55 protein-coding genes, 1 other RNA gene and 1 other annotated feature (1 of these 57 cut by a window edge) are annotated in these 55,319 nt (G+C 58.8%); of the genes, 25 read left to right on the top strand and 31 right to left on the bottom strand.

Annotated elements, in window-relative coordinates:
- Nucleotides 1-177: 177 nt before the first annotated feature.
- Nucleotides 178-1,866, top strand: coding sequence for a YbaL family putative K(+) efflux transporter (ybaL, locus tag HA46_RS10030; RefSeq protein ID WP_033788839.1), 1,689 nt, complete (start codon nt 178-180; stop codon nt 1,864-1,866).
- An 81-nt stretch (nt 1,867-1,947) separates the two neighbouring features.
- Here the strand turns inward: ybaL and HA46_RS10025 are convergent, their stop codons facing one another.
- The 4 genes from HA46_RS10025 to HA46_RS10010 form a co-directional block, all read right to left on the bottom strand.
- Nucleotides 1,948-3,249 (bottom strand): inosine/guanosine kinase, encoded by a 1,302-nt coding sequence (locus HA46_RS10025; protein WP_033788838.1) that lies wholly within the window; start codon nt 3,247-3,249, stop codon nt 1,948-1,950.
- 56 nt (nt 3,250-3,305) lie between these two features.
- A complete protein-coding gene (hemH, locus tag HA46_RS10020) occupies nt 3,306-4,265 on the bottom strand; it encodes a ferrochelatase (RefSeq protein ID WP_033788837.1) in 960 nt (319 codons plus the stop codon).
- 111 nt (nt 4,266-4,376) lie between these two features.
- A complete protein-coding gene (adk, locus tag HA46_RS10015; RefSeq protein ID WP_033788836.1) occupies nt 4,377-5,021 on the bottom strand; it encodes an adenylate kinase in 645 nt (214 codons plus the stop codon).
- 143 nt (nt 5,022-5,164) lie between these two features.
- Nucleotides 5,165-6,010, bottom strand: a complete 846-nt coding sequence (locus HA46_RS10010) for a DUF6024 family protein (protein ID WP_084883996.1) — start codon at nt 6,008-6,010, stop codon at nt 5,165-5,167.
- A gap of 172 nt (nt 6,011-6,182) precedes the next feature.
- On the opposite strand from HA46_RS10010, the gene HA46_RS10005 reads away from it, so the two are divergent.
- Nucleotides 6,183-7,052: a LysR substrate-binding domain-containing protein gene (locus HA46_RS10005; RefSeq protein WP_033788834.1), complete on the top strand. Its 870-nt coding sequence runs from the start codon at nt 6,183-6,185 to the stop codon at nt 7,050-7,052.
- An 84-nt stretch (nt 7,053-7,136) separates the two neighbouring features.
- Here HA46_RS10005 and htpG read toward each other — a convergent pair whose 3' ends face one another.
- The 6 genes from htpG to HA46_RS09975 all read right to left on the bottom strand — a co-directional run bounded on the left by htpG (nt 7,137) and on the right by HA46_RS09975 (nt 13,313).
- The gene (htpG, locus tag HA46_RS10000) at nt 7,137-9,005 is read right to left on the bottom strand and encodes a molecular chaperone HtpG (protein ID WP_208857411.1); all 1,869 of its coding nucleotides are present in this window, start codon (nt 9,003-9,005) and stop codon (nt 7,137-7,139) included.
- Between the two features lie 104 nt (nt 9,006-9,109).
- The gene (gene recR, locus HA46_RS09995) at nt 9,110-9,715 is read right to left on the bottom strand and encodes a recombination mediator RecR (protein WP_033752663.1); all 606 of its coding nucleotides are present in this window, start codon (nt 9,713-9,715) and stop codon (nt 9,110-9,112) included.
- Nucleotides 9,715-10,044, bottom strand: a complete 330-nt coding sequence (locus HA46_RS09990; RefSeq protein WP_033752664.1) for a YbaB/EbfC family nucleoid-associated protein — start codon at nt 10,042-10,044, stop codon at nt 9,715-9,717. Before HA46_RS09990 ends, recR begins: the two co-directional genes overlap by 1 nt.
- Nucleotides 10,045-10,099: 55 nt before the next feature.
- Nucleotides 10,100-12,091: a DNA polymerase III subunit gamma/tau gene (gene dnaX / locus HA46_RS09985; RefSeq protein WP_084883992.1), complete on the bottom strand. Its 1,992-nt coding sequence runs from the start codon at nt 12,089-12,091 to the stop codon at nt 10,100-10,102.
- Nucleotides 10,691-10,752 (bottom strand) — a sequence feature (DnaX frameshifting element). It overlaps the preceding gene by 62 nt.
- Before the next feature lie 139 nt (nt 12,092-12,230).
- Nucleotides 12,231-12,782 (bottom strand): adenine phosphoribosyltransferase, encoded by a 552-nt coding sequence (gene apt / locus HA46_RS09980; RefSeq protein WP_033788831.1) that lies wholly within the window; start codon nt 12,780-12,782, stop codon nt 12,231-12,233.
- 141 nt (nt 12,783-12,923) lie between these two features.
- Nucleotides 12,924-13,313, bottom strand: coding sequence for a DUF454 family protein (locus HA46_RS09975; RefSeq protein WP_033752668.1), 390 nt, complete (start codon nt 13,311-13,313; stop codon nt 12,924-12,926).
- 56 nt (nt 13,314-13,369) lie between these two features.
- Here HA46_RS09975 and priC point away from each other — a divergent pair, with 56 nt between their 5' ends.
- Genes priC through rsmS form a run of 3 tightly spaced genes read left to right on the top strand, consistent with a single transcriptional unit; the run spans nt 13,370 to nt 14,338 of the window.
- Nucleotides 13,370-13,891 carry a primosomal replication protein PriC gene (gene priC / locus HA46_RS09970; protein WP_033788830.1) on the top strand — a complete coding sequence of 174 codons (522 nt, stop codon included), beginning with the start codon at nt 13,370-13,372 and terminating at the stop codon, nt 13,889-13,891.
- Between the two features lie 36 nt (nt 13,892-13,927).
- Nucleotides 13,928-14,173: a GlsB/YeaQ/YmgE family stress response membrane protein gene (locus HA46_RS09965; RefSeq protein ID WP_084883989.1), complete on the top strand. Its 246-nt coding sequence runs from the start codon at nt 13,928-13,930 to the stop codon at nt 14,171-14,173.
- 9 nt (nt 14,174-14,182) lie between these two features.
- Nucleotides 14,183-14,338 (top strand): pleiotropic regulatory protein RsmS, encoded by a 156-nt coding sequence (gene rsmS / locus HA46_RS09960; protein ID WP_084883987.1) that lies wholly within the window; start codon nt 14,183-14,185, stop codon nt 14,336-14,338.
- Here the strand turns inward: rsmS and acrR are convergent.
- The gene (gene acrR / locus HA46_RS09955; protein ID WP_033752672.1) at nt 14,329-14,973 is read right to left on the bottom strand and encodes a multidrug efflux transporter transcriptional repressor AcrR; all 645 of its coding nucleotides are present in this window, start codon (nt 14,971-14,973) and stop codon (nt 14,329-14,331) included. The two genes, rsmS and acrR, sit on opposite strands and share 10 nt — an antisense overlap.
- Nucleotides 14,974-15,115: 142 nt before the next feature.
- Between acrR and HA46_RS09950 the strand changes: the two genes are divergently transcribed.
- The 4 genes from HA46_RS09950 (at nt 15,116) to ykgO (ending at nt 20,092) form a co-directional block, all read left to right on the top strand.
- Nucleotides 15,116-16,318: an efflux RND transporter periplasmic adaptor subunit gene (locus tag HA46_RS09950; protein WP_033788828.1), complete on the top strand. Its 1,203-nt coding sequence runs from the start codon at nt 15,116-15,118 to the stop codon at nt 16,316-16,318.
- A gap of 16 nt (nt 16,319-16,334) precedes the next feature.
- Entirely contained in the window at nt 16,335-19,490 is a 3,156-nt protein-coding gene (locus HA46_RS09945; protein WP_084883984.1) for a multidrug efflux RND transporter permease subunit AcrB, read from the top strand.
- A 198-nt stretch (nt 19,491-19,688) separates the two neighbouring features.
- Nucleotides 19,689-19,940 carry a type B 50S ribosomal protein L31 gene (locus tag HA46_RS09940; RefSeq protein WP_033788826.1) on the top strand — a complete coding sequence of 84 codons (252 nt, stop codon included), beginning with the start codon at nt 19,689-19,691 and terminating at the stop codon, nt 19,938-19,940.
- 11 nt (nt 19,941-19,951) lie between these two features.
- Nucleotides 19,952-20,092, top strand: a complete 141-nt coding sequence (gene ykgO, locus HA46_RS09935; RefSeq protein ID WP_071997379.1) for a type B 50S ribosomal protein L36 — start codon at nt 19,952-19,954, stop codon at nt 20,090-20,092.
- 42 nt (nt 20,093-20,134) lie between these two features.
- On the opposite strand, the gene HA46_RS09930 is transcribed toward ykgO, so the two are convergent.
- Genes HA46_RS09930 through HA46_RS09920 form a run of 3 tightly spaced genes read right to left on the bottom strand, consistent with a single transcriptional unit; the run spans nt 20,135 to nt 22,530 of the window.
- Entirely contained in the window at nt 20,135-21,013 is an 879-nt protein-coding gene (locus tag HA46_RS09930; protein ID WP_084883982.1) for a metal ABC transporter substrate-binding protein, read from the bottom strand.
- 12 nt (nt 21,014-21,025) lie between these two features.
- Entirely contained in the window at nt 21,026-21,865 is an 840-nt protein-coding gene (locus HA46_RS09925) for a metal ABC transporter permease (protein ID WP_033788824.1), read from the bottom strand.
- A complete protein-coding gene (locus HA46_RS09920) occupies nt 21,862-22,530 on the bottom strand; it encodes a metal ABC transporter ATP-binding protein (RefSeq protein WP_084883979.1) in 669 nt (222 codons plus the stop codon). The genes HA46_RS09925 and HA46_RS09920 overlap by 4 nt, the downstream gene beginning before the upstream one ends.
- A gap of 349 nt (nt 22,531-22,879) precedes the next feature.
- On the opposite strand from HA46_RS09920, the gene HA46_RS09915 reads away from it, so the two are divergent.
- The 3 genes from HA46_RS09915 to HA46_RS09905 all read left to right on the top strand — a co-directional run bounded on the left by HA46_RS09915 (nt 22,880) and on the right by HA46_RS09905 (nt 24,001).
- Nucleotides 22,880-23,233 (top strand): hypothetical protein, encoded by a 354-nt coding sequence (locus HA46_RS09915; protein WP_084883976.1) that lies wholly within the window; start codon nt 22,880-22,882, stop codon nt 23,231-23,233.
- A 148-nt stretch (nt 23,234-23,381) separates the two neighbouring features.
- Nucleotides 23,382-23,759 carry an Hha toxicity modulator TomB gene (gene tomB / locus HA46_RS09910; RefSeq protein WP_033752682.1) on the top strand — a complete coding sequence of 126 codons (378 nt, stop codon included), beginning with the start codon at nt 23,382-23,384 and terminating at the stop codon, nt 23,757-23,759.
- 23 nt (nt 23,760-23,782) lie between these two features.
- The gene (locus HA46_RS09905; RefSeq protein WP_033752683.1) at nt 23,783-24,001 is read left to right on the top strand and encodes an HHA domain-containing protein; all 219 of its coding nucleotides are present in this window, start codon (nt 23,783-23,785) and stop codon (nt 23,999-24,001) included.
- Nucleotides 24,002-24,126: 125 nt separating this feature from the next.
- Here HA46_RS09905 and ffs read toward each other — a convergent pair.
- Nucleotides 24,127-24,223: signal recognition particle sRNA small type (gene ffs, locus HA46_RS09900), an RNA gene on the bottom strand.
- A 166-nt stretch (nt 24,224-24,389) separates the two neighbouring features.
- Here ffs and HA46_RS09895 point away from each other — a divergent pair.
- Nucleotides 24,390-24,701, top strand: coding sequence for an MGMT family protein (locus HA46_RS09895; RefSeq protein WP_033788822.1), 312 nt, complete (start codon nt 24,390-24,392; stop codon nt 24,699-24,701).
- Between the two features lie 32 nt (nt 24,702-24,733).
- Here the strand turns inward: HA46_RS09895 and HA46_RS09890 are convergent, their stop codons facing one another.
- Nucleotides 24,734-25,291 carry a YbaY family lipoprotein gene (locus HA46_RS09890; protein WP_033788821.1) on the bottom strand — a complete coding sequence of 186 codons (558 nt, stop codon included), beginning with the start codon at nt 25,289-25,291 and terminating at the stop codon, nt 24,734-24,736.
- Nucleotides 25,292-25,490: 199 nt separating this feature from the next.
- Between HA46_RS09890 and tesB the strand changes: the two genes are divergently transcribed.
- Nucleotides 25,491-26,354: an acyl-CoA thioesterase II gene (gene tesB, locus HA46_RS09885; protein WP_084883973.1), complete on the top strand. Its 864-nt coding sequence runs from the start codon at nt 25,491-25,493 to the stop codon at nt 26,352-26,354.
- Between the two features lie 94 nt (nt 26,355-26,448).
- On the opposite strand, the gene amtB is transcribed toward tesB, so the two are convergent.
- The 5 genes from amtB to HA46_RS09860 all read right to left on the bottom strand — a co-directional run bounded on the left by amtB (nt 26,449) and on the right by HA46_RS09860 (nt 32,387).
- Complete coding sequence (gene amtB / locus HA46_RS09880; protein WP_033788819.1) at nt 26,449-27,735, bottom strand: ammonium transporter AmtB; 1,287 nt, start codon at nt 27,733-27,735, stop codon at nt 26,449-26,451.
- Nucleotides 27,736-27,768: 33 nt separating this feature from the next.
- Entirely contained in the window at nt 27,769-28,107 is a 339-nt protein-coding gene (glnK, locus tag HA46_RS09875; RefSeq protein WP_033752690.1) for a P-II family nitrogen regulator, read from the bottom strand.
- Nucleotides 28,108-28,364: 257 nt separating this feature from the next.
- Entirely contained in the window at nt 28,365-30,140 is a 1,776-nt protein-coding gene (locus tag HA46_RS09870; protein WP_084883970.1) for a SmdB family multidrug efflux ABC transporter permease/ATP-binding protein, read from the bottom strand.
- Nucleotides 30,127-31,902, bottom strand: a complete 1,776-nt coding sequence (locus tag HA46_RS09865; RefSeq protein WP_084883967.1) for a SmdA family multidrug ABC transporter permease/ATP-binding protein — start codon at nt 31,900-31,902, stop codon at nt 30,127-30,129. Before HA46_RS09865 ends, HA46_RS09870 begins: the two co-directional genes overlap by 14 nt.
- Before the next feature lie 23 nt (nt 31,903-31,925).
- Entirely contained in the window at nt 31,926-32,387 is a 462-nt protein-coding gene (locus HA46_RS09860; RefSeq protein ID WP_033788816.1) for an Lrp/AsnC family transcriptional regulator, read from the bottom strand.
- Between the two features lie 115 nt (nt 32,388-32,502).
- Here HA46_RS09860 and HA46_RS09855 point away from each other — a divergent pair, with 115 nt between their 5' ends.
- On the top strand, nt 32,503-33,534 hold the full coding sequence (locus tag HA46_RS09855; RefSeq protein ID WP_244269248.1) for a PLP-dependent cysteine synthase family protein: 1,032 nt from the start codon (nt 32,503-32,505) through the stop codon (nt 33,532-33,534).
- A gap of 34 nt (nt 33,535-33,568) precedes the next feature.
- On the opposite strand, the gene cof is transcribed toward HA46_RS09855, so the two are convergent.
- Nucleotides 33,569-34,390 carry an HMP-PP phosphatase gene (gene cof, locus HA46_RS09850; protein WP_084883964.1) on the bottom strand — a complete coding sequence of 274 codons (822 nt, stop codon included), beginning with the start codon at nt 34,388-34,390 and terminating at the stop codon, nt 33,569-33,571.
- A gap of 92 nt (nt 34,391-34,482) precedes the next feature.
- Between cof and HA46_RS09845 the strand changes: the two genes are divergently transcribed.
- Nucleotides 34,483-36,165, top strand: a complete 1,683-nt coding sequence (locus HA46_RS09845; protein ID WP_084883960.1) for an SgrR family transcriptional regulator — start codon at nt 34,483-34,485, stop codon at nt 36,163-36,165.
- Between the two features lie 74 nt (nt 36,166-36,239).
- Complete coding sequence (queC, locus tag HA46_RS09840; protein ID WP_033788812.1) at nt 36,240-36,935, top strand: 7-cyano-7-deazaguanine synthase QueC; 696 nt, start codon at nt 36,240-36,242, stop codon at nt 36,933-36,935.
- 39 nt (nt 36,936-36,974) lie between these two features.
- On the opposite strand, the gene HA46_RS09835 is transcribed toward queC, so the two are convergent.
- The 9 genes from HA46_RS09835 to bolA form a co-directional block, all read right to left on the bottom strand.
- Complete coding sequence (locus HA46_RS09835) at nt 36,975-37,373, bottom strand: acyl-CoA thioesterase (protein WP_033788811.1); 399 nt, start codon at nt 37,371-37,373, stop codon at nt 36,975-36,977.
- Between the two features lie 103 nt (nt 37,374-37,476).
- Nucleotides 37,477-37,800 (bottom strand): ComEA family DNA-binding protein, encoded by a 324-nt coding sequence (locus HA46_RS09830; RefSeq protein WP_084883957.1) that lies wholly within the window; start codon nt 37,798-37,800, stop codon nt 37,477-37,479.
- 139 nt (nt 37,801-37,939) lie between these two features.
- Nucleotides 37,940-39,808 carry a peptidylprolyl isomerase gene (ppiD, locus tag HA46_RS09825; RefSeq protein ID WP_084883954.1) on the bottom strand — a complete coding sequence of 623 codons (1,869 nt, stop codon included), beginning with the start codon at nt 39,806-39,808 and terminating at the stop codon, nt 37,940-37,942.
- A 246-nt stretch (nt 39,809-40,054) separates the two neighbouring features.
- Entirely contained in the window at nt 40,055-40,330 is a 276-nt protein-coding gene (hupB, locus tag HA46_RS09820; protein WP_033752705.1) for a nucleoid-associated protein HU-beta, read from the bottom strand.
- A 214-nt stretch (nt 40,331-40,544) separates the two neighbouring features.
- A complete protein-coding gene (lon, locus tag HA46_RS09815) occupies nt 40,545-42,899 on the bottom strand; it encodes an endopeptidase La (protein ID WP_084883951.1) in 2,355 nt (784 codons plus the stop codon).
- Nucleotides 42,900-43,089: 190 nt separating this feature from the next.
- The gene (clpX, locus tag HA46_RS09810; RefSeq protein ID WP_033752707.1) at nt 43,090-44,361 is read right to left on the bottom strand and encodes an ATP-dependent protease ATP-binding subunit ClpX; all 1,272 of its coding nucleotides are present in this window, start codon (nt 44,359-44,361) and stop codon (nt 43,090-43,092) included.
- A gap of 127 nt (nt 44,362-44,488) precedes the next feature.
- Entirely contained in the window at nt 44,489-45,112 is a 624-nt protein-coding gene (gene clpP, locus HA46_RS09805) for an ATP-dependent Clp endopeptidase proteolytic subunit ClpP (protein ID WP_033788807.1), read from the bottom strand.
- Between the two features lie 336 nt (nt 45,113-45,448).
- Nucleotides 45,449-46,753, bottom strand: a complete 1,305-nt coding sequence (tig, locus tag HA46_RS09800; RefSeq protein WP_033788806.1) for a trigger factor — start codon at nt 46,751-46,753, stop codon at nt 45,449-45,451.
- Nucleotides 46,754-47,052: 299 nt separating this feature from the next.
- Entirely contained in the window at nt 47,053-47,367 is a 315-nt protein-coding gene (gene bolA, locus HA46_RS09795; protein ID WP_033752711.1) for a transcriptional regulator BolA, read from the bottom strand.
- Nucleotides 47,368-47,646: 279 nt separating this feature from the next.
- Between bolA and HA46_RS09790 the strand changes: the two genes are divergently transcribed.
- The 8 genes from HA46_RS09790 to HA46_RS09755 all read left to right on the top strand — a co-directional run.
- Entirely contained in the window at nt 47,647-48,225 is a 579-nt protein-coding gene (locus tag HA46_RS09790) for a lipoprotein (RefSeq protein WP_033788805.1), read from the top strand.
- 51 nt (nt 48,226-48,276) lie between these two features.
- A complete protein-coding gene (gene ampG, locus HA46_RS09785; protein WP_084883948.1) occupies nt 48,277-49,758 on the top strand; it encodes a muropeptide MFS transporter AmpG in 1,482 nt (493 codons plus the stop codon).
- 449 nt (nt 49,759-50,207) lie between these two features.
- Nucleotides 50,208-51,134, top strand: a complete 927-nt coding sequence (gene cyoA / locus HA46_RS09780) for a cytochrome o ubiquinol oxidase subunit II (RefSeq protein WP_033788803.1) — start codon at nt 50,208-50,210, stop codon at nt 51,132-51,134.
- A 4-nt stretch (nt 51,135-51,138) separates the two neighbouring features.
- The gene (gene cyoB / locus HA46_RS09775; RefSeq protein ID WP_033788802.1) at nt 51,139-53,121 is read left to right on the top strand and encodes a cytochrome o ubiquinol oxidase subunit I; all 1,983 of its coding nucleotides are present in this window, start codon (nt 51,139-51,141) and stop codon (nt 53,119-53,121) included.
- A complete protein-coding gene (locus tag HA46_RS09770) occupies nt 53,121-53,738 on the top strand; it encodes a cytochrome o ubiquinol oxidase subunit III (RefSeq protein WP_033752718.1) in 618 nt (205 codons plus the stop codon). Before cyoB ends, HA46_RS09770 begins: the two co-directional genes overlap by 1 nt.
- Nucleotides 53,738-54,067, top strand: a complete 330-nt coding sequence (locus HA46_RS09765; RefSeq protein WP_033788801.1) for a cytochrome o ubiquinol oxidase subunit IV — start codon at nt 53,738-53,740, stop codon at nt 54,065-54,067. Before HA46_RS09770 ends, HA46_RS09765 begins: the two co-directional genes overlap by 1 nt.
- Before the next feature lie 13 nt (nt 54,068-54,080).
- A complete protein-coding gene (gene cyoE, locus HA46_RS09760) occupies nt 54,081-54,968 on the top strand; it encodes a heme o synthase (RefSeq protein ID WP_084883946.1) in 888 nt (295 codons plus the stop codon).
- Between the two features lie 131 nt (nt 54,969-55,099).
- A protein-coding gene (locus tag HA46_RS09755) for an MFS transporter (RefSeq protein ID WP_033788800.1) crosses the window boundary here: on the top strand, nt 55,100-55,319 show its 5' portion. The gene runs 1,145 nt beyond the window's last position; only the first 220 of its 1,365 coding nucleotides appear in the window; it begins with the start codon at nt 55,100-55,102; its stop codon lies off the right edge, out of view.

Raw genomic sequence — 55,319 nt, 5'->3', positions numbered from 1 at the left:
AGCTTGCTTTAGTGCAGCCTGAATTGAAGAAAACAGAGAAAAACAGCCGTTCGATTCCGCTTTCCTCTTTTTTTTAAAATTTTTTATTATCATCCCGCAAATAGCACAGCGAAAATGAAGACATTGCTTTAAACTTAATTGTTACAGGCAGATACATTTGCACACAAGGAGACAGGCATGCATCACACCACACCGCTGATCACCACCATTGTCGGGGGACTGGTCCTGGCGTTTCTCCTTGGCATGCTCGCACAGCGGCTGCGTATTTCGCCGCTGGTCGGCTATTTGCTGGCGGGCGTGCTGGCCGGACCTTTTACGCCGGGTTTTGTCGCCGATACCAATCTTGCGCCTGAGCTGGCGGAGCTGGGCGTTATTCTGCTGATGTTCGGCGTCGGACTGCACTTTTCGCTGAAGGACTTAATGGCGGTAAAGAGTATCGCCATTCCCGGCGCGGTGGCGCAGATCGCCGTCGCTACGCTGCTGGGAATGGGCCTCTCCGCCTGGCTGGGCTGGTCGCTGATGACCGGACTGGTGTTCGGTCTCTGTCTTTCCACCGCCAGCACCGTAGTGCTGCTGCGCGCCCTGGAAGAGCGTCAGCTGATTGACAGCCAGCGCGGCCAGATCGCTATCGGCTGGCTGATCGTCGAGGATCTGGTGATGGTGCTGACGCTGGTGCTGCTGCCCGCCATTGCCGGCATGCTGGAACAGGGCAACGCCAGCCCGCAGCTGCTGGCGTGGGATCTGCTGCTGACCATCGGCAAGGTCGCCGCCTTTATGGTGCTGATGATGGTGGTCGGCCGTCGCGCAGTGCCCTGGATCCTGGCGAAAAGCGCCGCCACCGGCTCGCGCGAGCTGTTTACTCTGGCGGTGCTGGCGCTGGCGCTCGGCATCGCCTTCGGCGCGGTAGAATTTTTCGACGTCTCTTTCGCCCTCGGCGCCTTCTTCGCCGGTATGGTGCTGAACGAGTCAGAGCTGAGCCATCGCGCCGCCCACGATACGCTGCCGCTGCGCGACGCTTTTGCGGTGCTCTTTTTCGTCTCGGTAGGCATGCTGTTCGATCCGATGATTCTGGTGGAGCAGCCGCTGGCGGTGCTTGGCGCGTTGGTGATTGTGGTGCTGGGCAAATCTGCCGCCGCCTGGCTGCTGGTGACGCTGCTGGGTCATTCGCGCCGCACCGCGCTGACCATCTCCGTCAGCCTGGCGCAGATCGGCGAATTCGCCTTTATTCTGGCCGGCCTCGGCATCTCCCTCAACCTGCTCAGCAGCGAGGGGCGTAACCTGGTGCTGGCGGCGGCCATCCTCTCGATTATGCTCAACCCTATCCTGTTCAGCCTGCTGGAGCGTTTTCTGGCGAGGAGCGAAAGTCGTCAGGCGCAGACGCAGGAAGAGGCGGTCGAGGAGGAGATGCAGATTCCGGTGGATATCTGCCACCACGCGGTCATCGTCGGGTATGGCCGGGTCGGCAGCCTGCTGGGCCAGAAACTGCTGGAGGCGGAGGTGCCTTTCGTCGTCGTGGAGAACTCGCGCGCGCGCGTCGAGGCGCTGCGCGAACAGGGCATTCGTGCGGTGCTCGGCAATGCGGTGCGCGCCGAGACCATGGAGCTGGCGCGGCTCGACTGCGCGCGCTGGCTGCTGCTGACCATTCCCAACGGCTTCGAGTCGGGCGAGATCGTCACCACCGCGCGCGAGAAGTTTAACGACATCGAGATTATCGCGCGCGCGCACTACGACGACGAGGTGGAGTACATTATGGCGCGCGGCGCTACGCGCGTCGTGATGGGCGAGCGCGAGATCGCCAGCAGCATGCTGCATATGCTTGAGGCAGAGATCGCCGAGCGCCCTATCGTACGCGAGTGCCCGATTTAAGCGTCAGATCGCCGTTTTACCAAGGCGTCCGCGCGGAGAGAAAGCAGGCTCCGGCAGGCGCCTGCCCGCTTCCCTCAAGGCTTAACGATCCCAGTAGGACTCTTCAAGGCTGTCTTCACGCTCCGGCAGGCCGCGCGTCAGGCGCGGCGAATGCTGGTTAAGCACCTGATAGCTGACGCGGTTGGCGTATTTGCACACCTGCGCCAGCGACGAATAGGTCAGGTATTCGCGCGCATGCTTGCTGGAATTCGGCACGTTCTGCCGATGGTAGTTATTCGCCGTGATGTCGTGCAGCAGCGCCGCCAGCGCGCCGTCGCCCGCGCCGTTGGTGTTCATGATCTTCTCCGGTCCGCCCATATAGGGCGCGATATGGGAGAAGATGCGTAGCGGCTGCTCGCACGCCTGCTGACGCATCGCGCGGCTGAACTCATACTGGTTGAACTCGGCGATCGCGCCAGGCAGCAGCGGATGATTGGTTTTGCGCTTGAACGCCTCCTCGGTGTAGCCCGCCATATAGAGGCCGGTCGGACCGGCGGTGCAGAGCACCAGGTCGACCCACTCCAGCGCCATATCGGCCGCGCGAAGCGGATCCGATTCCCCGGTCAGCGCCAGCGCTTCCTCTTCGTTCATCGCCACGATAGTGACGTGGTCGCGCAGGAAGTCGCGCCAGAACTGCGGGTTGTCGCCGATAACATACTTCGTGCCCAGCGTCAGCACCACCGGCACATTGTGGCGTTTCGCGTACTCAATCGCCTGCAGGGTAGCCTGCGGCATCGGCTCGCCTTCGCCGCAGCGCACCAGGTAAGAGGTGAGCACCAGCGCCGACGCGCCAGCGATGACCGCTTCGGGAATGCTTTCGCCGCGCAGCTGGTTCATCTGCCCCGGACTGATGGCGAAGGTACGCTCGCCCTGCTCGTCGATCAGGGTAAAGCAGCGGCCAATGGCGCCGTCGACGCCCTGCAGATAGTTGAGATCGACCCGGCTGGAGGTGTTGCAGAGGTAGCGATAGGCGTAACCGCCGATCTGAATATTGCTGCACATCACGCCGAGCAGCACCGACCGGTCATCGGCCAGCACCGAGTAGTTGTGCAGCGTATTGCCGATGGTGCCGCCGGCGAACTGGTGGCTAATCAGGTTATCGCGCAGCAGCTCGCGGTAGAGCGCTTCGGCAACGTCGTCGGCGATGACCAGGGAGTGCCCGGCGCTCAGGCCGTAGCGAACCAGAAAGGCGTCATCGACTTTGGCTTCGATATCCACCAGCGTCTGATCGATTCCCACAACCCAGCTACCCTCTTCCACCTCCTGCGAGGCGGCGTGCAGCAAGGGATCGCGAGCGCTAACGGGAAAATAGTGTTTGGATTTGCGTTTGCCGGGAAATTTCATGATGGGCGCCGTCAGAAAAACAGGCGGAGGATGATAGCACATTCTCCGCCGCGGCTTTAACGACGCGCGTTCACCAGCTGCACCATCATCTCAATGTGGGCTGCGTCAGCGTTTAGCGCTGGAATATATTCGAACTTTTCGCCGCCGCCATGCAGGAAGAACTCGCGGTTCTGTTCGTTGATCTCCTCCAGCGTTTCCAGGCAGTCAGAGGCGAAGCCCGGGCTCATCACCTGCACATGCTTAATGCCCTTCTTCGCCAGACCCTGCATGGTTTCGTCAGTGTAGGGCTGAAGCCAGGGTTCGCGGCCAAAGCGCGACTGGAAGGTCATCATAATTTGATCGTCGCGCAGGCCCAGCGCCTGCTGCAGCAGCGCCGTGGTGTCGGCGCAGCGCAGCGGATAATCGTCGCCCTCTCTGGCGAAGCGCTGCGGGATGCCGTGATAGGAGAGCACCAGCAGATCCGGCTGGCCGTGGGCCGCGAAAGAGCGCTCTACAGAGGCTTTCAGCGCGGCGATATAGGCCGGATGTTCGGCGTAGTCGCGGATAAAGTTGATATCCGGCAGGGTGCGCGCGGTTTTGAAGGCGCTGTAGAGACCATCCCAGACCGCCGCCACCGTGGAGCAGGAGAACTGCGGGTAGAGCGGCAGCACGATCAGGCGCGTGACGCCCTGCGCCATCAGGCTGTCCACCGCGCTCTGCAGGCTGGGGTTGCCGTAGCTCATTCCCAGCGCCACCGGCATATCGACGCGCGCCGCCAGCGCCTCGCGCTGCTGCTTGCTATAGACCATCAGCGGCGAGCCCCCCTCCATCCAGACGGAGGCGTAGAGCTTCGACACTCGCGGCGAGCGAAACGGCAGAATGACGCCATTAAGGATTGGCCACCAGAGCCAGCGCGGCGTATCGACGACGCGGGGATCGCTGAGAAACTGTTTCAGATAGCGCTTTACAGCGGCGGTTGTGGGGGCGTCTGGCGTACCGAGATTTACCAGTAACACGCCGGGCTTGTCTTGCCTCATTGTTATTCCTTGATAGCGAAGATGCGTGAAAACAGGAGGAATTGTAGCGGAAAGCGGGAGAGGGAAAAGCAATTACTGCAAAAGGGGCTGGCACTGCCAGCCCCAACGGCGTTAGCCGAGAATGCGCGCCAGCTGCTTGCTGACCTCAGCGACCGGCTGAGTGCCGTCGATTTTGTGGTAAGCGGTGTTGCCCGCCTCCGCTTCTTTGCTGTAGTAGGCAATCAGCGGCGCGGTCAGCTGATGGTATTCCACCAGGCGCTTGCGTACGGTCTCTTCCTGATCGTCTTTACGCGTGGTCAGCTCTTCGCCGGTGACGTCGTCCTGACCCTCCACCTTCGGCGGATTGTATTTTACGTGATAAACGCGGCCTGACGGCGCATGCACGCGGCGGCCGACGATGCGATCGACAATCAGCTCGTCCGGCACCGCGAACTCCAGCACGCAGTCGATTTTAATGCCCGCTTCTTTCATGGCGTCTGCCTGCGGGATGGTGCGTGGGAAACCGTCCAGCAGAAAACCGTTTTTGCAGTCTTCCTGCGCGATACGCTCTTTTACCAGCGCGATAACCAGCTCGTCAGTGACCAGTTTACCGGCGTCCATAATGGCTTTCGCCTGATTGCCGAGCTCGGTGCCGGCTTTAACCGCCGCACGCAACATATCGCCCGTGGAGATTTGCGGAATGCCGTATTTCTCCATGATGAACTGAGCCTGAGTGCCCTTACCTGCGCCCGGAGCACCGAGCAGAATAATACGCATTGCGTAAATCCCCTTGCGAATCGCATTGATCAATCTAGAAGGCGAAGACCATACCATTATGACCCGCTCACCACAAGAAAGGCGCGGCTTCCTTGCCGGCGACGGCAGCCCGTTTCTCCATAAACGGCGGCGGGCAGGCGCAGCTACTCGCTTTTTTCAGATTCACCGCCGGGATTGAACAGCGCCTGAACGCGCCTGAGGATGTGCGGCGTCAGGTTGGTTTGCTTGCGCGCGCCGCCGCGCTGGCTGGCGCGCACCAGCAGATAGCCCTGCTGCGGCCACAGCTCCAGATCGCTGGCGGGAGTTAGCGCGGCCAGCAGCCTCGGCGGCAGCGAAAAGCTGGCGAACGGCATGCCCGGCGTATGGCTGGAGGCGAGCGGCTGCGGCGCGTTAAGCCCGATCGCCCCGACGCAGGCCTGATTGTAAGGCCGCCAGCCCTGCTCGCGCAGACGGCCCAGCGCGGCCAGCACCGACGCGGCCAGCGGCAGGCCCTGTTCGAACAGGCGCAGCTCGCTGCGCACCAGGGTGCTGAAGTCGGCGGTGCGCAGCGCCACCAGCACCAGGCCGCCCGGCAGATCGGCATGGCGGTCGAGACGCGCCACGAAGAGGCCGGCGTAAGCGATCACCTCGTCATGCAGCACGCTGGCGAAGCTTTCGCTGGCGTCGAGCACGCCCTGCTGCATGGCTGCTTGCAGCGGTCGCACGCGGCCTTGCGGCAGCGCCACGTGCTCGACGAAATTGATATTCCCCGCCATCAGCGGCACGGCAGGCAAGACGTTCAGCTCCGTCACAGGATAGTGGGTAGCGTAGCGCGTCTGATTGCGCGCCTGCTCCTGGCGCAGAAACAGCTGGGAAAGCAGGATGCGCGCCACATGCAGCGAAGGGGCGAAGAACAAATCATACTGCTCCAGCCGGTAATGCCGTGACAACAGGGTGCGTAACCGGTCTCGCGCCTCGGAAGGTCGATCGGCCCAGGGATGAAATGCCATCGCGTCGTGGTTCTCTTTTATCGGTCAGGTGATGGCGGCAACAGCAGACCACGCATAGCTTTGCCTGACAGTCAACCCGCTATAATCAGCGGGCCAGGTTAGCGGAATGCGGCTGGACTTTAAAATGATATAAACTGACAATCCCTGTTAGGTTTTTACACAGGGGATGAGTATGACCCGGCTACCTCCGCTAAGGGCGCTGCACCATTTTCACCAGGCGGCGCTGCATAGCAGCTTTAGCGTGGCGGCCGAGCACCTGCACGTCACGCACAGCGCCGTAAGCCATCAGATTCGTCAGCTGGAGAGCTGGATGGGCAAGCCGCTTTTCGTGCGCACCAACGGACGCGTGAAGTTAACCTCGCACGGCGAGCGTCTGCTGCTCAGCTGTCAAAAAGCCTTTAGCGAACTCTCCACCACCTGCGCCAGCATTCGCACCGGCATGCGCCATCATCTCAGTCTATCCTGCGCGCCGAGCTTTTTGTCGCAGTGGCTGATCCCGCGCATCAGCACCTTTTATCAGCGCTATCCCGACATCGAGATCCACTTTCAGGGGCAGATGGAGCTAAGCCAGCTGCGCAGCGAGCATATCGACGTGCTGATCCTCAGCTATGAGCAGCCGCCCGAAGGGGATATCGACGCGACGCTGATCGGCGACGACTATCTTGGCCCGCTCTGCGCGCCGCTGTTCGCCTCGCGCTTTCGTTGCGCGCAGGATCTCGCTGCGCTTCCCCTGCTCCACGTCGATACGCGCCTGCACGCCTGGGCGGAGTGGTCGAAAAACGCCGAGGTGCGCGGCAATTTCTGGTCGGGCAAGCATTTCGACAATCTGACGCTCGGCATTCAGGCGGCGAAAAACGGGCTGGGCGTGATTGTGGCGCCGCGGCTGTTGGTGCGCAAAGAGCTTGAGGAGGGAACGCTGATCGCCCCGCTCGGCTTTGTGCGCGCCGATCGCGCGACCTGGATGATGACCAAGGAGTCGCGGCGCAACGACGGGGAGATTACGCTGTTTCGCGACTGGCTGCGCGAGGCGGCGCAGCAGTAAAGTCATACTGGGCACCCGCGACAGCACCGCTGTAAAAAAAAGGCCGATGCATACGCACCGGCCTTTATGTCTGTAGCTGCGAGCTTACGCCGTCAGCAGCTGATTCATCCGACGGATAAACTGGTTAGGATCGTCCAGCGTGCCGCGCTCGGCCAGCAGCGCCTGATCCAGCAGCAGCTCGACCCATTCGCCGAAGCGCGCGTCGTCCTGGGTATCCGCCACGCGTTTCACCAGCTGATGGTCCGGATTGATCTCGAAGATATACTTCACTTCCGGCACCGCCTGGCCCGCCGCGGCGAACAGCTTCGCCATCTGGGTGCTCATTTCGTTGGCGTCGGTGGTAACGATAGCGGGCGTATCGGTCAGACGATGCGTCAGACGCACCTCTTTCACGCGGTCGCCCAGCAGCGTTTTCACGCGATCCACGAACGGCTCCAGCGCTTTCTCCGCCTCTTTCTGCTCTTCGCTCTCATCATCCGCCAGCTTGCTCAGCGACTCGTCCGCCTTGCTGACCGACTGGAACGCCTTGCCGTCGAACTCGGTAAGGTAGCTCATCATCCATTCGTCGATACGGTCGGAGAGCAGCAGCACCTCGATGCCTTTCTTGCGGAACAGCTCCAGATGCGGGCTGCTCTTCGCGGCGGCGTAGCTGTCGGCAGTGATGTAGTAGATCTTCTCCTGACCTTCCACCATGCGGCTCACGTACGCTTCCAGCGACACATTTTGCTCGGCGCTGTCGTTGTGCGTCGAGGCGAAGCGCAGCAGCTTCGCGATCGCTTCCTGATTGGCGCTGTCTTCCGCCGGGCCCTCTTTCAGCACCAGACCGAACTCTTTCCAGAATGTCTGGTATTTCTCGGCGTCGTCCCTGGCCAGCTTCTCCAGCATCTGCAGCGTGCGCTTCGTCAGCGCGCCGCGCAGGGTCTGGGTCACGCGGCTGTCCTGCAGGATCTCGCGCGACACGTTCAGCGGCAGATCGCTGGAGTCGATCAGGCCGCGCACGAAGCGCAGGTAGTTCGGCATGAACTGCTCGGCGTCATCCATGATAAAGACGCGCTGCACATAGAGCTTCAGGCCGTGCTTGTGATCGCGATTCCACATATCGAACGGCGCGCGCGACGGGATATAGAGCAGGCTGGTGTACTCCTGCTTGCCCTCGACGCGGTTATGGCTCCAGATGGCGGGATCGCTAAAGTCGTGCGCGATATGCTTATAGAACTCGTTGTACTCTTCGTCGCTGATGTCAGACTTGTTGCGCGTCCACAGCGCCTGGGCTTTGTTGATCTTCTCCCAGGTGGTGGTGTCGTTCTCTTCGTCTTTGCTTTCAATCTCTACCGGCAGCGCGATGTGATCGGAATATTTGCCGATAATGCTGCGCACGCGCCAGGCGTCGAGGAACTCATCTTCGCCTTCGCGCAGATGCAGCGTAATTTCGGTGCCGCGATCGGCTTTGGTGATATCGGCGATGGTATAGTCGCCTTCGCCCGCCGACTCCCAGAACACGCCCTCGTCAGCCGCCGCGCCGGCCGCGCGAGTGCGCACCGACACTTTGTCCGCCACGATGAACGCCGAGTAGAAGCCGACGCCGAACTGGCCGATCAGCTGGCTGTCTTTCGCCTGGTCTGAGCCCAGCGATTCAAGGAAAGATTTGGTGCCAGATTTGGCGATGGTGCCCAGGTTCTCAATCACCTCGTCGCGACGCATGCCGATACCGTTGTCCGACAGCGTCAGGGTGCGTTTGTCCTTATCCACAGAGAGACGCACGCGCAGCTCGCCGTCGCCTTCATAGAGGCTGGCGTCCGACAGCGCGCGGAAGCGCAGCTTGTCAGCGGCGTCCGAGGCGTTGGAAATCAGCTCGCGCAGGAAAATCTCTTTGTTTGAATAGAGGGAATGGATCATCAGGTGCAGAAGCTGTTTTACCTCTGACTGAAAGCCACGCGTCTCTTGTCCTTTCATGGTCATTGTTACCTCAACGGAATCAGGTTGAACGAACGTTGAGGTTGATGTGGGGATGGTGCGGAAAATTTCAAGCCGACGTCGTTAACGACGTCGGCAAGCGTCTAAAAAGTAATCTTGTGGCGTCCCGCCAGCGAATGGGAGAGCGTGGTGCCGTCCACCATCTCCAGCTCGCCGCCAACCGGCACGCCGTGAGCGATGCGGCTCGCCTCGACGCCATACTGGCCGCATAGCTCGGCGATGTAGTTGGCGGTCGCTTCGCCCTCAACCGTGGGGTTGGTGGCGAGGATCACCTCTTTCAGGGGCTCTTTCTCCAGCCGCTGCTCAAGCCGATCCAGCCCGATATCCTGCGGGCCGATGCCGTCCAGCGGGGAAAGGTGGCCCATCAGCACAAAGTAGCGGCCGGCGAACTGGCCGGTCTGCTCGATGGCGTGAATATCCGCCGGGCTCTCCACCACGCAGATTAGCCCGTTCTGCTGACGCCGCGGATTGGCGCAGATGGTGCAAATTTCCTGCTCGGTGAAGGTGCGGCAGTCGGCGCAGTGGCCGATTTCGGACATGGCGCGCGTTAACGCCTGCGCCAGCCGCATGCCACCGCTGCGATCGCGCTGCAGCAGCTGAAACGCCATGCGCTGCGCCGACTTCGGCCCAACGCCGGGCAGGCAGCGCAGCGCCTCCATCAGAGATTCAAGCAGTGGACTGGTTTGCATCAGAACGGCATCTTGAAGCCGGGCGGCAGCTGCATGCCCGAGGAAACAGAGGCCATTTTCTCTTTCTGCGTTTCGTCGATACGGCGAGCGGCATCGTTGAATGCGGCGGCGACCAGATCTTCCAGCATATCTTTGTCATCTTCCAGCAGGCTGGGATCGATCTCCACGCGGCGGCAGTTGTGCGCGCCGTTGATGGTGACTTTCACCAGGCCCGCGCCCGATTCGCCGGTCACTTCCAGCGCGGCGATCTCTTCCTGAACTTTGGCCATTTTGTCTTGCATCTGCTGGGCCTGCTTCATCAGGTTGCCCAGTCCGCCTTTACCAAACATAGTTTTCTCTCTCAGCTAAGGCCGCATCGCTATCCATAAGACAGCGGCAGCGTGGTCAAACGGGTCGGATACTCTCTTCATCCAGATCGGCGTCGAAGAACCGGCGCAGCGTCTGGATGTGGGTATCACTAATGATAGACTGGCGCGCCTGCGCCAGCTTCTCTTCATAAATGGCCTGTCGCCACTCGAGTGGCGTCATTACCGCAGGATTATCATCTTCAATGATAGTCAATTCAACGGGCTGTCCGGCGGCGTCGCTCAGCGCGGCAGCCAGCACCTGCTGCGCCGACGCGGAGTTGAGATGACGCTGCGTGGAGCGCAAATGCAGACAGACGCCCTGCTCGGTACGCTCTTTCCAGGCGTTCAGCGCCAGCTGCTGCACCAGCTTCGGCAGCGGCAGCGCGGCGACTTCCGCCGCCCAGGGATCGCGCTGCTGCGCTTCTTCCATCAGGCGCGCCGCCAGCTCAGGGGTTTTCTCATGCTCAAGCGCCGAACGCAAGGCTTTTGGCGTCGCGACCGGTTCAGGCGCCGCCTGAACCGGCGACTGCGCTTTCCAGCGGTACGCCTCTTTTTTCGCCGGCGCCGTCTCGCGCGGACGCGCCGCCTGCGCGCGTTCGGTAACGGAGGCCAGGCGCTCCAGCGCGGAGGTAGCCGGCCGCGTCAGGGACGCTGCCGGCTCACTCTTTTTTGGTTTGCTGGCCCCCTGGCGCAGCAGCTGGGTGCGCGCCTGCAGGAGCTGGCTGGTGGTATCGGAAAACGAGCCGTCAGGCGCAGCGGCCGGCGGTGCGGCGACCGGCGGCGCGACCCGTTCCTGCGCCGTCGCGGGCGGCGCCATCTGCGGCTGCGCGGCAGCGGCATGCTGCGGCGGCGCGGCAGCGTGCGTCTGCGGCTGTGCGGCGGCGGCGGACGGCTCCGCCTGCGGCGTCATGGTTGGGCGCGCTGCCGGTTCCGCTATCGCCGTTTGCGGATGGAACGCCAGCGCGCGCAGCAGGGTCATTTCGACCCCCATGCGGCGGTCAGGCGCCAGCGGCAGATCTTTACGCCCCATCAGCAGCGTCTGATAGTAGAGCTGAACGTCGGCGGGCGGCACCACGCGAGCCAGTTCGCGCAGGCGCGGCGCGTGGCTCTCTTCTTCATCGCTGATCGAGCCGGGCAGCAGCTGCACCATGGCGATGCGGTGCAGCAAACGCAGCATCTCCACCAGCAGCGCTTCCCACTCCACGCCGCGCGACGCGGCCTGGTTGAGCAGCGTCATCACCTGTTCGCCGCTGCCGTCCACCAGCGCCTCGATCAGGCCCAGCGGCTGCTCGTCGTCCAGCGTGCCGAGCATCTGGCTGACGACGAGGCTGCTGACTACACCCTGTCCCATCGCAATCGCCTGATCGGTCAGGCTAAGCGCGTCGCGCATGCTGCCGTCGGCGGCGCGCGCCAGCAGCTGCAGCGCGCGCGGTTCGTTTTCGATCTGCTCCTGCTGCAGCACGTAGTCGAGCTGTTTGCGGATCAGTTCGACGTCCAGCGCCTTGAGATGAAACTGCAGGCAGCGGGAGAGGATCGTCACCGGCAGCTTTTGCGGATCGGTGGTAGCAAGCAGGAATTTAACGTGCGACGGCGGCTCTTCGAGCGTTTTCAACAGCGCGTTGAAGCTGTGGCGCGACAGCATATGCACTTCGTCGATGAGATAGACCTTAAATCGGCCGCGCGCGGGCGCATACTGCACGTTGTCCAGCAGATCGCGCGTGTCTTCCACCTTGGTGCGCGACGCGGCGTCGATCTCGATCAGATCGACGAAGCGGCCCTGTTCGATCTCGCGACAGTTGTCGCACTGGCCGCAAGGCGTGGCGGTGATGCCGGTTTCGCAGTTGAGTCCCTTCGCCAGCAGGCGCGCGATAGTGGTTTTGCCCACGCCGCGCGTGCCGGAGAAGAGATAAGCATGATGGAGACGTCCCAGTGACAGTCCATTCGCCAGCGCGGTCAGGACATGTTCCTGACCGACAACGTCAGCAAATGCCTGGGGACGCCATTTTCGCGCAAGTACCTGATAGCTCATGTGGATTCGATCACTGGATGTGGTTGGAAAGATGAGCGCAGACGCGCTGCAACCCCTGTATATCGTTGCAGTAGTTTAACAGCGACGGCGGGCATTGCCTATCACTTGCTGGCCTCGCGCGCGGCGAGGCCATCGTCACTTAGTGACCCGGGAAGTTGACCAGGCTGTAGCAGTTGACGCCCAGCGCTTTCAGGCGAGATTCGCCGGTCAGATCGAAGAGGTTAATCACGAACGCGGCGTCTTTGACCTCGCCGCCTGCGCGGCGGATCAGCTTGACCGTGGCTTCGATGGTGCCGCCGGTCGCCAGCAGATCGTCTACCACCAGCACCACATCGCCAGGCTTAATGGCGTCTTTGTGCAGCTCGAGCGCATCGGTGCCATATTCCAGCTCGTAGGCTTCGCTGAAGGTCTCGCGCGGCAGTTTGCCAGGCTTGCGCACCGGTACGAAGCCGACGCCTAATCCCAGCGCGACCGGCGCGCCGAACAGGAAACCGCGCGCTTCGGTGCCGACGACTTTGGTAATGCCACGATCGCGGTAGCGCTCGACGAGCAGCGCGATGGTCGCGGCGTAGGCTTGCGGATCTTCCAGCAGGCTGGTGACGTCGCGGAAGAGGATCCCGGGTTTCGGGTAATCCGGAATGCTTTTAATGCTCTCTTTAATGAATTCAAGCTGCTGCGCAGTTGCGGTCATAATGTTACGCCTGGTAAAAACTTTATATCGCGCAGCTTCCATAGCGTCAGATTCCAAAATGAATCAGACGCAGAGAGTAAAAAAAGGGAAGCCACGCACGAAGATGCCCAAATCTAAGCAAATGGCCGGCTAAATGCAACCTTATCGCGGCGGCGCGCGATCGTCGGGCGATTCGGCCACCACAGGAATACGCCACATCATCAGCAGCAAAAAGCAGAGCATTACGCCAAGAAAAAGGCGCACCCACAGAATTTTCACCAGCCAGATCGAGACGCAAAAGGTCACCAGCGTCAGCGCCATGGCGCGCCCTTTCGCGCCCGGCGGCATCGCGCGGTGGCGCTGCCAGTGGCGCAGATAACGGCCAAAAGGCGAACGCCACAGCAGCCAGTGGTGAAAGCGCGGCGACGATCGGGCGAAGCACCAGGCCGCCAGCAGCACGAATGGCGTGGTCGGTAATAATGGTAATACAATGCCCAGCGCGCCGAGTATGATAGCCAGCCAGCCGAGAGTCAGCAGTAAAATACGTTGCATAGCCTTGCCTGAATCCTTTGCATGCGCGCTACGTTAGCACAGATAAGGAAAAGATAATGGCGGACGCCACCACACAACAGCGCCTGGCCGCCTGCCTGGCGGCGCTTAAAGCGCAGATCGCGCACCATCCCGACGGTCACTGCCGCACGCCGCGCTTCGACCGCCAGCTGTTTACCGCCAGCGGCACGCGGCTGGCGGACTATCTGCAGGAGATTGAACGCAATCTGCAGCTGCTCTGCGCCTCGTCGAATGCGCAAGAGCGCGTCTGGCTGGCGGAGAAGCTGGTAAATCAGATTGCCGCCCTGCAGCGCGAAGCGAACACGCAGCAGCTGCGCCCGCGCCGCGAACGGCCCGCAGCGACGCCGCGCCAGCAGAAGCTGGCGGAATACCGCGAGTATGAGCGGCGGCTGCAGGCGATGATTGACCAGCGCGAACAGCGGCTGGCGCTGGCGGAGAGCCTGGCGGCGCAGCAGCAGTTGAAACAGGACCTTGAGGTGCTAGAGGGTCGCATGGCGCGCTGTCGGCAGGCGATCCACGCGGTGAACTGGGCGCTTTCGCTGCGCGGCGACGCTCTCTGACATCTATACTTAGCGCCATCTGTTCAGGAGCCTGATATGGGAATCATCGCCTGGATTATCACTGGAGCGGTCGCGGGCTGGCTGAAGCGGCGCTTTTTCCCCGGACGGCCTGGCGGCCTTGTCGCCACGCTGGTGCTGGCAGTCATCGGCGCGCTGGTCGGCGGTTATATCGCCAGCTATTTCGATCTTGGCTCGCTGGCGACGCTCCGCCCCGCCGCGCTCGGCTGTGCGCTTGCCGGCGCGCTGCTTATGCTGCTGGTAGCGGCGAAACTGCGTATATAAGGAACGAGGATGTCACTGGAAAATGCGCCTGACGAGATAAAGCTGGCGGTGGATTTGATTCAGCTGCTGGAAGAGAATCGCTTGCCAGCCGACACCGTGCTGGCGGCGCTGGCGATCGTGCAGCGCGACTTCGAGAAAAAGCGCGACGCGGAGCGTCAGGCCTGATGCGACGCGGTTAACGTTGGGCTCAGACGCAGCATATCGATAAAGGCCTCGACGATTTGCGGCGCGCTCGCGGCCAGGTCGAAGCTCTCAGGCGTAAACAGCCAGCTCTCCATCATACCGTTGACGTAGCCTCGCATCAGCAGCGCCGCCTGTCGGGTATTGAGCGTGACGGGTAACTGCCCTGCTTCAATGCACTCTTTCAAAACATCTTCTATTTTGTCATAGCACTCTGACAGCAGGCTTTGCTGCATGATTTGCAGCGCGGCCATTTCGCCAACGAACTCGCACTTATGGAAGATGATCTCCATCAGCGCGCGGCGCTGCGGATCCTTTGCTGTCGCTTCAAAGATATAGATTAGCATTGCGCGCAATACAGAAAGTGGATCGCCAGGGTATTTTGTCTGATACTCAAGTTCCACATCATCAAGCCCAGCGTCGGTGCGCAGCCAGATTTCGTGTAACACATCGGCTTTATTTTTAAAGTGCCAGTAAATTGCGCCCCGCGTTACGCCAGCCGCTGCGGCAATATCCGCAAGCGAGGTGGCGGAAACGCCCTGGCAGGAAAATAACGCAAGGGCGGCATCAAGAATTTGATGACGCGTTTCAAGTGCTTGGGCTTTGGTTTTTCGTGCCATAGGACGTTTTTTTTACAAACTGGCAAGTTTACATACATTTGTGAATGTATGTACCATAGCACGACCCGGGTTTTAGCGCAGCAATGGGTTTATCGGTTTGTGATCCATTGATCAATTGATATCGGACACTAGAGGTTTATTTATGAATAAAAACAGAGGATTAGCGCCTCTGGCGGCCGTCCTGATGCTTTCAGGCAGCTTTGTGTTAACAGGATGTGATGATAATAAATCCCAGCAAGCCGCCCAGCAGCACCCGCCGGAAGTGGGGGTTGTTACCCTTAAAAGCGAACCCCTTAAGATCACCACGGAGCTGCCGGGCCGTACCTCCGCCTATCGCGTGGCTGAAGTACGCCCTCAGGTTTCCGGTATCATTCTGAAGCGTAATTTTGTGGAAGGCAGCGATATTAAAGCGGGCGAATCGCTTTATCAGATCGATCCTGCCACCTATCAGGCAAGCTACGACAGCGCGAAAGGCGATCTGGCGCAGGCGGAAGCCAACGCCCGCATCGCGCAGCTGACGGTTAACCGCTACAAGCCGCTGCTCGGCACCAAATATATCAGCCAGCAGGATTACGATAACGCCGTCGCTACCGCGGCGCAGAACGCCGCCGCAGTGCAGGTTGCAAAAGCGAACGTCGAAACCGCCCGCATTAATCTGGCCTACACCAAAGTGACCTCGCCTATCAGCGGTCGTATCGGCAAATCGTCCGTGACCGAAGGGGCGCTGGTGCAGAGTGCGCAGACCACCGCGCTGGCCACTGTGCAGCAGCTCGATCCGATGTATGTCGACGTCACCCAGTCCAGCGACGAATTTATGCGTCTGCGCGCGGAGCTGGAATCGGGCCAGCTGAAACAGGTCGACGGCAAAGCGACCGTTACCCTGCTGATGCAGGACGGCAGCGAATCGCCGCAGAAAGGCACGCTGGAGTTCTCCGACGTCACGGTTGACGAGACCACCGGCTCTATCACCCTGCGCGCTATCGTGCCGAATCCGGATCATCGTTTGCTGCCGGGCATGTTTGTCCGCGCGCGTCTGGAGGAAGGCACCAACCCGAATGCGCTGCTGGTTCCGCAGCAGGCCGTCGCCCGTACGCCTACCGGTCAGGCGACCGTGATGGTGGTTGGCGCGGACAACAAGGTTGAAGTGCGCAGCGTCAACGCCGCGCAGGCGATCGGCGACAAATGGCTGGTTACCTCTGGTCTGAAAGAGGGTGAACGCGTGATCAGCGTCGGCACGCAGCGCGCGAAGCCAGGCGCCCAGGTAACGCCGCAGGAAGTCTCTGCCGAGCAGAAATCTGACGCGAATGCGCAATCTCAGACCCAGTCTGAAAAAACTTCGTCTTAACAGGAGCCGTTGATACATGGCTAAGTTCTTTATCGATCGCCCCATCTTTGCGTGGGTAATCGCCATCATCGTGATGCTGGCGGGTGCGCTATCGATTCTCAAGCTGCCGATCGAGCAATATCCAAACGTTGCTCCGCCGGCCGTGCAGATTCGTGCCGCCTATCCGGGCGCCGATGCGAAAACGCTGCAGGACTCCGTGACGCAGGTTATCGAACAGAATATGAACGGTATTGATGGGCTGATGTACTTCTCATCAAACAGTGATTCTTCCGGTAACCTGCAGCTGACCCTGAGCTTTGAATCCGGCACCGATCCCGATATCGCGCAGGTCCAGGTGCAGAACAAACTGCAGCTGGCGATGCCGCTGCTGCCGCAGGAAGTGCAGCAGCAGGGTATTCAGGTGCAGAAATCCTCCAGCAGCTTCCTGATGGTGGCGGGTTTCGTCAGCGATGACGGCTCGATGACCCAGAATGATATCTCAGACTTCGTCGCATCGAATATCAAGGACCCTATCAGCCGTACTTCCGGCGTGGGCGATACCCAGATCTTCGGTGCGCAGTATGCGATGCGTATCTGGATGGATCCGGCGAAGCTAAATAACTATCAGCTGACGCCGGTCGACGTCATTAGCGCCATCAATACCCAGAACGCCCAGGTGGCGGCGGGTCAGCTCGGCGGCGCGCCTGCCGCGCCGAACCAGCAGCTCAACGCCTCGATTATCGCCCAGACGCGTCTCACCTCGACCGATGAATTCGGCAAGATCCTGCTGAAGGTGAACACCGACGGCTCGCAGGTGCGCCTGCGTGACGTAGCGAAAATCGAGCTGGGCGGCGAGAACTACGAGGTTATCGCACGCTATAACGGCAAACCGGCTTCCGGTATCGGTATCAAGCTGGCGACCGGCGCAAACGCGCTGGATACCGCCAATGCGGTGAAGGCGGAGCTGGGCAAACTGGAATCGACCTTCCCGGCCGGCCTGAAAGTGGTTTATCCCTATGACACCACGCCGTTCGTTAAGATCTCTATCTTCGAAGTGGTGAAAACCCTGTTCGAAGCGATCGTGCTGGTCTTCCTGGTGATGTATCTCTTCCTGCAGAACTTCCGCGCCACGCTGATCCCGACGATCGCGGTGCCGGTGGTGCTGCTCGGCACCTTCGCTATCATTAGCGCCTTCGGCTACTCGATAAACACGCTGACGATGTTCGGTATGGTGCTCGCCATCGGCCTGCTGGTGGATGACGCCATCGTAGTGGTGGAGAACGTTGAGCGTGTGATGGCCGAAGATGGCCTGCCGCCTAAAGAGGCGACCAAGGTCTCAATGGAGCAAATTCAGGGCGCGCTGGTCGGTATCGCGCTGGTGCTCGCGGCGGTCTTTATCCCGATGGCCTTCTTCGGCGGCTCTACCGGCGTTATCTACCGCCAGTTCTCTATTACCATCGTTTCCGCGATGGCGCTGTCGGTGCTGGTCGCGTTGATCCTGACGCCGGCGCTCTGCGCCACAATGCTGAAGCCGATCAAAAAAGGCGATCACGGCACAACCACCGGCTTCTTCGGCTGGTTTAACCGCCTGTTCGACAAGAGCACCAACCACTACGTCGACAGCGTCGGCCATATCGTGCGCAGCACCGGTCGCTATCTGGTGATCTATCTGGTGATCGTAGTGGGCGTGGCGTATCTGTTCCTGCGTCTCCCCTCCTCGTTCCTGCCGGAAGAGGATCAGGGCCTGCTGCTCGCTCAGGCGCAGCTGCCTGCGGGCGCGACGCAGGAGCGTACGCAGAAGGTCATGGATCAGATTACGGACTACTTCCTGAATAAAGAGAAGGACAGCGTGAAGTCGGTGTTTACCGTTAACGGCTTCGGCTTCTCCGGCCGCGGTCAGAACACCGGTATCGCCTTCGTCAGTCTGAAACCCTGGGATGAACGCAGCAGCAGCGATCTGAAGGTGCCGGCTATCGCCGGTCGCGCCATGGGCGCGCTGGGCCAGATCAAAGATGCGATGGTGTTCCCGTTCAACCTGCCGGCGATTATCGAACTGGGTAACGCCACCGGCTTCGACTTTGAGCTGATCGACCAGAACAACCTTGGTCACGAAAAACTGACCGAAGCGCGTAACCAGCTGCTGGGTATGGTGGCGCAGCACTCCGATACGCTGGTGGGCGTACGTCCCAACGGCCTGGAAGATACGCCGCAGTACAAGCTGACTATCGATCAGGAAAAGGCGCAGGCGCTGGGGGTATCGCTTTCCGATATCAACACCACGCTCGGTTCCGCCTGGGGCGGCTCTTACGTCAATGACTTTATCGATCGCGGCCGCGTGAAGAAGGTCTACGTGATGGGCGAAGCCAAAGATCGTATGCTGCCTGACGACATCAGCAAATGGTACGTGCGTAACAGCAGCGGCAACATGGTGCCCTTCTCCGCCTTCTCGTCGGCGAAGTGGCAGTACGGTTCGCCGCGTCTGGAGCGCTATAACGGCCTGCCGTCGATGGAGATCCTGGGCCAGGCCGCGCCAGGCAAAAGCTCCGGCGACGCCATGAACCTGATGGAGGAGCTGGCCTCGAAGCTGCCTGCGGGCATCGGCTATGACTGGACAGGCATGTCCTACCAGGAACGCCTCTCCGGCAACCAGGCGCCTGCGCTCTATGCGATCTCGCTGATTGTGGTCTTCCTCTGTCTGGCGGCGCTCTATGAGAGCTGGTCGATTCCGTTCTCGGTGATGCTGGTGGTGCCGCTCGGGGTTATCGGCGCGCTGATCTTTACCACGCTGCGCGGGCTAAGCAACGACGTTTACTTCGTAGTGGGCCTGTTGACCACCGTCGGGCTATCGGCGAAGAACGCCATTCTTATCGTCGAATTCGCCAAGGATTTGATGGAGAAAGAGGGCAAAGGTCTGGTAGAGGCGACGCTGGAAGCCTGTCGTATGCGTCTGCGTCCGATTCTGATGACTTCACTCGCCTTTATCCTCGGCGTGTTGCCGCTGGCAATCAGCACCGGCGCAGGCTCCGGCGCGCAGAACGCCGTCGGTACCGGCGTAATGGGCGGCATGGTTACGGCAACCGCGCTGGCGATCTTCTTTGTTCCGGTCTTCTTCGTGGTGGTGCGCCGCCGCTTCGGCAAGAACAAAGCGGAGCTGGAAAAAGGTCATCCAACCGAACAGAACCATCAGCATTAATCTTTGCTGAATGACGAAAGGCCGCGCAAGCGGCCTTTTTTATTGCGGACGCCTGCTCGCGCCACCTCGCTCGCTTACCCGCGGCTTATCCAGCAAAAACCCCTTCGAGCATTTTATCGCCCTGCCGACACGGGTTGCATTTATCACCAACGCGCGCCATAATAATGTTACTTTATAACATAACAATTGAGAGGCGTTATGAAACCGAATATTCATCCTGCTTATCGTCCCGTCGTGTTCCACGACACGACCGTCGATAAGTATTTCAAAATCGGCTCCACCATCAAAACCGAGCGCACCGTCGAATTCGAAGGTGAAACCCTGCCCTACGTGACGCTGGATGTCTCTTCCGCCTCCCACGTCTACTACACCGGCAAGCAAAAAGATTTCACCAAAGAGGGCAGCGCCGCACGCTTTAACCAGCGCTTTGGCCGCTTTCTCAAGAAATAAGGACGCTAGAAATGCAGGTATTGAGCTCGCTGGCGTCGGCAAAGAAGCGCCACAAGGATTGCAAAATCGTGCGCCGTCACGGACGCGTTTTTGTGATTTGCAAATCGAATCCACGCTTTAAAGCGGTGCAGGGAAGAAAGAAGAAACGTTAGCAGGCGTCGTGACAGCTGGCCGGGGAACTCCCCGGCCTTTTTTTATTTCATGCTGCGGATCATCGCCTCAACGTTGTGACGGAACGCCGCGACATAGGTGGGCGCAGGGCCGGAAGGCTGCGACAGCGCCTCGGGATAGAGCTCGCCGCCCGGCTGCGCGCCGGTTGCGCTGGCGATCTGCTTCACCAGGCGCGGGTCGGTCTGATTTTCAATAAAATAGCTATGGATATGCTCAGCCTTGAGCTGCTGGATCAGCCCGCCGACCTCGCTGGCGCTCGCTTCCGCTTCGGTAGAGAAGCCGACCGGCGCCAGGAAGGTTACGCCGTAGCGCTGCCCGAAATAGCCGAACGCGTCGTGGCTGGTCAGCACCTTGCGCTTCGCCGCCGGTACCGCCGCAAAAGCGGTTTTTGCCCAGCCGTCCAGCGTCTGCAGCTTCTCAATATACTTTTCGCCGCTGAGTCGAATCGCATCGGCGTCCTGCGGATCCGCCTTAATCAGGGCGTTCATCACGTTGGCGGCGTAGATGACGCCGTTGTACATGCTATTCCACGCGTGGGGATCGGTCACGGCTTTCCCCTCCTCTTCCATCCTGCGCGTCGCGACCCCGCGCGAGGCCACCACGGCGTCGCCTTTATAGCCCGACGCGCTCACCAGTCGATCCATCCAGCCCTCCAGCCCCAGGCCGCTGACGAAGACCAGATCCGCGCTGGCCAGCGCCTGGCTATCCTGCGGCGTCGGCTCGAAAGTATGGGGATCGCCATTCGGTCCGACCAGCGATTTTACGTTCACGTGCTCGCCGCCCACCTGCTTCACGATATCCGCCAGTACGGTAAAACTGGCGACGACATTGACGGTTTTCGCCATGGATAGCGGGCTGATTAGCAGCGCGCCGATCGCCAGGCTTAACGGTAACTTCTTCATAAATACCCCTGTTTAATGGCGGCGCAGAAGGCCGCCGCATGGACCTGCCAGAATAGAAAGAAAAAAGAGCAGTGCGGCGCTCAGCACCACCGCCGGGCCCGCCGGCAGCGAGAAGCGCCATGAGAGCATCAGTCCGATAACGGCCGCGGCGATCGCCAGCCCCATCGCAGCGGCGAGCATCCATGCCAGATGCCGGCTCCAGAATCGGGCGCTGGCGGCGGGCAGCATCATTAGCCCGACCGACATCAGGGTGCCGAGCACCTGAAAGCCCGCCACCAGGTTCAGCACCACCAGCAGAAGAAACAGGCCGTGCACCAGCGGCGCGCTCCATTTGCCCTGCGCGCGCAGAAAATCGGGATCGAAAGCGTCAATCACCAGCGGCCGGTAGATCGCCGCCAGCATCAGCAGGGTAAAGGCGGCAATGGCGCCGACCAGCAGCAGCGCCGGCTTATCCACCGCCAGCAGCGAACCGAACAGCACATGCAGCAGATCGACGCTCGATCCGCGCAGCGATACCAGGGTGACGCCGAGCGCCAGCGAGCCCAGGTAGAAACCGGCGAAGCTGGCGTCCTCTTTCAGCGGCGTGTAGCGGCTTACGGCACCGGAGAGCAGCGCCACAGCCAGCCCGGCGATAAGCCCGCCGACGCCCATCGCCACCAGCGACAGACCCGATATCAGATAGCCGATGGCCGCACCCGGCAAAACCGCGTGCGACAGCGCGTCGCCAATCAGGCTCATGCGACGCAGCGACAGAAAGACGCCGAGCGGCGTGGCGCTGACCGCCAGCGCCACGCAGGCGATCAGCGCGCGCCGCATAAAGCCGAACTCAATAAAAGGCTGAAGCAGGGTCATGAGGCCAGGCTCCGCAGTGCGACTGACGCGTGCCCGGCAGATCGTTCGCCAGCATCGTCCAGCGACAGCACCTCGCTGAAATAGCGCTCTACCAGCGGGCGGTCGTGCAGCACCACCAGCAGCGTGGTGCCCGCCTGCCGCTGCTGCTGCAGGATCGACATCAGGAGCGTCACGGTTTTGCTGTCGATGCCGTTAAAAGGTTCATCCAGCAGCCACAGCGGGCTGCGCTGCAGCAGCAGCCGGGCAAACAGCACGCGCTGCAGCTGGCCGCCCGACAGCGTGGCGGGCTGCGCGCTGGCGAAATCGCGCATCTGCACCGCATCCAGCGCTTGCTCGATCTCCCGGCGCATGCTGCGGTTGATGCCGCCGAACCAGCCGCAGCGCGGCCAGCAGCCGATCGACACCAGTTCGAAAACGGTTAACGGAAAGCGCGTCTCCAGCTCGCTGCGCTGCGGCATCCAGCCAATAGCCTTGCGAGGAAGCTGCAGCTCGCACTTTCCGGCAACCGGCTTTATCAGTCCGGCGATAGTTTTCAGCAGCGTCGATTTGCCGCTGCCGTTTACGCCGACCAACGCCGTCATGCTGCCGGGCGTTAACTCGGCATTAATGACCGGCGTTACCGCCCTGTTCTGATAGCCCGCCTGCAGCTGGGTAAAGCGCATCATGATGCGGCTCCCCACATTATCGCCAGCGCCAGCAGGGCGATGATGAACAAGGCGACAGCAACTCTTCCGCCCAGTGAAAGCAGCATTCCACTCTGATTCATGATTTACTCATTACGTTATAACATAACAACAATCTATCTTAATTTGAGCGCAAGGCGTGCAGGCAATATGTTTCAAAAGGTATCATCAGAGCTGTACAGCTTCTCAGAGGGAGATGCCATTTGTCTGATTCATCGAGGAAAAAAGCTTTACGAATAATAACAATAGGTTTTGTCGTTAAGAGAGGCGTTGCAAAGTGGTTGCACAAGTCTAATGATCGGTTTAACAATCTATTGAAGCGGTAAATGAAATGTATCTGAAGCTAGAAAGCAATATCCACCCGGATAACCCCTCTGTCCCAGAATTAACGGCGTTTATCCAACGGAATATTCCCAAAATAGCGCAACGCCTGGCAGGCGATCTGCAATGGTATTCACCGCATGCGCAGTTAGTACCAGAGAGTTTTAAAATAAAGTCTGTAGAAAAGTTAGCCAGCAATCGTTTTAAAATGCTTTATCAATTTGATGGTCATATATTTAGTCCTTGTCTGGATTTAAATGAAGTTTTTACCCGCGAAGAACAGATTCAGTTTCAGGTTTTTCCCGGCAGACTTGAGTTTGAGCTCATTGATAGCCAGCAACCCTCGCCGGCCGATGAATTGTAATATTTGGTAATTGAGGTGAGCAAATCTAATGATTGTGTTTTATATTTAATGTATCCCAAGCTCTAACCGCTATTCGTAATCACTTCCTGGCCGCTTAACCTTAACTCGCCGCGTTGCGGTATCCGTGCAAGCTATGGAGGGGAAAAAGATGGACGAGTACTCACCGAAACGGCATGATATTGCCCAGCTTAAATTCCTGTGTGAGAGCCTGTTTGACGAAAGTATGGCGACGCTGACCGACAGCCATCACGGCTGGGTTAACGACCCAACTTCTGAGAACAATTTACAGCTTAATGATTTGATTGAGCACATTGCTTCTTTCACGATGAATTACAAAATAAAGCATGCTGAAGATGAAGATCTGATAACGCAAATCGACGACTATCTTGACGATACCTTTATGCTATTCACTAATTACGGTATCAATGCGCAAGATCTGAATCGGTGGCAGCGTTCCGCTCGACGCTTATTTAATCTTTTTAGCGAAGAGTGCGCTTTCCTTCAGCAACCCAGCCACTCCATTTAGGTAAACACGAGACCGGTTTATTTATGAACGATAAAAATCTGACTAAAACTGATTATTTGATGCGGCTGAGACGCTGCCGCTCAATCGACACGCTCGAACGCGTGATTGAAAAGAATAAGTATGAATTATCTGATGACGAACTGGCGGTATTTTACTCAGCCGCCGATCATCGTCTGGCTGAACTGACGATGAATAAGCTTTACGATAAAGTTCCTGGCTCGGTATGGAAGTTTGTGCGTTAACACACTGTTTTTCCTTCCTCTTAGCGACAACACGCCCATTTTATTCTGAATAAACTTTTAACTGGCCATGGAGTGGCGGTTATGAGAGACGTCTGGGAATTTACCGGGGGAGAAAGTGGTGGAGGCCCTGCCAGCCACATCCCGGCACACGCGTCGCCTGCTGCGGCTGCTTCCTTCCGGACCTGACCGAGTTCACAAGTTAGCATTGCGGGAGGACCAACAGAGCCTCCATTGACAAGCCCTCTTTCGAAGGCGGGGGCATTATCAGGGAAGCCCCCGGCAATTGCAAGCGCCGTCCTGATGACCGTTGTTTTCTTGAACAATGCGTCTCGCCAGAGGACCGCGTCGCTGTGCTAGAGTAGCGTTTTGGCTTCTGCGCAAGGTCGTTATGGATTCGCAAGAGAGTTTTCAGCAGCGCATATGGCACATCGTGGCCGCTATTCCGCCTGGCAAAGTGGCCACCTATGGCGATATCGCCCGACTGGCCGGTTCGCCGCGTGCGGCGCGTCAGGTGGGGGGCGTGCTGCGTCGTTTGCCTGCCGGCAGTCGGCTGCCGTGGCATCGCGTCATTAATCGGCACGGCACCATTTCATTACAGGGCGACGATCTGTTGAGGCAACGCGACGCGCTGGCGGCGGAAGGCATTGAGATAAGCGATGACGGGCGTGTCGCGCTGGACATTTATCGCTGGCAGCCTTGACAGCGGGGCGAAACCGCCCCGCTCTTAGATGATTACAGACTGGTTGGTGCAGGCACGGCGGAAGATGGCGTAACCTGAGTCGGCGAGGTCGACGGCACAGTGCTGACCGCGCCGGGCTGCGTAGGCAGCGCGGTTTGCGGTACCGGCACCAGCAGCAGTTCCGCTTTGGTGCCGCCCTGGTTGATGACCGGCTTCACCGAATCGGTGATAAAGGCCAGCTTGCCGTCGATGGTAATAGCCGCGCTCAACAGAATACGCGCATTGGGCTGGATATCCGCCGGGTTAAACGGCAGCACGAACTGGAACGGCGCCTGCTTGCCCTGCGTATGTACGGCGCGCTGCGACAGCACTTTTGACGGCGCATTCGCTACTGTCGCGTCGGAGAGCGTGACCGTCAGCACCGCGTCAGGCGGCAATGCAATCCGCTGACGAATATAGACCGAACCGCTCACGTTAGGCTGCGCAATCGCCGCCTGTTGCCCTGCCGCGCTGGCACCCAGCGTCGGTACCGGTACCGGCTTGCTGTGATCGGCGCAGCCTGCGGCGGCTGCAATCAAGGTAATACCACTTACCACTTGCCAGAGTTTCATTGATGTCGTCTCCATCTGATCACTATGATTATCGGCTGCGAATTTATCGCCTGGGGTTTCATTCGCCTTATGTGGTTAATCCTGGCATAAAATCCAGATATTTCCTCTCTGCCCCTGCGTGGCTCTGCTGCACTCTTTGATTGACGGCAACTGGTCGGATCTTTCACACTGAGCGGGTTAACTTTGTGAGGATTGCACTATGAGCCAGGCGCTGCAAAATCTGCTGAATTTATTAAATCTGGAAAAGCTGGAAGAGGGTATCTTTCGCGGCCAGAGTGAAGATTTAGGACTGCGTCAGGTCTTTGGCGGTCAGGTGGTCGGCCAGGCGCTCTACGCGGCGAAACAGACCGTGCCGGAAGAGCGTATTATTCACTCTTTCCACAGCTACTTTTTACGGCCGGGCGACAGCAAGAAAGGCATTATTTACGATGTGGAAACCCTGCGCGACGGCAAAAGCTTTAGCGCGCGCCGCGTCAGCGCGGTGCAGAACGGACAGCCTATTTTCTATATGACCGCCTCTTTCCAGGCGCCCGAGAGCGGCTTCGAGCATCAGAACGCGATGCCTGAGGTGCCCGGCCCGGAGACGCTGGCATCGGAGCAGGATCTGGCGCAAAAGATGGCGCATCTGCTGCCGGAAAAGGTGCGGGAGAAGTTTATCGCCGAGCGGCCGCTGGAGATACGCCCGGTTCAGATCCACAATCCGCTAAAAGGCCACGTCGACGAGCCGGTACGTCAGGTCTGGATCCGCGCTAACGGCGGGCTGCCCGCCGATCTGCGCATTCACCAGTACCTGCTGGGCTACGCCTCCGATCTCAACTTCCTGCCAGTGGCGCTGCAGCCGCACGGCAAAGGATTTCTTGAAGCGGATATGCAGGTCGCCACTATCGACCATTCGATGTGGTTTCACCGCCCGTTCAACTTCAGCGACTGGCTGCTCTACAGCGTGGTAAGCACCTCGGCCTCCGGGGCGCGCGGTTTTGTGCGCGGCGAGTTCTATAACCAGCAGGGCGTGCTGGTCGCCTCGACCGTGCAGGAAGGGGTGATGCGTCAGCGCAGCGAATAGGCTATCAGGCTGCGCAAAGGCGAAAAATAAGGGGCGAATAGTCGCCCCTTTACTTTTTTCTTTTTTTAGCGCACTGCCTTTCCTGCCCGACGGCTTACTGGTTGTAAGCATTCTCGCCGTGGCTGTTGACGTCCAGACCTTCGCGCTCCTGCTCTTCCGGCACGCGCAAGCCGACAATCATATCCGCCAGCTTAAATCCGATAAAGGCGACCACCGCAGACCAGACGATCGTTACGCCGACGCTGAACAGCTGCACCCATACCTGATGGCCCATGGTAACGCCTTCCGCATAGCCGACGCCGCCCAGCGAAGAAGAGGCGAACACGCCGGTCAGGATACAGCCGACGATGCCGCACACGCCGTGCACGCCGAAGACGTCGCAAGGGTCGTCCACGCGCAGCATTCTCTTCAGCGAGGTCACGCCCCACAGCCCGGCCAGACCGCCCACCAGGCCGATAATCAGCGCCCCGCCGACGCCCACATAGCCGCAGGCTGGAGTAATGGCCACCAGGCCGGCGATAAAGCCGGAACAGGCGCCCAGCAGCGACGGTTTGCCGCGTACCGCCCACTCGCCGAAGGTCCATGAGAGCACCGCGCCTGCGGTCGCCACCACGGTGTTCAGGAAGGCCAGCGCGGCAATTTCGTTAGCGGCGGAGGCGGAGCCGGCATTAAAGCCGAACCAGCCCACATAGAGGATCGCCGTGCCGGTGAAGACCATCGGCAGATTATGCGGTTTGAACGCTTCTTTGCCGAAGCCGGCGCGTTTGCCCACCAGATAGGCGCCTACCAGACCCGCGATAGCCGCGTTAATGTGTACTACGGTGCCGCCGGCGAAGTCCAGCGCGCCATCCTGCGCAAGAAAGCCGCCCGCCCAGACCATGTGCGCAATCGGCAGATATGCCAGCGTCACCCACACGCCGACAAAAATCAGCACGGCGGAGAAGCGGATGCGCTCGGCGATGGCGCCGACGATCAGACCCACGGTGATACAGGCGAACGACGCCTGGAACGCCACGTGGATATACTGATAGAAGCTGCCCATTACCGCTTTCAGCTCGATGTTTTTCAGCATTGCCCACTGGAAGCTACCGAAGAAGGCGTTGCCTTCGCTGAAGGCCAGCGAATAGCCGTACACAATCCACAGCACACAGACCAGTGCAAACGTCACCGCCACCTGCGTCAGCATAGAGAGCACGTTTTTGCCGCGAATCAGACCGCCGTAAAACAGCGCGATCCCTGGAATCGTCATAAACAGCACCAGCGCGGTGCAAATCATCATAAATGCGTTGTCGGCCTTATCCGCTACGGCAGGCGCAGCCATCGCCAGCGACGGTAACAGCGACAGGCTGATGAGGCCCAACAAGGTGAGTGCTTTATTCATTTTTTTCCATCCCATCAGATAACGTAGCCGAAATTAAAGCGCTGCTTCGTCGGTTTCACCGGTACGAATACGGATAACGCGCTGCAGCTCGGCGACAAAAATTTTGCCGTCACCGATCTTGCCGGTATAGGCCGCTTTGCTGATCACATCCACCACTTCGTCGAGCTGGTCGTCGGCGATGGCGACGTCGATCTTGACCTTGGGCAGAAAGTTCACGCTGTACTCGGCGCCGCGATAGAGCTCTGCATGGCCTTTCTGGCGACCGAACCCTTTAACTTCAGAGACGGTCAGCCCCTGAATGCCGATAGAGGAGAGGGCTTCGCGCACATCCTCCAGTTTGAACGGTTTGATGACCACGGTAACCAGCTTCATTGCATCCCCTCCGGGTAATAGACAAGTGAGTCGCCTCAGACACGCAGAGACAGAAGCAAAGGCTGTGCCAGGAATGAAAATGCGCAGGCGGCGAGAGATAAATGCAGCCCGGCCCGGCTTGAAATGGCAAAAGAGGAGAGCAGAAAAAGAAAAGCGAAAGAGGAGGCTAGATAAACTGCACTTCTTTGGTGCTCCTGGCCTCAAAGAAGTGCAAAGAGTGGGAACATTCTGATAAATGCGCGCAAAAAAGGTGCAATTTACTCTACGGTGGCGACGGCTTTGCCCGACGCGAGTTCATCGCCCGCCTGCTGCAGCTGATACATCTGCCAGTAGCGTCCCTCTCGCGCCAGCAGCGCGGCGTGGTCGCCCTGCTCTACCACCTGACCACGATGCAGCACCAGAATAGTGTCGGCCTCGGTGATGGTCGAGAGACGATGGGCGATCACCACCAGCGTCGTGTGCTGGCGCAGCCTGCTCAGCGTCTGCTGAATCGCCTGCTCGGTGCCGGAGTCGATATTGGCGGTCGCCTCGTCGAGGATAAGAATCTGCGGCATCTCCACCAGCACGCGCGCCAGCGCCAGCAGCTGCTTCTGCCCGACCGACAGGTTATTGCCCTGCTCCCCTAGTCGCGTATGAATGCCGTCTGGCAACGCGCGCGCCAGCGAGTCAAGCTGCACCTGCTCCAGCGCCTGCCAGACCGCCTCTTCGCTGATATCGCGGCCGAGACGCACGTTAGCCAGCAGGCTGTCCGCCAGCACGACCGGATCCTGCTGCACCATGGCGATGCCGCGCCGCAGCGTCTGATGGCTGAGCTGACCAATAGGACGGTCGTCCAGCCAGATCTCGCCGCGCGTCGCCGGGTAGTAGCCCATCAGCAAATTTGCGAGGGTGCTTTTACCGCTACCGGTATGACCGACAAGCGCCACGAAACTGCGCGCCGGCACCTCAAGGTTGATATCGCTCAGCACCTCGCGATCGGCGCGATAGGCGAAACTCAGCTGACGCAGCGAGAGGCGTCCCGACGCCAGGGGGCGATCGTCGCTGCCGTAGCGCTGCTGCGCGGCATCCATCAGCTCGAAGATACGTTCGCCCGACACCACCGCCTGCTGCAGCATCGACTGCTGCGTCGTGAGTTCAATCAGCGGCTCATTGAGACGGCCGAGCCAGGTGATAAACGCATAGAGCACGCCGACTTCGAAAATGCCCGGCGAGGAGAAGCTGAACAGCATCAACAGCCCGCAGAGGATCACCGCCGAAAACAAGCTGAGCAGCGGACGCAGCAGAAAACCGTCGAGCCGCAGCGTCTGCATGCGCGCCTGATAGTGCGAGCGGCTGGCCTGGCTCATGCGCTCGCCGAAGCGCGCCTGCTGGCGAAACTGCTGGATCACGCTCATGCCGTTGATCACTTCGTTAAAGCCGTTGTTGATATCCGCCAGATAGCTGCGCACGCGGCGCGCGATGGGCGTACTGTAGCGCTGATAAATCAGCATTACCGTCAGCACCAGCGGAAAAATCGCCATCGCTACCAGCGCCATACGCCAGTCCAGGCTGAACATCGCCACCATCATCGCGCCGATCAGCGCCGCGCTGCGCAGCACCGTGGCGACCACCGTCACGTAGAGATCCCTGATCACTTCGGTATCGTTGGTAACGCGCGAGATAATCTGTCCGACCGGCTGGGTGTCGAAGGCGCTGAGCGGCTGACGCAGCGCCGCATTCATAACATCGCTGCGCAGCTGCTGCACGACGCCGATCGCCGCGCGGTTAAACAGCAGCGACTGGAAATAGTGCAGCCCCGCCGCCAGCAGCTGCAGGAGAATAAAGCCCGTCACCAGCCCGGCGACGATGCCCCAGGGCATCTGGTGTTTCGCCACCAGGTTATCGATAAAGTAGCTGACCAGCACCGGTCCGGTCACCTCGGCCGCGGCGGCGATCCAGAGCAGACCGACCGCCAGACTCAGCGATCTGCGCCACGGCCTGCCGTAGGCGAGCAGCCGCTTCAGCGTCGGCCATAAGCGTTTAGAGGTCGCCATCAGGCTCTCCTTTTGCCGATTCGTCTTCGTCCAGCGCCGCCTCAAGCTGCTGATAGCGATACATATCGCGATACCAGCCCGGCTGCGCCGCCAGCGCGTCATGATCGCCGCGCTGGGCGATCTCGCCCTGCTGCAGCACCAGAATTTCGTTCGCCTCCGCCAGCGCCGACAGGCGATGTGCGCTGATAATCAGGGTGCGGCCCCGGCTCCAGAGACGCAGGTTGTGCAGAATGTCGTGCTCGGTGCGGCCGTCGACCGCCGACAGGGCATCGTCGAGGATCAGGATCTCCGCGTCGAGGAGCAGCGCGCGCGCGATAGAGAGCCGCTGCTTCTGGCCGCCGGAAAGCATCACCCCGCGCTCGCCCACTTCGGTGGCGTAACCCTGCGGCAGCCGCAGGATATCCTCGTGCACGCAGGCCAGCTTCGCCGCGCGCTCAACCTCCTCCTGCGTGGCGTCGGGCTTGCCCAGCGCAATATTGCTCGCCACGCTGTCGGAGAAAAGGAACGGCGTCTGGCTGACGACTGCCAGCCGACTGCGCCAGCTGTCGATGCGCAGCTGCGTCAAAGGAATGTCGTGGTAGCGAATATCCCCCTGTTCGATATCGAAATGGCGCTGCAGCAGGCTGAGCAGCGTGCTTTTTCCGCTGCCGGTCGGGCCGCACAGGCCCAGCATCTGTCCCGGTTTCAGCGCAAAGTTGAGGTCGCGCAGCACCGGCGCGGCGCTGGCCGGATAGCGAAATTCGCGGATCGAAGCCTGCAGCACGCCCGCTTCCGCCGGCGGCTCCCGATCGCCATCCTCGACCGCAGGCGCTTCCGCCAGCAGCGCGCCGATGCGGCTCCAGGCGGCGCTGCCGCGCTCGACGATGTTAAACATCCACGCCAGCGCCAGCATTGGCCAGATCATCAGGCCGAGATACATGACAAAGCTGGTGAGCTGACCGAGGGTCAGCTGGTCGTGCCACACCATCCAGCTGCCGCCGCCAATCGCCAGCAGGTTCGAGAAGCCGATAGCGATATAGATGGTCGGGTCGAATCGGGCGTCGACGCGCGCCACGCGCAGGTTTTTTGCGCCGGTATCGCGCGCAATAGCGGAGAATTGATCCGACTGGTGCGACTCCAGGCCGAACGCCTTAATCATGCGGATGCTGGTCAGGCTCTCCTGCGTCTGGTCGTTCAGGCTGGAGAAAGCCGCCTGCGCCAGCTTGAAGCGGTCGTGCAGCTGGTTGCCGTAGCGGTGGATAAACAGCGCCATGATCGGCATCGGCACCAGCGACAGCAGCGTCAGCTGCCAGCTGATCTGCAGGCTCATCACCAGCAGCACCACGCAGCCCATCACCAGCGAATCCACCAGCGTCAGCACCCCTTCACCGGCGGCGAACACTACGCGATCCACGTCGTTAGTGGCGCGCGCGATAAGATCGCCGGTGCGATGACGCAGATAAAAGGCGGGATGCTGGCGGCTAAGCTGGCGATAGAAATCCTCGCGCAGTTCGACGGCCAGCTGATAGGAGGCGCCGAACAGCAGCACGCGCCAGACGTAGCGCAGCAGATAGGTCGCCACGGCGGTCACCAGCATCACGCCGATCCACATCAAAATAGTGCGCCCGCTCATGGTGTGATGCGTGACGCCATCAACGATCACGCCCACCAGATGCGGCGGCAGCAGCTGCAGGATAGCGATAACGATCAGGAGAGTGATCGCGCCCAGATAGCGTCGCCACTCGCGGATAAAATACCAACTTAACTGGCTAAATAGTCGCACTACGCTTTTCTCTTTCTTTTGCTTCAGGGAGCAACGGGTAACGCCGTGGTGTATTTAATCTCCTCCATGGCGAAGCTGGAGGTGACGTCAATCAGGCCCGGCACGCTGTTGACCAGACGCTTGTAAAAGTCGTCGTAGCGTTTCATATCCGCAACCTGAATGCGCAGCAGATAGTCGAACTCGCCCGCTGTGCGGTAGAACGCCAGCACCTCAGGCATCTCCTGCACCGCCGTGACGAAGCGCTGATACCATTCGCGGCTGTGCTGCTGCGTTTTGACGAACATAAAGGCGGTCAGCGTCAGGCCGAGCTTTTCCGCATCCAGCAGCGCGACGCGAGCACGGATGATACCGTCATCCTCCAGCTTTTTCAGTCGCTTCCAGCATGGCGTCGTGGTGAGGTTGACGGCGTCCGCCAGCGCCTGCAACGACAGCGTGCAGTCCCGCTGCAGCAGATCGAGTAAATGACGGTCAGTTTTATCTAACATTTGCCTCCTCGGGAGAATATTTTTCTCCGGATACGCCATTATAGCGGGAATAAAGCCAACTCTTTTTCCTGCGCGTGCCTTACAATCAGCGCAACTTTTCAGTCGGAATCGCATCATGAGTAACTGGACTCGCCACGCCATCAATGAGATCAACGCGGACTTTCAGCGCTCCGCCGAAACCCACCTGATTCGCTTTCGCCTGGCGGATTATCCCGGCATCGATTTCTATCTGAAAGATGAGAGCACACATCCCAGCGGCAGCCTGAAGCATCGGCTGGCGCGCTCGCTGTTTCTTTACGGGCTGGCGAATGGCTGGATCAACGAGAACAGGCCGGTGATAGAGGCCTCTTCCGGCAGCACCGCCGTCTCGGAAGCCTATTTCGCTCAGCTGCTCGGCCTGCCCTTTATCGCGGTCATGCCGGCGAGCACCGCGAAGCGCAAAATCGAGCAGATCCAGTTCTATGGCGGCCAGTGCCACTTTGTTACCGACCCGTGCGAGCTTTACAGCGCCTCAATGCAGCTGGCGCGCGAGCTGAACGGTCATTTTATGGATCAGTTCACCTACGCCGAACGCGCCACCGACTGGCGTGGCAATAATAACATCGCCGAGAGTATTTTCCGTCAGATGGCGCTAGAGCCTTGTCCCGTGCCGCATACGCTTATTATGGGCGCCGGCACCGGCGGCACCTCGGCGACGCTGGGCCGCTATATTCGCTATCAGGGTTTCGCCACGCGGCTGCTGGTGGTCGATCCTGAGCACTCGGTGTTTTACGATTACTGGCACAGCCGTGACGCGACGCTGCGCAGCCCGCGCGGCAGCCAGATCGAAGGTATCGGTCGTCCGCGCGTCGAGCCCTCTTTTATGCCTGACGTGATTGACGAAATGATGAAGGTGCCGGACGGCGCCACGCTGGCGGCGATGCTGAAGCTGGCGCAGATTATCGGCCGTAAGCCAGGCGCCTCAACCGGCACCAATTTTTGGGGCATGATGCAGGTGGCGAAGCGGATGCGGGCGAAAGGGGAACGAGGCGCGCTGGTGACGCTGATGTGCGACAGCGGCGAGCGCTATCCCGACAGCTATTACGACGCCGGCTGGGTCGCGCGGCAGTTTGGCGATATCAGCCGCTGGCAGCGGGAACTGGAATAAAATCGCGGACTCCCTGTCCGCTTCACTGTAATCCTCAGCATTCGGGGGAATACGCGAGGTGCGGCGTCGCCATCCAGTGATCTAAATAGTGAGACACCGCCTGTGTCTCGCAATGGCCGATAACCGGCAAATGAGGCAGCGCGGACTTGAGCTGGCTCATGGCGTTGCCCATCACGAACCCTTTGCCCACCAGTCCCAGCATTTCGCGGTCGTTCATGGCGTCGCCGAAGGCCATGCACTCCGCCAGCGGCAGCGAAAGATGCTGGCAAAGCATGGCGAGCGCGCTGCCTTTGTTGCAGTTGAGCGGCAACACCTCCAGACAGTCCAGCGCTGAGAAACAGATATGGGCGCGGTCGCCGAGCGCCGCCTCCAGCTGCGTTTTCAGCTGGCAGAGCCTGTCGTGACTTTCGACGAAGCAGATTTTAGTGACCTGATGCGCCGGAATGCTTTTCAGATCGCATAGCTGGTAGCGAAAGCCGCTCAGCGCGTGCGCCTGCAGCATCTGGGGCACAGGCACGTCGGTAAACCAGCCGTCGTCGTTGAAAACGTGCACCGTGGCGCTGCTTTCCCAGCGGCTGTGCAGCACCTCTTCCGCCACCGAAGACGAGAGATCGCTGGCGAACAGCAGGTTGCCGTCCAGATCGTGCACGCGCGTGCCGTTGCCAGTGATCAGCCAGGCGGGCAGCGTGATGCGCTGCCGCAGGATCTGCATCTCCAGCAGGTGACGGCCGGTAGCGAAGGCCAGCTGCACGTCGCGCTGATGCAGCGCAAGCAAACTGTTTAACGTCTGCTGCCCCAGCTGATGGCTGGGCAGCAGCAGCGTGCCGTCCATATCGAATGCGGCAAGTCGCGCCATGGCTCTCTCCCGTTGATAAGTCAGCCTTCACTATCGCCTGGCAATCCCGGAACTAATAGTGAATACTTTTCGAAAACTGTTCCGGGTTTGCTATGCGCCAGCTTAATCGCCTTAATCAGTTTCAGCGCCTGTGGCAGCAGAGCCAGGGCGCCCCCCAACAGACCTGCGTGGCCGAGATGGCCAGCCGCTGCTTTTGCAGCGATCGCCACCTGCGCACCCTGCTGTCCCATTGGCAGCATGCAGGCTGGCTCCGCTGGCAGGGCGAGTCGGGGCGCGGCAAGCTGGGCACGTTGACCTTTCTTCGATCGCCCGAACAGCTGCGGCAACAGCTGCTGCAGACGCAGCTGCAGGCGGGCAACGCCGCCGAAGCGCTGCAGGTGCTGGATATGGCGCCGGAGCGGCTGGTAGATCTGCTGCGTCCGCTGATGGGCGGCCAGTGGCAAAACGACGCCCCTGTGCTGCGCATCCCCTACTATCGCCCGCTCGATTCCGTTGCGCCGCTGCAGATTGTCGGGCGCGCCGAACAGCACCTGGCGCGTCAGCTCTTTTCCGGCCTGACGCGATTCGAAGCGGATGAGCCGGTCGGCGATCTGGCGCATCACTGGCAGCACGCCGACGAAGGGCGCGTCTGGCTGTTCTGGCTGCGTCCGCAGCTGTTCTGGCACAACGACGAGCCGCTTCAGGCCGCGCAGCTGGTCGAGCAGTTTCAGCGCATTTTGCAGGACGCGCGCGCGCAGCGCCTGCTGGCGGACGTCGCAAGCATAGACGCGCCGCATCCGCTGGCGCTGCGCTTTCGGCTGAGCCGCAGCGACTACTGGCTGCCCTGGCGGCTGGCGCATCAGCTCTGTTTGCTGCCCCATCCCCAGCAGCCGCGCCTGGGCAGCGGCCCCTGGAAGCTGGCGCACTTTACGCCCGAGCTGGTGCGTATCGAGAGCCATACGCGCTGTCACCTGCAGCTGCCGCTGATGCAGGCCGTTGAGTACTGGATTACGCCGACGCTGTTCGATCGCGCGCTCGGCACCAGCTGCCGCCATCCAGTTCAGATCGCCATTGGCGATGCGGCAGATCTCGCGTCGCTGCGTCCGGTCAGCCGCAGCATCAGCCTCGGTTTTTGCTACCTCGCCTGCCGCCCGCGCGCCGGGTTTAGCCCGGCGCAGGCGCGTCGTCTGCTCCGCCTGCTGCAGCAAAGCGGCATCGTTGCGCAGTTGCCGCTGGAAGAGGGGCTGATTACGCCGAGCAAAGAGCTACTGCCGGGCTGGCCGGTGCCGACGGTAGAGGATGAGGCGCCGCATCTGCCGCCGCGTCTGACGCTGCACTACCAGCTGCCGGTCGAACTGCATGAAATGGCGCAGGCGCTGCGCGAGCTACTGCGGGCGGAGGGCTGTGAGCTCACCCTGATTTTTCACGACGTGAAAAGCTGGCGAGGCAGCGAGGCTCTGGCGCAGGCCGATCTGGTGATGGGCGACCGGCTAATCGGCGACGCGCCGCTTTTTACGCTGGCAAGCTGGCTGGAGATCGATCGGTTGTGGTCCGCGGAGACCAGCCAGCATCTTCGTCAGCAGCTGTCGAGGATACAGCAGCTGGCCGACGACGAGCCGCGCCGCGCCGCGCTGCACCAGCTCTACCACAGCCTGATGCGCGACGGCCTGCTGCTGCCGCTGTTCAACTATCGCTATCAAATCTTCGCGCCCCCAGGCGTAGAGGGCATCCAGCTGAACACCCTTGGCTGGTTTGACTTCAGCCGCGCCTGGGTTCCGCCGCCGCTGACGGCGTGAAGCCGCGCTTCGCGCTGTTCAGCGGGCGGGAGAGTGATTACCATAGGTGCAAAATTTTCAACCAGGACCCGATGATGAAACGAGCCGTTGTAGTCTTTAGCGGTGGACAAGACTCCACCACCTGTCTGATCCAGGCGTTGCAGCAGTATGACGAAGTGCACTGCGTCACCTTCGACTATGGCCAGCGCCATCGCGAAGAGATCGACGTCGCCCGCGCGCTGGCGCTAAAGCTGGGGGCGCGCGCCCATAAGGTGCTCGACGTCACCCTGCTGAACGAGCTGGCGGTAAGCAGCCTGACCCGTGACAACATTCCGGTCCCCTCTTACGATCCCGCTGCCAGCGGCCTGCCGAGCACCTTTGTGCCGGGACGCAATATTCTGTTCCTGACCCTCGCCTCGGTTTACGCGTATCAGGTCGAGGCGGAGGCCGTGATCACCGGCGTCTGCGAAACCGATTTTTCCGGCTATCCCGACTGCCGCGACGAGTTCGTTAAAGCGCTCAACCATGCGGTCAGCCTCGGCATGGCGCGCGAGGTGCGTTTTGAAACCCCGCTGATGTGGCTCAATAAAGCAGAGACCTGGGCGCTGGCCGACTACTGGCAAAGCCTGACGCTGGTACGGGAAGAGACGCTGACCTGCTATAACGGCGTCAAGGGCGACGGCTGCGGGGAATGCGCCGCCTGTCATCTGCGCGCGCGCGGCCTGAATGACTATTTCGCCGATCGCGACGCCGTGATGGCGGCGATGAAAAGCAAAAGCGGTCTGGTCTGATATTGGCGCGGCGCCGCTCAGACGCGCCGCGCTGTTGACTCAGGCGGAGAAAGCCTCCAGCCGTGCGCGCAGTTCGCTCTCCAGCGCGACCGCTTTCTGCGTGCGCAGATCGATGCAGACGAAGGTCAGTGCTGCATCCGCCACCAGGGTTTCGCTTCCCGCCAGCGTTACGCGCTGAGTAATTACGCCGCTTTTTCCGTTCAGCTGCGTCATTTCGCTGTCTATTGCCAGAACGTCGCCCAGCACAGCCGGGCGACGGTAGTTGATATTGATATTCACCACCACGAACGCCAGCTGCTGCTGCTGCAGCCAGTTGAACGCGTCCGCCTCTTCGAGCCATTGCCAGCGCGCCTCTTCCAGAAACTCCAGATAGCGCGCATTGTTGACGTGCTGATACACGTCGAGGTGATAGCCGCGAACTTTGATCGTGGTCTGCATGCCTGACATCTCCTGTCGTTAAAAGGACCTAACTGGTATGACCTCCTTAGCGTAGCAAAAGGCCTTTTATCGTGCGGCAAAAGCGTCAGGGTTGCGTCTTAGCTCACAGTTTCAGCCGCTCGGCATTACGTTCGATAAGCGAATTGCCGATGCCTGGCACCTCCTTTAGCTGTTCGACGGCGGTAAAAGGCCCGTACTGCTCGCGATAGCTGACAATCGCCTGCGCCTTCTTCAGCCCGACGCCGTTCATTGCCGCCGACAGCTGCTCGGCGGTCGCCTCGTTAATATTGATTTTTTCGTCTGCAGCCTGCGCGGCCTGGGCGGTTGGCGTCTCGCCTGCGGTTTCCGCCGCCGACAGGCTGGAATAGCCCACTGCGCCGCCAAGCGCGAGAGTAAAGCAAAGAACTGACAATAGTGATTTAGACATGCTCTGTTTCTCCTTATGTTTAACAGCAAGGAGAGCGTGACAGAGAAGAGAGAAGGCCTCAAAAGGCAACATCCAGAAATGGAAAAGGCCGCGCAAACGGCCTTTTAGGTTTTCACTGCAGAACACTTTTTTGCGAGCGTTACTGCATTTGCGCTGCGGCACCGTATTTGATTTTGGCTTCTTTGCGCAGGTTCGCGAGCAGCGCTTCAAACGCCAGCTGCGCGTTATTCTGCGTCACGCCCTTAATCATTTCGTTTACCTGCTCCTGCGGCAGCGTACCGCTGCTGACCTTGTCCAGCGCCACCAGCACCACGTTGCCCTGCATATCTTCGCTCACGCCCCACGACGTTTTACCGTCAACGGGCTGCGGCAGATTGAAGGCGGTCTGCGCGACCGGATCCTGGCTGTTGCGGTCGACGGTTTTGCTGGCGCTCAGCGTCAGACCGGCTGCGTTCAGCACATCCTGTTTGCCCGCTTTGAGATCCGCCAGCAGTTTGTCCGCCTGAGCCTTCGCCTGCTGTTCCGCTTTATCGTGCTTCAGCGTATCGGCAATCTGCGCTTTCACCTCATCCAGCGGTTTAATCGCTTCAGGTTTGTGCTCGCTGATGCGCAACACGAACGCGCGGTCGCCATCCACGGTAATCACGTCGGAGTTGTTGCCTGGCGCGCCGTTCTGGCCGGTCAGGCCGCCGTTGAAGATGGCGTTTTTCACCGCGTCAAAATTGAGCTCCTGCGGCACGCTGTCGCGGCTGAACCAGCCGGTCTCAACCACTTTCAGGCCAGAAGCCTGCGCGGCGCCGGCGAGCGACTCATTGTCGTTGCTCGCCGCTTCGCTCACTTTCTGCTGCTGCTGATAGAAGGCGTCGACCGCTTTCTCCTGCTTCGCTTTGTCGGCCACCGCGTCGCGCACTTCGGCCAGCGGTTTGATCAGCTCCGGCTGGATATCGTCCAGACGCACCACCAGGAAGCCGACCGACGATTTAATCACGCCCGAAAGCTGGCCTTTCTGCGTCAGTCCGGCGTTTTTCAGCTCGTCCGGCGTGGTAGCCGGCTCAAGCCAGCCCATGTCGCCGCCCTTGCGCGCGGAGATAGGATCGATTGATTTGCTTTTCGCCAGCGCGGCGAAGTCCGCCCCGCCCTTCAGCTGCGCCAGCACGGCGCTGGCATCCGCCTCGGTTTTGGTCTGGATGACGCTGTAGCGGTTACGCTGCGGCTGGGTGTAGTCCGCTTTATGTTGGTCGTACCAGCTTTGAATGTCGGCGTCGCTGACGCTGGCCTGCATGCTGGCGGCATCCATTTTGATGTAGCTGACGCGGAACTGCTCCGGCGCCATAAAGTTGTTTTTATGCTGCTGGTAGTATTGCGCGATCTCGTCGGCCGTCGCGGTTTGCTTCGCCGCCAGCGCGTTGACGTCAATCGTCGCCTGACGGATGTCGCGCTTCTGCGACACCAGATCCACCAGCTTGCTGGTTTCGCCTTTAAGCATAAAGTCGGTATTGGCGACGGCGTTGATCAGCTGCTGGGTCGCCAGCTGCTTACGCAGCGCTTCCGCGTAGCGATCGGCGGTAAAGCCCATGCTGCTCAGCAGAGCGTTATATTTCGCGTTGTCGAACTTGCCGTTGGTCTGGAACGCCTGCTGGGCGAAAATCGCCTGCTTGACCTGATCGTCGCTGATAGAAATGTGGAGGTCGTTGATGTACTGATCGAGCAGCGCCTGATCCACCAGCTGCGACAGCGCCTGCTGACGCATCTGCTGCATGAAGCCGTCGTTGCCGGCAAGCTGCGAGAACTGATCGCCCAGCATTTGCTGCTGGCGGCTGCGCTCGCTGTTGAACGCCTGATCGAGCTGCGCGCGGCTGATTTCCTGTCCGTTGACTTTAGCGGCGTAATCGCTGCCGCCGCCGATAAGGTAGTTGCCAACGCCGGTCAGCACGAAGGAGAGGATAATCAACCCCAAAATAACCTTGAGCACGACATGATTCGACGCCGCGCGTAAATTGTCCATCATGGTATGACAACGCTCCGCTGTAGTGTGGATATAAACCTCGGGCGCAACGCCTGTCGGATAAAGGCCGTTACGCAACTGCCGTTTAGCCTGGCAGCTTCACTCCTGTTGAGACAAGTCTTAGCGCGATTTATCCCCGGATCCGAATAAAAAAGGCACATCAAATTTGATGTGCCCGTATGTTACATGAGAACGCATGAACCGTCCTCTAGTCCACGGAAGAAAATGCTTCTGCGGACGGGTGCGATGTCATGCGTTGACAGCGTCTTTCAGCGCTTTACCGGCGCGGAAGCCCGGCACTTTGCCAGCGGCAATGGTGATCTCTTTGCCGGTCTGCGGGTTGCGGCCGGTACGTGCGGCACGCTCGCGTACGGAGAAAGTGCCAAAGCCCACCAGAGCCACTTCGTCGCCGCCTTTCAGCGCGTCGGAAACAGAACTGGTGAATGCGTCCAAAACACGTCCCGCTGCTGCTTTAGAAATGTCAGCGTCTGCAGCAATTTTGTCGATCAACTGTGACTTATTCACTCTCTTCATCCCCTCTTTTATTATTTCACTTCACATCCGCGCGTCCTGCCGGATACGAATGCGCAGCACGTTATATCAAGCCTGTTGAGGCGAAACAACGGAATTCATCTTAATCGCTGAATCCGCAGCCCCCTAAATTAACGGCACTAAAAAAAGCTGGCAAGCGCTCATTGGCCTGCCAGCTTCGCTTTTTAATGCTTTATGTCGCTAATCACTATTTTGCGGTAGCGACCTGCATGCCGTATGGGGCATTTTCCAGCGCAAGGCCTAAAACTTCTTCGATGCGTTTCACCGGATGGATCTCGAGATCGGCAATAACGTTGGCCGGAATCTCTTCCAGGTCGCGTTTGTTATCGTCCGGGATCAGCACCACTTTAATGCCGCCGCGATGGGCCGCCAGCAGCTTCTCTTTCAGGCCACCGATCGGCAGCACCTGGCCGCGCAAAGTGATCTCGCCGGTCATCGCCACGTCGGAGCGCACAGGGTTGCCGGTCAGACAGGAGACCAGCGCGGTGCACATCGCGATACCCGCGCTCGGGCCATCTTTCGGCGTCGCCCCTTCCGGTACGTGAACGTGGATGTCGCGCTTCTCGTAGAAATCGCCGTTGATGCCCAGCTTCTCCGCGCGCGCGCGAACGACCGTTAGCGCCGCCTGGATCGACTCCTGCATCACCTCGCCGAGCGAACCGGTGTAGGTCAGCTTGCCTTTGCCCGGCACGCAGGCGGTTTCGATGGTCAGCAGATCGCCGCCCACTTCGGTCCACGCGAGGCCGGTCACCTGGCCGACGCGGTTTTCGCTTTCGGCGCGGCCATAATCGAAGCGCTGTACGCCCAGGTAATCCTTGAGGTTGTCGCCATTGATGGTGATATGTTTCTGCTCTTTATTCAGCAGCAGCGTTTTCACCGCTTTACGGCAGAGCTTCGACAGTTCGCGCTCCAGGCTACGTACGCCCGCTTCGCGCGTGTAGTAGCGGATAATGCCGACGATGGCGCTGTCTTCCACCGTGATTTCGCTCTCTTTCAGGGCGTTACGCTCAATCTGCTTCGGCAGCAGATGCTGTTTGGCGATATTGAGCTTCTCATCCTCGGTGTAGCCAGAGAGGCGAATCACTTCCATACGGTCCAGCAGCGGCGCCGGAATGTTCATGGAGTTGGAGGTGGCAACGAACATCACGTCGGAGAGATCGTAATCTACTTCGAGGTAGTGATCGTTGAAGGCGATGTTCTGCTCGGGATCGAGCACTTCCAGCAGCGCGGAAGCAGGATCGCCGCGCATGTCGGAAGACATTTTGTCGATCTCATCCAGCAGGAAAAGCGGATTTTTCACCCCGACCTTCGCCATCTTCTGGATCAGTTTGCCCGGCATAGAGCCAATGTAGGTCCGGCGGTGACCGCGGATTTCCGCTTCGTCACGCACGCCGCCCAGCGCCATACGCACATACTTACGGCCGGTCGCCTTAGCGATCGACTGACCCAGCGAGGTTTTACCCACGCCCGGCGGTCCAACCAAACAGAGGATCGGGCCTTTAATTTTGCTGACGCGGCTCTGCACGGCGAGGTATTCCAGGATGCGGTCTTTGACGCGCTCCAGGCCGTAGTGGTCGGTGTCCAGCGTCTCCTGGGCCTTGCGCAGGTCTTTTTTCACCTTGCTGCGCGCGTTCCACGGCACCTGAACCATCCAGTCGATATAGCCGCGCACCACCGTCGCTTCGGCGGACATCGGCGACATCATTTTTAATTTCTGCAGCTCGGCTTCGGCTTTTTCGCGCGCTTCGGCCGGCATTTTCGCCGCGTCGATTTTGCGCTTCAGGGCTTCGTACTCATCCGGCACGTCGTCCATTTCGCCCAGCTCTTTCTGAATGGCCTTCATCTGCTCATTCAGGTAGTACTCGCGCTGGCTTTTCTCCATCTGCTTTTTAACGCGGTTGCGAATGCGCTTCTCAACCTGCAGCAGATCGATTTCCGACTCCATCATCGCCATGAGATATTCCAGACGCTCGTTCACGTCCGACATCTCCAGCACCGACTGTTTATCGGCTAATTTCAGCGGCATATGGGCCGCGACGGTGTCGGCAAGGCGCGCCGCATCGTCGATATTGTTCAGCGAGGTCAGCACCTCCGGCGGGATCTTTTTGTTCAGTTTGATATAGCCTTCAAACTGATTGATCGCCGTACGGACCAGCACTTCCTGTTCGCGCTCTTCGATTTCCGGCGAGATCAGGTATTCCGCCTGCGCGGTAAAATGGTCGCCATTATCCGCCAGGGTAGTGATATGCGCGCGCTGCAGGCCTTCGACTAAAACTTTGACGGTGCCGTCAGGCAGTTTCAGCATCTGCAGCACTGAGGCTACGGTCCCTACAGAGAAGAGATCGTTAATGCCAGGTTCATCCGTTGAAGCCTCTTTCTGGGCCACCAGCATGATCTTCTTGTCATGATCCATCGCCGCTTCGAGGCAACGAATCGATTTTTCCCGACCAACAAACAACGGAATTACCATGTGCGGATAAACCACCACGTCGCGCAGAGGCAACACGGGGATTTCAATGCGTTCAGAACGCTCAGGATTCATAGAGCTCTCTCTTAGTTAGTGTCCGCCAGGTGATGGGCACCGCATAATGCAGGGAATGTGCAGTTAAACCCACAGGATTATGAGTATATGGGGATGATCGTTCGACATTCAACGTCATGAGAGCGAGAAAAACAAAAGGGGAAAGAATTTTCCCCTTTTTTAATAATATCAACGCCCTTACGCTGGCGAATTATTCGCCAGACGCCTGGGCTTCATGCTTGCCGTAGATAAGCATCGGCTCTGACTGGCCTTCGATAACCGACTCGTCAATCACCACTTTTTCCACGTCTTCCATAGAAGGCAGGTCATACATGGTTTCAAGCAGCGCGCCTTCAACGATAGAACGCAGGCCGCGAGCGCCGGTCTTACGCGACATCGCTTTTTTGGCGATGGCGGTCAGGGCTTCGTCGCGGAACTCCAGCTCGACCCCTTCCAGGTTGAACAACGCCTGGTACTGTTTGGTCAGGGCGTTCTTCGGCTCGCGCAGGATCTGGATCAGCGCTTCTTCGCTCAGCTCGTTGAGCGTCGCGACCACCGGCAGACGACCGATGAACTCCGGGATCAGGCCGAATTTGATCAGATCTTCAGGTTCAACCTGAGAGAGCAGTTCGCCTTCGCTCGCTTTTTCCGACTTGCCTTTCACCGTGGCGCCAAAGCCGATGCCAGAGCCGGTTTCCACGCGCTGGGAGATCACTTTATCCAGTCCCGCGAATGCGCCGCCGCAGATAAACAGAATCTTAGAGGTATCGACCTGCAAAAACTCCTGCTGCGGATGCTTGCGGCCACCCTGCGGCGGAACGGCCGCCACGGTGCCTTCGATCAGCTTCAGCAGCGCCTGCTGCACGCCTTCGCCGGAGACGTCGCGCGTAATAGACGGGTTATCCGACTTACGCGAAATTTTATCGATCTCATCGATATAGACGATGCCGCGCTGCGCCTTCTGCACGTCGTAGTCGCACTTCTGCAGCAGCTTCTGGATGATGTTCTCCACATCCTCGCCCACGTAGCCCGCTTCGGTCAGCGTGGTGGCGTCGGCCATGGTAAACGGCACATCCAGCAGGCGCGCCAGCGTCTCCGCCAGCAGGGTTTTACCGCTACCGGTCGGACCAATCAGCAGAATGTTGCTTTTGCCCAGCTCGATGCCATTGCTGGTATCGCCGTTGCGCAGGCGTTTGTAGTGGTTGTACACCGCAACCGCCAGCACTTTTTTCGCCTTTTCCTGGCCGATAACATAATCATCGAGGTGATGGCGGATTTCGTGCGGCGTAGGCAGCGCGCTACGTTCGCGATGCGGGGCAACTTCTTTAATCTCTTCGCGAATGATGTCATTGCACAGATCGACACATTCGTCGCAGATATACACTGACGGCCCGGCAATCAGCTTACGCACTTCATGCTGGCTTTTGCCGCAAAAAGAGCAGTACAGCAACTTCCCTGAACCGTCTTTGCGCTTATCTGTCATCAGTTAACCTCTTCTTGTTCTCAGGCCATACTGGCGTACGGCGCAGGCCGTGCGAACACGGCCAATATTCATTCAACTCAAACCCGTTTCCCAGTAACTATAGCGTAAGGAGACGGGCAGATGAGTCTTATTCGCGATGTGTCAGGACGGAGTCGACTAAACCATACTCTACCGCTTCACTCGCCGAGAGGAAACGGTCGCGCTCGGTATCGCGCTCAATTTCTTCCAGCGACTTGCCGGTATGCTGCGCCATCAGCTCGTTCATGCGCTGTTTTACTTTCAGAATCTCTTTCGCATGAATCTCAATGTCGGTCGCCTGGCCCTGATAGCCGCCTAGCGGCTGATGGATCATCACGCGCGAGTTCGGCAGGCAGAAGCGCTTGCCTTTAGTGCCGGCGGTCAGCAGGAAAGCGCCCATTGAACAGGCCTGGCCCATACAGATGGTGCTGACGTCAGGCTTGATAAACTTCATTGTGTCGTAAATCGACATGCCTGCGGTGATCACGCCGCCTGGGGAGTTGATATAAAGATAGATATCTTTCTCAGGGTTTTCCGCTTCCAGAAACAGCATCTGCGCCACGATCAGATTGGCCATGTGATCTTCAACCTGGCCGGTCAGGAAGATGACGCGCTCTTTCAGCAGGCGGGAATAGATGTCGTAGGAACGCTCGCCGCGCGAAGTCTGTTCAACCACCATGGGCACCAGCGCATTGCGCGGCGCAGTAAATTCACGATCGCCACTGTATGACATTACCGTCTCCTGGATATAGTTCATTGGCTACATTCTGTACCGATTTTCTCTGAAGCGAGCGCGTTCTGCGCAGCTCAGCTTCGTTTCCGACACCTTCAAGGACGGTTAATCAGCCAGTCTAACTCTCTTCTGCATACTCCCTCAATCTGGGGATACTGCCCTGCTGTTTCAAGCATAACAACCTTTTCTCTATTCGCTAACCTGGAAAAAGCGCAACGTGAATAATTTGCCGGTTTATTAAGCGAATAGCCACGGAAGAGCGCCGACGACGTCGGAAAAACAAAAAAGCCCGCGACTTTGCAGCCGCGGGCTCAGCACTTCTGGTTAAATCAGCGATCAGGCAGCGGTGGTCTGATTCATCAGTTCCTGGAAGCTGGTCGCTTTCTCAGTCACTTTCGCTTTTTCCAGAACGGCTTCGACCGCCTGCTCTTCGAGCGCGACGTTGCGCATGTTGTTCATCAGCTCGTTGTTTTTGCTGTAGAACTCGATCACTTCCTGCGGATCTTCGTAAGCGGACGCCATCTCTTCGATCAGGGCGTTAACGCGCGCTTCGTCAGCCTTCAGCTCATGGGTGCGAATCACTTCGCCCAGCAGCAGACCTACGACAACGCGGCGTTTCGCCTGCTCTTCGAACAGCTCGCGCGGCAGTTCCAGCGCTTGCTTCTCGTTGCCGCCGAAGCGCTGTGCAGCCTGGCGACGCAGTACGTCGATTTCGCTGTCGATCAGCGCAGCCGGCACGTCGATGTCGTTGGCTTTTACCAGGCCGTCGATCGCCTGCGTTTTCACGCGGTTGCGGATGGCGCCTTTCAGCTCGCGGTCCATGTTTTTACGCACTTCGGCGCGCAGACCTTCGATAGAACCATCTTCTACGCCGAAACGCTTGATGAACTCTTCAGTCAGCTCCGGCAGCTCGCGCGTTTCAACTTTCTTCAGCACGATGTCGAACTTCGCGTCTTTACCTTTCAGGTTTTCCGCGTGGTAGTCTTCCGGGAATTTCACGTCGATAGTGAAGGTTTCGCCCGCTTTATGACCCACGATGCCCTCTTCGAAGCCCGGAATCATACGGCCCTGGCCCATAGCCAGCACGAAGTCAGAGGCTTTGCCGCCTTCGAACTCTTCGCCGTCGACTGAACCGCTGAAGTCGATGGTCGCGCGATCTTCGGCCGTTGCCGCCGCATCGCTCTCTTTCCAGTTGGCCTGCTGCTTGCGCAGGGTGTCCAGCATGGCGTCGACGTCAGCGTCGGTCACTTCCACCAGCGGTTTTTCTACTTCGATGCTGTCCAGACCCTGCAGTTCAACTTCCGGATAGACTTCGAATTCGACCGCGTAGGTAAAATCTTCGCCTTCTTTATATTCGCCCGGCACGTAGTTCGGCGCGCCAGCCGGATTGATTTTTTCTTTGATGATGGCGTCAACGAAGTTGCGCGTCATCAGCTCGCCCAGCACGTCCTGGCGAACAGAAGCGCCGTAGCGCTGTGCGATGATATTGGCCGGCACTTTGCCTTTACGGAAACCATCGATACGGACTTTTTTCGCCACTTCCACCAGTTCTTTCTTCACTGCGCTTTCGATGCTGTCAGCGGGGACAGTAATCGTAATGCGACGGCCCAGACCCTGCGTGGTTTCTACTGAAACTGTCATCTTGTTACCTCAAAAAATCGCGTGCTCGGTCAACTTCAGACACCACACATTATGCAATGCGCCGTATCCAACAACCGGGACGGCTTCCATTAAGAGAACCTGATCCCTGTCACCAGAAGCGTCCCGAAGACATTCCGGAAAAATAGACGCAGCATTATAGCGGCATCGCCCTGGTGAGTCGAGGCTGTAAACTCACCACTTTTTAGCGGCTTTGCTGCTTTTTTGCGCCGGAGATCGCGTTTATCGCTAAATAATGAAAAAAAACGGCCCGCAGGCCGTTTTTCAAAATCGGGAAGGGATCAGGCTAGGGTGCCGGCACCGCGGCAGTTTGGCGAGGCGAGCACGGTATCCTGCAATCCCTCCCACTCTTTCAGGGTATAGGTATGCAGCGCCAGCGCGTGAACGCTGCCTGCCAGCTCGGCGGCGAGCTCGCCGTAAATCGCCCGGTGGCGCGCCAGAAAGCGCTGACCAGCGAATACGTCGCTGACGATAACCACCTTGAAGTGGCTTTCGGAACCCGCCGGGACATTGTGACGATAGCTTTCGTCATGCACTTCCAGATGAGCCGGCTCAAAAGCCAGGCGCAGCTTCTCTTCAATCTGTTCGCGAATCATTGTCTCTTTCCTCAATGGCGAGCGCTGTGCCCCATCTGGTTAAATATTAGTAGGTTTTCAGACGCATCCGTATAAATGTGTGAAAATATTTCCGCCGCCGTTTAAGCCGACCGGCATGATAGCGCAGCGCGGGTGCGGGTCAATGCCCGGATTTTTCTTAGCGTATAAAAAAGGCGGTTACCGCGAATTTCCCCTTCTCAAGGGCTTTTTTCACTGCCGCGCAATGCTATGATGGCCGCAGTTTTTGCAAACCAACCCACAACATTAATGAGAATAAGCATGTTGAAAAAACTGTTATTTCCCCTGCTGGCCGCCTTCATTTTGGCCGGCTGCGCCACTAACAGCAATACGCTGACCATTCAGCCGAAAATCGAACTGCCGCAGCAGGATCCAAGCCTGATGGGCGTGACCGTCAGCATCAACGGCGCCGATCAGCGCAGCGACCAGGCGTTGGCGAAAGTCAATCGCGACGGCCAGCTGGTTACCCTGACGCCGTCCCGCGATCTGCGCTTCCTGCTGCAGGAAGTGCTGGAGAAGCAGATGACCGCACGCGGCTATATGATCGGACCGGAAGGCGCCGTCGATCTGCAGATCGTGGTGAATAACCTCTATGCGGACGTGACCCAGGGCAACGTGCGCTACAGCATCACCACCAAAGCGGATATCTCGATTATCGCCACCGCGAAGAACGGCAACAAGCAGGTGAAGAACTATCGCCAGACCTATAGCGTAGAAGGCGCCTTCAGCGCGACCAACGACAAGATCACTAAGGCTGTGAACTCGACGCTGGGCGACGTGATCGCCGATATGGCGCAAGACACCAGCATCAACAACTTCATCAAGCAGAACGCGCATTAATCCGCCGCACTCTATGCCCGGCGCACCGCCGGGCATCGCTTCAGGGTCAGCATGAATCACTATCTTCGCATCTTCACTCAACGAAACGCCGCAGTTTTACTGCTGCTGGGCTTTGCCTCAGGCCTGCCGCTGGCGCTGACCGCCGGCACGCTGCAGGCGTGGATGACGGTGGAAAATGTCGATCTCAAAACCATCGGCTTTTTTTCGCTGGTAGGCCAGGCGTACGTTTTTAAATTTCTCTGGTCGCCGGTGATGGACCGCTTTACGCCGCCGTTTCTCGGGCGCCGCCGCGGCTGGCTGCTGCTAACGCAGCTGGCGCTGATCGCCGGGATTATCGCCATGGGCTTTATGCAGCCCGGGCGCGACCTGACGCTGCTCGCCGCGCTGGCGGTGCTGGTCGCCTTCTGCTCCGCTTCACAGGATATCGTCTTCGACGCGTGGAAAACCGACGTGCTGCCGCCGGAAGAGCGCGGCAGCGGCGCCGCCATCACCGTGCTCGGCTACCGGCTGGCGATGCTGGTCTCCGGCGGACTCGCGCTCTGGCTGGCGGATCGCTATCTCGGCTGGCAGGCGACCTACTGGCTGATGGCGCTGCTGATGGTGCCAGCGCTTATCGCCACCCTGATGGCGAAAGAGCCCGATACGCGCGCCGCCACGCCGCATTCGCTGCGCGAGGCGGTGTCGCTGCCGCTGAAGGACTTTTTTCAGCGCAACAACGCCTGGCTGCTGATTACCCTTATCGTGCTCTATAAGTTGGGCGACGCCTTCGCCGCCTCGCTGACCACCACGTTCCTGATCCGCGGCGTCGGTTTCAACGCCGGCGACGTCGGGCTGGTGAACAAAACGCTCGGCCTGCTGGCGACCATTGTCGGTGCCCTCTACGGCGGCGTGCTGATGCAGCGCCTGAGCCTGTTCCGCGCCCTGATGATTTTTGGCGTGCTGCAGGCGGTCTCGAATTTCGCCTACTGGCTGCTGGCGGTGACGCCGCCGCATCTATGGAGCATGGCCAGCGCCGTCTTCGTGGAGAATCTGTGCGGCGGCATGGGCACGGCAGCGTTCGTCGCGCTGCTGATGACCCTGTGCAACAAAGCATTTTCCGCCACGCAGTTCGCCCTGCTCTCCGCGCTGTCGGCGGTTGGCCGCGTCTATGTCGGCCCGGCGGCCGGCTGGCTGGTTGAGATCTGGGGCTGGCCTGCCTTCTACGCTTTCACCGTGCTGGCGGCGCTGCCCGGCCTGCTGCTACTGCTGCTCTGTCGCGACACCCTGAACGAAGCGCAAAACAGCGAGCGCTTCCTGACGCGCACGCGTTTCGCCGCCGGCTACCGCTGGACGACGCGCCTGTTCTGCGTCGGATGCGCTGTTATCGCGCTCTGGCTGACGACGCTGGCGTGTCAGGCGCTGGGGCTGTGGCGGCTGGAGAGCGTGCCGGGCGCGCTGTTCGAAGCCGGTATGGCGCTGCTGGCGCTGGCGGTATGCGGCGGCGTGACGCTTGACTACATAGCGCAGCGGAAAAGCGCGGCGCAGCCGCTTTAATTCACACCCGTTATTATTTCAACGGGAAAATTAATCGGGCCGCCTTGACGGGCGGCAAAAGTTAAACTTTGTCATCCAGTGTTATTTTCCTGGAAATATTAAGATCCCATTTTTGCATTCAGCGAATATATTAAAAACCGGTGCGCAATTATTTTGTATAAATTTCATCACTCAAATGATGCAGATTTGTTAAAGAATTGGGTATCAAAAGTAAGGTTTATTCTTTCCCTGTTTTCTTTAAGGATACTTTCATTGGTTTTTGTTATATTAGTGCCAACTGCTTGTCGCAGTTAATAATTTATTACCCCAGGCAACATCTGTGACACCCTTAGCAAAAGGTGTCAACACGCTGCTGACACATCCTTATGCTGGTTTACACTGCATAAACCTTCCCGTAAAATGCGCGCACACTTAAACGACAATAAGCCCTTTGTCATTGAGGTCGTTAAATGAGACTCAGGAAATACAATAAAAGTTTGGGGATTTTGTCATTAATCGCAGGCACTTTGTTAATGAGTGGCTGCGATAATGCGTTGTTAAATCCCAAGGGACAGATTGCACTTGAGCAACGTTCGTTGATTCTGACAGCCTTCGGCTTAATGATGATCGTCGTTATTCCGGCAATCTTGATGGCGGTGGTGTTTGCATGGAAATATCGTGCATCCAACACTGAAGCGAAGTACAGCCCCAACTGGTCGCACTCTAACAAAGTCGAAGCCGTGGTCTGGACCATTCCGATCCTGATCATTCTCTTCCTCGGCGTGCTGACCTGGAAATCAACCCACGCGCTGGAGCCGAGCAAACCGCTGGCCTCTGACGTGAAGCCGGTTGAGATCCAAGTGGTGGCGCTGGACTGGAAATGGTTGTTTATCTACCCGGAACAGGGTATTGCCACCGTTAACCAGATCGCTTTCCCGGCTAACACGCCGGTGAGCTTCAAAATTACCTCTAACTCCGTTATGAACTCCTTCTTTATTCCGACGCTCGGCAGCCAGATCTACGCCATGGCGGGCATGCAGACCCAACTGCACCTGATCGCCAACGAGCCAGGAACGTTCGACGGTATTTCCTCGAACTTCAGTGGTCGAGGTTTCTCTGGTATGAAGTTCAAAGCCATTGCAACCAAGGACGATGCGGAATTCCAGCAGTGGGTCGCCAAAGTTAAAGCGGCGCCTAACACGCTGACCACCATGGAAGATTTCGAGAAAGTCGCTGTGCCAAGCGAAAATCATCCGGTGGAATATTTCTCTTCAGCGAATCCTGAACTGTTCAAGCAAGTTATCGCTAAGTTCATGACCAGCCACGGGAAGATGGACATGTCTCAGCACGAAGGCATGGACATGAGTCACACCGCTTCCGCGGGAGCCGAGGAATAATACGATGTTCGGAAAATTAACACTGGATGCAGTGCCGTACCATGAGCCGATTATCATGGTTACGGTTGCCGGGATCATCATTGGTGGTCTGGCAATCATCGCTGCCCTAACCTACTTTGGTAAATGGCAGTACCTGTGGTCGGAATGGCTTACCTCCGTCGACCATAAAAAACTGGGTATCATGTACATCATCATGGCGTTCGTCATGCTGCTGCGCGGCTTCGCCGATGCCATCATGATGCGTACCCAGCAGGTAATGGCTTCCGCCGGGGAAGCTGGCATACTTCCACCGCACCACTACGACCAGATCTTTACCGCGCACGGCGTGATTATGATCTTCTTCGTGGCGATGCCTTTCGTGGTAGGTCTGATGAACATCGCGGTTCCGCTGCAAATCGGCGCGCGCGACGTTGCATTCCCGTTCCTGAACAACCTGAGCTTCTGGTTTACTGCGGTCGGTGTGATCCTGGTTAACCTGTCGCTGGGCGTGGGCGAGTTTGCACAGACCGGCTGGCTGGCCTATCCGCCGCTTTCAGGCGCGGAGTACAGTCCTGGCGTCGGGGTCGATTACTGGATCTGGAGTCTCCAGCTTTCCGGTATCGGGACCACGCTGACCGGTATCAACTTCTTCGTGACCATTCTGAAGATGCGTGCGCCGGGCATGGACCTGTTCAAAATGCCGGTATTTACCTGGGCTTCTCTTTGCACCAACGTCCTGATTATCGCTGCGTTCCCGGTTCTGACCGTGACCCTGGCGCTGTTGACGCTTGATCGTTACCTTGGCTTCCATTTCTTTACCAATGATATGGGCGGTAACATGATGATGTACGTCAACCTGATCTGGGTCTGGGGTCATCCGGAAGTGTACATCCTGGTTCTGCCGGTATTTGGCGTCTTCTCTGAAGTCACTGCGACCTTCTCGAAAAAACGTCTGTTTGGCTACACCTCACTGGTTTGGGCAACTATCGCCATTACCGTACTGTCGTTCATCGTCTGGCTGCACCACTTCTTCACCATGGGTGCGGGCGCGAACGTTAACGCCTTCTTCGGTATTATGACGATGATTATCGCCATCCCGACCGGCGTGAAAATCTTTAACTGGCTGTTCACCATGTATCAGGGTCGCATCGTGATGCACTCTGCCATGCTGTGGACCGTAGGCTTCCTGGTCACCTTCTCTGTAGGTGGTATGACCGGCGTTCTGCTGGCGGTGCCGGGTGCGGACTTCGTGCTGCACAACAGTCTGTTCCTGATTGCGCACTTCCATAACGTCATCATCGGCGGCGTGGTATTCGGTTGTATGGCTGGCGTGACCTACTGGTTCCCGAAAGCCTTCGGCTTTACCCTGAACGAAACCTGGGGCAAACGCGCCTTCTGGTTCTGGATCATCGGCTTCTTCGTTGCCTTTATGCCGCTCTATGTGCTGGGCTTCATGGGCATGACCCGTCGTCTGAGCCAGGATATCGATCCGCAGTTCCACTCTCTGCTGGTTATTGCCGCCGTGGGTGCAGCGCTGATCGCGTGCGGTATCATCAGCCAGGTGATCATGTTCTACGTCTCTGTGCGTGACCGTCATCAGAACCGCGATCTGACCGGTGACCCGTGGGGCGGTCGTACGCTGGAGTGGGCAACCTCTTCACCGCCGCCGTTCTACAACTTTGCCACTATCCCGCATATCCACGAGCGCGACGCGTTCTGGGAAATGAAAGAGAAAGGCGAAGCGTACAAGCAGCCGGCGAAATATGAAGAGATTCATATGCCGAAGAACAGCGGCGCGGCTATCGTGATCGCAGCCTTCGCAACGGTATTCGGTTTTGCCGCAATCTGGCATATCTGGTGGCTGGCTGGCCTGAGCTTCCTGGGCATGATCGTGACCTGGATTGTGAAGAGCTTCGACGAAGACGTGGACTACTACGTTCCGGTTGCCGAGATTGAGAAGATCGAAAAGCAGCACTTTGACGATATTAGCAAAGCGGGTCTGAAATAATGTCGACTGAAACTCTGACAAAACACCACCACGACGCCCATGCGGAGCATGGGCATCACGATGCAGGAGCCAATAAAGTCTTTGGCTTCTGGATCTACCTGATGAGTGACTGCATTATCTTCGCAACCCTGTTTGCGACCTATGCAGTTATGGTCAACAGCACTGCCGGTGGCCCGGCAGGCAAAGACATCTTCGAACTGCCGTTCGTTCTGGGCGAAACAGCGCTGCTGCTGCTGAGCTCCATCACCTACGGCATGGCGGTTATCGCCATGAACCACGACAAGAAAAGCTCGGTCCTTAGCTGGCTGGCGCTGACTTTCCTGTTCGGTCTTGGCTTTATCTGCATGGAGATCTACGAGTTCCATCATCTGATCGAAGAAGGCTTCGGCCCGAATCGCAGCGGCTTCCTGTCAGGCTTCTTTACCCTGGTAGGCACCCACGGCCTGCACGTTACCTGCGGCCTGATCTGGATGCTGGTACTGATGTTCCAGATTGCCAAACGTGGGCTGACGTCGACTAACCATACCCGTATCCTGTGCCTGAGCCTGTTCTGGCACTTCCTGGATGTGGTCTGGATCTGCGTATTTACCATTGTCTATCTGATGGGAGTCATGTAATGAGTCATTCAGCTAACGGAAACGTCGTTCCGCACAGCAGCGTGAAGTCCTACATGATCGGCTTCATCCTCTCTGTCATCCTGACCGGTATTCCGTTCTGGATGGTGATGAGCGGCGAGTCATCTCAAGGTATGACCCTGGGCGTCGTTGTTGCCTGCGCAGTCATTCAGGTCGTTGTTCACCTGATCTACTTTTTGCATCTGGACACCAAGTCCGAAGGCGGCTGGAACATGATAGCCATCGTCTTCTCGGCGATTATTATTCTGATCGTCGTGGTTGGCTCGCTGTGGATTATGTGGAACCTCAACTACAACATGATGGTTCACTAAAGAGTCGCGCGTAATGATTAAGCAATACCTGCAAGTAACAAAACCAGGAATTATTTTCGGGAATTTAATTTCTGTGATCGGCGGATTTCTGCTGGCTTCGAAAGGCAGCATTGATTACGCCCTGTTTCTCGCCTCGCTGATCGGCGTGTCGCTGGTTGTCGCCTCAGGTTGTGTTTTCAACAACGTGATCGACCGCGATATCGACGTAAAGATGGAAAGAACCAGGAATCGAGTGCTGGTTAAAGGCCTCATCTCCGCGAAAGTAAGCCTGATTTATGCTACCGCGCTAGGTATTGCTGGCTTTGCGTTGCTCTACTTTGGTGCCAATCCGCTGGCCATGTGGCTGGCGGTCATGGGCTTCGTGGTTTACGTCGGCGTTTACAGTCTCTACATGAAGCGTCACTCGGTATACGGGACGCTGATTGGCAGCCTGTCTGGCGCCGCGCCGCCGGTGATCGGCTACTGCGCCGTCACCAACCAGTTTGATGCCGGCGCGCTGATCCTGCTGGCGATCTTTAGCCTGTGGCAGATGCCGCACTCCTATGCGATTGCCATCTTCCGCTTTAAAGATTACCAGGCGGCGAACATCCCGGTTCTGCCGGTGGTGAAAGGCATCTCCGTGGCGAAGAATCATATTACGCTCTACATTCTGGCGTTTATGATCGCCACGCTGATGCTGTCGCTGGGCGGCTACGCGGGCTATAAGTATCTGTTGGTCGCGGCGGCCGTAAGCGTATGGTGGCTGGGAATGGCGTTGTCAGGTTACAAGACCTCGAACGATCGTGTCTGGGCGCGTAAGCTGTTCGTTTTCTCTATCGTGGCCATCACCGCGCTGAGCGTCATGATGTCGGTGGACTTTATGGCCCCGGCGTCAAAAGATCTGCTGACCTACGTGTGGTAATGCCGCACGGCCATGCATGCTAAGGGCGCGATTTCGCGCCCTTTCTTTTTGTTACCACTTCTTAAACACTATTATTTTACCCGCCCTGCCCTGCTCCCTAAAATAGATACGGCAAACTTACAGAGGTTGGAATGAACGATAATAAAATGACGCCGGTGGAGCTTCGCGCCACATGGGGTTTGGGCACGGTATTTTCCCTGCGAATGCTGGGCATGTTTATGGTCCTGCCGGTATTAACCACTTACGGCATGGCCCTTCAGGGCGCAAGTGAAACGCTTATCGGCCTGGCAATCGGCATCTACGGTCTGGCGCAGGCGATCTTTCAAATTCCCTTCGGCCTGATGTCTGACC

Source organism: Pantoea septica (assembly GCF_002095575.1).
GTDB lineage: Bacteria > Pseudomonadota > Gammaproteobacteria > Enterobacterales > Enterobacteriaceae > Pantoea > Pantoea septica.
This window is presented reverse-complemented; position numbering and strand designations above follow the sequence as displayed.

Excerpts from the sequence above, each read along its gene's own strand:
- ybaL (WP_033788839.1), top strand. The coding sequence starts at position 178 with ATGCATCACACCACACCGCTGATCACCACCATTGTCGGGGGACTGGTC.
- HA46_RS10025 (WP_033788838.1), bottom strand. The coding sequence starts at position 3,249 with ATGAAATTTCCCGGCAAACGCAAATCCAAACACTATTTTCCCGTTAGC.
- hemH (WP_033788837.1), bottom strand. The coding sequence starts at position 4,265 with ATGAGGCAAGACAAGCCCGGCGTGTTACTGGTAAATCTCGGTACGCCA.
- adk (WP_033788836.1), bottom strand. The coding sequence starts at position 5,021 with ATGCGTATTATTCTGCTCGGTGCTCCGGGCGCAGGTAAGGGCACTCAG.
- HA46_RS10010 (WP_084883996.1), bottom strand. The coding sequence starts at position 6,010 with ATGGCATTTCATCCCTGGGCCGATCGACCTTCCGAGGCGCGAGACCGG.
- HA46_RS10005 (WP_033788834.1), top strand. The coding sequence starts at position 6,183 with ATGACCCGGCTACCTCCGCTAAGGGCGCTGCACCATTTTCACCAGGCG.
- htpG (WP_208857411.1), bottom strand. The coding sequence starts at position 9,005 with ATGAAAGGACAAGAGACGCGTGGCTTTCAGTCAGAGGTAAAACAGCTT.
- recR (WP_033752663.1), bottom strand. The coding sequence starts at position 9,715 with ATGCAAACCAGTCCACTGCTTGAATCTCTGATGGAGGCGCTGCGCTGC.
- HA46_RS09990 (WP_033752664.1), bottom strand. The coding sequence starts at position 10,044 with ATGTTTGGTAAAGGCGGACTGGGCAACCTGATGAAGCAGGCCCAGCAG.
- dnaX (WP_084883992.1), bottom strand. The coding sequence starts at position 12,091 with ATGAGCTATCAGGTACTTGCGCGAAAATGGCGTCCCCAGGCATTTGCT.
- apt (WP_033788831.1), bottom strand. The coding sequence starts at position 12,782 with ATGACCGCAACTGCGCAGCAGCTTGAATTCATTAAAGAGAGCATTAAA.
- HA46_RS09975 (WP_033752668.1), bottom strand. The coding sequence starts at position 13,313 with ATGCAACGTATTTTACTGCTGACTCTCGGCTGGCTGGCTATCATACTC.
- priC (WP_033788830.1), top strand. The coding sequence starts at position 13,370 with ATGGCGGACGCCACCACACAACAGCGCCTGGCCGCCTGCCTGGCGGCG.
- HA46_RS09965 (WP_084883989.1), top strand. The coding sequence starts at position 13,928 with ATGGGAATCATCGCCTGGATTATCACTGGAGCGGTCGCGGGCTGGCTG.
- rsmS (WP_084883987.1), top strand. The coding sequence starts at position 14,183 with ATGTCACTGGAAAATGCGCCTGACGAGATAAAGCTGGCGGTGGATTTG.
- acrR (WP_033752672.1), bottom strand. The coding sequence starts at position 14,973 with ATGGCACGAAAAACCAAAGCCCAAGCACTTGAAACGCGTCATCAAATT.
- HA46_RS09950 (WP_033788828.1), top strand. The coding sequence starts at position 15,116 with ATGAATAAAAACAGAGGATTAGCGCCTCTGGCGGCCGTCCTGATGCTT.
- HA46_RS09945 (WP_084883984.1), top strand. The coding sequence starts at position 16,335 with ATGGCTAAGTTCTTTATCGATCGCCCCATCTTTGCGTGGGTAATCGCC.
- HA46_RS09940 (WP_033788826.1), top strand. The coding sequence starts at position 19,689 with ATGAAACCGAATATTCATCCTGCTTATCGTCCCGTCGTGTTCCACGAC.
- ykgO (WP_071997379.1), top strand. The coding sequence starts at position 19,952 with ATGCAGGTATTGAGCTCGCTGGCGTCGGCAAAGAAGCGCCACAAGGAT.
- HA46_RS09930 (WP_084883982.1), bottom strand. The coding sequence starts at position 21,013 with ATGAAGAAGTTACCGTTAAGCCTGGCGATCGGCGCGCTGCTAATCAGC.
- HA46_RS09925 (WP_033788824.1), bottom strand. The coding sequence starts at position 21,865 with ATGACCCTGCTTCAGCCTTTTATTGAGTTCGGCTTTATGCGGCGCGCG.
- HA46_RS09920 (WP_084883979.1), bottom strand. The coding sequence starts at position 22,530 with ATGATGCGCTTTACCCAGCTGCAGGCGGGCTATCAGAACAGGGCGGTA.
- HA46_RS09915 (WP_084883976.1), top strand. The coding sequence starts at position 22,880 with ATGTATCTGAAGCTAGAAAGCAATATCCACCCGGATAACCCCTCTGTC.
- tomB (WP_033752682.1), top strand. The coding sequence starts at position 23,382 with ATGGACGAGTACTCACCGAAACGGCATGATATTGCCCAGCTTAAATTC.
- HA46_RS09905 (WP_033752683.1), top strand. The coding sequence starts at position 23,783 with ATGAACGATAAAAATCTGACTAAAACTGATTATTTGATGCGGCTGAGA.
- HA46_RS09895 (WP_033788822.1), top strand. The coding sequence starts at position 24,390 with ATGGATTCGCAAGAGAGTTTTCAGCAGCGCATATGGCACATCGTGGCC.
- HA46_RS09890 (WP_033788821.1), bottom strand. The coding sequence starts at position 25,291 with ATGAAACTCTGGCAAGTGGTAAGTGGTATTACCTTGATTGCAGCCGCC.
- tesB (WP_084883973.1), top strand. The coding sequence starts at position 25,491 with ATGAGCCAGGCGCTGCAAAATCTGCTGAATTTATTAAATCTGGAAAAG.
- amtB (WP_033788819.1), bottom strand. The coding sequence starts at position 27,735 with ATGAATAAAGCACTCACCTTGTTGGGCCTCATCAGCCTGTCGCTGTTA.
- glnK (WP_033752690.1), bottom strand. The coding sequence starts at position 28,107 with ATGAAGCTGGTTACCGTGGTCATCAAACCGTTCAAACTGGAGGATGTG.
- HA46_RS09870 (WP_084883970.1), bottom strand. The coding sequence starts at position 30,140 with ATGGCGACCTCTAAACGCTTATGGCCGACGCTGAAGCGGCTGCTCGCC.
- HA46_RS09860 (WP_033788816.1), bottom strand. The coding sequence starts at position 32,387 with ATGTTAGATAAAACTGACCGTCATTTACTCGATCTGCTGCAGCGGGAC.
- HA46_RS09855 (WP_244269248.1), top strand. The coding sequence starts at position 32,503 with ATGAGTAACTGGACTCGCCACGCCATCAATGAGATCAACGCGGACTTT.
- cof (WP_084883964.1), bottom strand. The coding sequence starts at position 34,390 with ATGGCGCGACTTGCCGCATTCGATATGGACGGCACGCTGCTGCTGCCC.
- HA46_RS09845 (WP_084883960.1), top strand. The coding sequence starts at position 34,483 with ATGCGCCAGCTTAATCGCCTTAATCAGTTTCAGCGCCTGTGGCAGCAG.
- queC (WP_033788812.1), top strand. The coding sequence starts at position 36,240 with ATGAAACGAGCCGTTGTAGTCTTTAGCGGTGGACAAGACTCCACCACC.
- HA46_RS09835 (WP_033788811.1), bottom strand. The coding sequence starts at position 37,373 with ATGCAGACCACGATCAAAGTTCGCGGCTATCACCTCGACGTGTATCAG.
- HA46_RS09830 (WP_084883957.1), bottom strand. The coding sequence starts at position 37,800 with ATGTCTAAATCACTATTGTCAGTTCTTTGCTTTACTCTCGCGCTTGGC.
- ppiD (WP_084883954.1), bottom strand. The coding sequence starts at position 39,808 with ATGATGGACAATTTACGCGCGGCGTCGAATCATGTCGTGCTCAAGGTT.
- lon (WP_084883951.1), bottom strand. The coding sequence starts at position 42,899 with ATGAATCCTGAGCGTTCTGAACGCATTGAAATCCCCGTGTTGCCTCTG.
- clpX (WP_033752707.1), bottom strand. The coding sequence starts at position 44,361 with ATGACAGATAAGCGCAAAGACGGTTCAGGGAAGTTGCTGTACTGCTCT.
- clpP (WP_033788807.1), bottom strand. The coding sequence starts at position 45,112 with ATGTCATACAGTGGCGATCGTGAATTTACTGCGCCGCGCAATGCGCTG.
- tig (WP_033788806.1), bottom strand. The coding sequence starts at position 46,753 with ATGACAGTTTCAGTAGAAACCACGCAGGGTCTGGGCCGTCGCATTACG.
- bolA (WP_033752711.1), bottom strand. The coding sequence starts at position 47,367 with ATGATTCGCGAACAGATTGAAGAGAAGCTGCGCCTGGCTTTTGAGCCG.
- HA46_RS09790 (WP_033788805.1), top strand. The coding sequence starts at position 47,647 with ATGTTGAAAAAACTGTTATTTCCCCTGCTGGCCGCCTTCATTTTGGCC.
- ampG (WP_084883948.1), top strand. The coding sequence starts at position 48,277 with ATGAATCACTATCTTCGCATCTTCACTCAACGAAACGCCGCAGTTTTA.
- cyoA (WP_033788803.1), top strand. The coding sequence starts at position 50,208 with ATGAGACTCAGGAAATACAATAAAAGTTTGGGGATTTTGTCATTAATC.
- cyoB (WP_033788802.1), top strand. The coding sequence starts at position 51,139 with ATGTTCGGAAAATTAACACTGGATGCAGTGCCGTACCATGAGCCGATT.
- HA46_RS09770 (WP_033752718.1), top strand. The coding sequence starts at position 53,121 with ATGTCGACTGAAACTCTGACAAAACACCACCACGACGCCCATGCGGAG.
- HA46_RS09765 (WP_033788801.1), top strand. The coding sequence starts at position 53,738 with ATGAGTCATTCAGCTAACGGAAACGTCGTTCCGCACAGCAGCGTGAAG.
- cyoE (WP_084883946.1), top strand. The coding sequence starts at position 54,081 with ATGATTAAGCAATACCTGCAAGTAACAAAACCAGGAATTATTTTCGGG.